Raw genomic sequence first — 57,671 nt, 5'->3', positions numbered from 1 at the left:
AACTAAATAAACAAGGGGCTGGGACATAACTCTTCGAGTTATATCTCAGCCCCTTAAAATCCGAATAAACAGTGGTAAATCACAAAAATGTGAAGAACACCGATTAGGAATCATTCAACATCGGAATTAAAAAATCCGTGTTTCTTGTCATTTTCGTGAATTCCTTCTTACTTCTCGGAACTAGACGCTTTTCTCTCAACTTCTTGTTTTCAATTCACTGTACGAAGTTGTGCAATTCGTTCTTTCACAACGACTTGTTTTTCTAAATAATCTTTCTCTTTTGCTTTCTCAGCTTCCACAACATCATCCGGCGCATTCGAAACGAAACGTTCATTCGCTAATTTCCCTTGCACACGTTTAACTTCCTGCGTCCATTTCTCTAACTCTTTCTCTAGACGAGCAATTTCTTCTTCCACGTTGATCAAACCAGCTAGTGGTAAGTATAGCTCTGCTCCTGTTAAAACAGCTGACATCGCTAATTCTGGCGCAATAATATCACTTGAAATCGTCAACTCTTCTGGATTACAGAAGCGCTCGATATAATTTGTGTTTTCGATCAAGAATTTATCCACTGCTTCATCATTTGTTTTGATTAGCAATGTGATTGGTTTAGACAGTGGTGTATTCACTTCTGCGCGAATATTACGCACTGCGCGAATCACTTCTTTTAAAACTTCCATCCCGCGAGCAGCTGTTTCATCCGAAAATTCTTCATGAACAACAGGATAATCAGCAACAACTAAGGATACACCTTGATGCGGAATATTTTCCCAGATTTCTTCTGTCACAAACGGCATGATTGGGTGTAATAGACGTAAAATTTGATCTAGTGTGTGAACCAAAATACTACGAGTTGTTTGTTTCGCAGGTTCATTTTCGCCGTAAAGGATTTCTTTACTCATTTCGATATACCAATCACAGAAATCATCCCAGATAAAGTTATATAATTGACGACCTGCTTCACCAAATTCGAAACGATCGAATAAGTCCGTTACACGCGCAACTGTTTCATTTAGGCGTGTTAAAATCCAGCGATCTGCCACAGTTTTCTCACCACTAAAGTCAACATCTTCATAAGACATTCCTTCAACATTCATGATCACAAAACGACTAGCATTCCAGATTTTATTGATAAAGTTCCAAGATGCATCCATTTTTTCATAGCTGAAACGCATATCTTGACCGGGTGTAGAACCGTTTGACATAAACCAACGCAACGCGTCTGCTCCGTATTTATCGATGACTTCCATTGGATCAATTCCGTTACCTAAAGATTTACTCATTTTACGTCCGTCTTCTGCTCTGATCAGCCCATGCATCAAAACATTTTTAAATGGCGCTTTTTCAGTAAACTCTAAGCTTTGGAACATCATACGGCTCACCCAGAAGAAGATGATATCATAACCGGTTACTAATGTACTTGTAGGAAAATAACGCTGATAATCAGCTGCTTCTTCATCAGGCCAGCCCATTGTTGAAAATGGCCATAATGCAGAACTAAACCATGTATCTAATACATCAGAGTCTTGTGTCCAATTTTCCGCATCAGCTGGTGCTTCCATGCCAACGTACATTTCACCCGTTTGTTTATGGTACCAAGCTGGAATTTGATGTCCCCACCATAATTGGCGTGAGATTACCCAATCGTGAACATTTTCCATCCAACGCAAGAATGTTTGGTTAAAGCGTGGTGGATAAAATTCTACTGCATCTTCTGTGTCTTGATTTTTGATGGCTTTTTCAGCAAGCGGCGCCATTTTAACGAACCATTGTGTGGATAAACGAGGTTCAACAACTACACCCGTACGTTCTGAATGTCCAACGCTGTGATTCATGGTTTCAATTTTGATCAAGCGACCCATTTCTTTTAGATCAGAAACAATCAATTTACGTGCTGCGAAACGATCCATACCTGCGTATTTGCCAGCTAAATCATTCATCGATCCGTCTTCGTTCATGACGTTTACACGAGGTAAATCATGACGATTACCTACTTCAAAGTCATTCGGGTCATGAGCTGGTGTGATTTTTACCACACCTGTTCCAAATTCCATATCTACATATTCATCAGCAATGATCGGAATTTCTTTGTCTACTAAAGGGAGTGTAACAGTTTTTCCGATAATCGCTTGGTACCGTTCATCTTCTGGATGAACAGCTATCGCAGTATCGCCTAACATGGTTTCAGGACGAGTCGTTGCGATTTCCACAACGCCTGTACCATCTGTCAGTGGATAACTCATATGGTAAAACGCACCTTCGATATCTTTGTGGATAACTTCGATATCAGATAAAGCTGTTTTCGCTTTTGGATCCCAGTTGATGATATACTCACCACGATAGATCAACTCTTTTTCATATAAAGAAACAAAGACTTTGCGGACAGCTTCTGACAAGCCTTCATCTAAAGTGAAACGTTCACGGCTATAATCTAAGGAAAGCCCCATTTTTGCCCATTGTTCACGGATATGAGAAGCATATTCTTCTTTCCAATCCCATACTTGCTCTACAAATTTTTCACGACCTAAATCGTAACGGGAAATATCTTGTTCTGCTAATTTTTCTTCTACTTTCGCTTGTGTTGCAATACCAGCGTGATCCATTCCAGGTAACCATAATGTATCAAAGCCTTGCATTCTTTTTTGGCGAATGATCATATCTTGTAACGTCGTATCCCAAGCATGACCTAAATGTAATTTCCCCGTAACGTTTGGCGGCGGAATTACGATAGAATATGGTTTTGCTTCTTTATTACCGTTTGGTTTAAATAAATCTTGATCCAGCCATTTTTGATAGCGTCCTTGTTCAACTTCTGTGGGTTGGTATTTTGTCGGCAGATTTTTTTCTTCTGTCATACAAGTTCCTTCTTTCTGTTTTTAATTTAAATGAATGTTGAAGCAACACACTAAGGTGACAATGCTTCTTATCAGTCGCCTTGTACTGTTCAACATCAGATTGCTTCACAATCTGTGATGAACATGAAAAAAGCCCTAAAATACTTTCGTATTTTAGGGCGTATAAACATTATACGCGGTACCACCTAAATTGTGCCTGAACAATCAGACACCGCTTCATTCGTGAGGTAACGATCACTACTCGAATCATCTACTACATTCAAATCATTGACTCCCAAGCTACCTTCTTACTGGTTATGTGAAAATCTTCCACCAAATGATTTTCTCTCTAGGACGATGCCAGTAATACTCCTCTTGATCATGGTCTTTGGTTTATTTTAACATTTATATTGAATATAAGTCAATTTGAAAAAAATTAGCGAGCTGCTTTTGCTTGATCCAATGCAGTACCATAATCAGGCTCTTCCGCAATTTCTTTAGAAATTGCTTCATAAACAATTTTACCGTCTTTATCGATCACAAAAATCCCACGAGCTAATCGTCCCATTGCAGGAATAAATAAGCCGTATGCTTCTCCAAATGTTCCTTCGGTATCATGTAAAATTTCCATATCAACACCTTCTGCTGCACACCAATTTGCTTGCTCATCTTTTGTATTATTAGAAATCGTAATAAATTTTACACCTTCTACTTTGGCAGCTTCTTCGTTGAAACGTTTAGTTTGTAGAGAACAGATTCTAGTATCAATATCAGGAACAACACTGATCAAGACTGGAGTACCAGTGAACTCACTTAGATTCACTACTTCGTCATTTAAATTTTTTAATGAAAAATTTGGCGCTTTCACTCCTACTTCAGGTTGTGTACCGATAATTTCTACTTCTTCACCTTTTTTTGTTACTATCATTATTTTCCCTCCTAAATTAAAAAAATGTAACGAGTTCGCCATTACAGCTAAACATCCTATGTTAAGTATAGAGGAAGGAACGATAGAAGACAAAGTTCTTGCCTTCTATACATTTTTATGTGGGAAAGTTTCATCAAAGTAAATCAATGTTTGCAACTCTGTTGTCAAATCGATATATTGAACGTTCACATTATTCGGGACAGTTACTCGATCTGGAGCAAAGTTTAAAATTGCTGTAATGCCAGCATCAACGATTTTATCAATCGCCTCTTGCGCAAATTGACTTGGTACAGTTGAAATCGCAACAGTCACACCTGTTTTTTTGACTTCTTCAGCTAGATTTTCCATTGGTTGGATAATTATATCATCAACTGATAGTCCAACAAGCTCTTCTTCTATATCAAACGCACAAACAATATTCAAGTTTTCATTTCTTCTGAAATTATTTTTGACCAACGCTTTTCCTAAGTTACCACAACCAATCAATGCAATTCGCTTTTCTTCTTGGGTATTTAAAATATGACTAAAAACTTCGATCAAGTATGGCACATCATAACCGTAGCCACTCCGTCCCAATTCACCTAAGTGAGAAAAATCACGACGAATAGTCGCAGGCGGCACTTGAATGACATCACTAAATTCTTTTGATTTAATTCTTGTTACACCAGAATCTCCTAACATTTTTAAATAGCGTAAGTACAATGGTAAGCGCCTTGCTGTAGCTTTTGGCATTGTTTTTTCTTTATGTAATTCTTTCATTTTCCAACCTCCTTGTTACTTAATTCACATATATAGTTTAGCATGCTTGAAGATACTCAGCAACTTGTTTGTGAAAAAAATAGCAGATATTAGAAAAACCTAATAAATAAAAAAGAACAGATTCGATAGCGTTATCAAGTCTGTTCTTTCAACTTTTATAGTAAATCGGAAAATTCTTCGTCGTATTCACTTGATTCAGTTATTTCACTAACTTTCAATCCAGCCATTGAGCGAGCCATTAATCCTTCTATGTCTAATCGAGCTTCATAAGCTTGTGCTTTGTCTAATTTTGGTCTCGTTTTAGGTTGAGGTGGTGCAAAAATTGTACAGCAATCTTCAAATGGTTGGATTGCTAGTTCGAAGGTATCGATTTTTTCAGCAATCTCAATGATTTCGCCTTTATCCATCGAAACAACTGGGCGAATAATCGGAGTTGTGGTCACTTCGTTGATGGCGACCATGCTTTGCAGCGTTTGTGAAGCCACTTGTCCCAGTGATTCTCCATTGATAATGACTAAGCCCTTTCTTTGTTCCCGTATCGCATCAGTCAAGCGTAACATCATTCGGCGTGTAACAGTCATTAGATATCCTTCTGGCACAACTCGTTTGATTTCTTCTTGAATTTCAGTAAATGGTACTTCGATAAATTGGATACTGCCAGCATAAGGCGCGATTTTAGCAGCTAAATCTTTCGCTTTTTGCAGTGCTTGTTCACTGGTATACGGTGGGCTAGCGAAATGAACAGCTTCCACTTCTACGCCGCGTTTCATCGATAAGTATCCTGCAACAGGTGAATCGATTCCGCCAGAAAGCATCAACATGCCACGACCACTAGTTCCAACTGGCAAACCACCAACACCACGAATCGTTTCATATGAAAGATAGGCACCTTCGTTGCGGATTTCTACCCGAATATTGATATCTGGTTTCTTCATTTGTACAGAAATTTCTGGAAAAACCTCAAAAACTGCTCCGCCTAGTTCACGGTTTAATTCATTTGAATCCAATTCAAAACTATGATCAGAGCGTTTAGAAGTAATTTTAAATGTTTGACCTGGTTTATAAGCAGATTTGATGATTGTTTGAACCATTTCTCGAATTGCCGGCATTGTTTTTTCTACCCGAACACTAGGAGAAAAATTTTGGATACCAAAGACTTTTTCTAATTTAGGCAAAATTTGTGCGCTGTCTTCACCATTTAGCAGTAAGTGCATTCGATCGCGGTCAGCATGGATTTTTACTGCTGGAAAATCGCCAAGTACTCTTTTAACGTTTTGTGCAAGTTGGGAAATGAATGACTTTCTATTCTTTCCTTTAGTTGAAAGTTCACCGTAGCGAACCATGATTTCAGTATAGTTCAAAATGTTTCAATCCTTTTCTGTGAAGCTTGATTTTTTGATTCTTCTAGCCATTTATTACCGAGAATTTTTTATAGAGTTGATTAAAGATTATCATAAATTGTTCGGCTTCTGCAATGGTATTACTTTCATCTAAGCTGACCCGAATAGCGGATGTTGCTAAGGAATCAGGGACTTTCATCGCATGTAATGTACTGCTAGCTAATTTTTTACGACTAGAACAAGCACTAGTTGTTGAGGTATAAATTTGTTTTTCCTCTAAGGCATGTACTAAGACTTCTCCACGAATCCCTTTTAAAGCAAAACATAAAATATGAGGAGCAAAGTCCGGGGTTTCCTTTGAGAAAACTGTCACGTTTGGATATTCTTGCAGTGCTTCGATCAGATAGCGGCGAATGGTTGCAGTATGTTCAGGTTTATCTGCTTTTTTATCCATATATAGACGTAAAGCTTTCGCCATAGAAACGACTCCAGCAACATTTTCCGTACTGCTTCTTTGATTACTTTCTTGACCCCCACCATTTAATAATGGTTGCAGTTTACGTCCATGTTTCCAATAAATAAAACCAACACCTCTAGGCCCATGAAATTTATGAGCAGAAAAGGTTGCGAAATCCACACGCGGTGTCAACCATTTTTCCTGTTCGACTTTACTGATTGCTTGAACCGCATCTACATGAAAATGAATAGCTGGATAATCTGCCAAGCAATCACTAATTGCTTGAATGGGTTGAATCGAACCTATTTCATTATTAACAGCCATGATCGAAACTAAAATCGTATCTTTGCGAATCAGTTTGGCCAGTTCATCCACTCTCACAAACCCACGTTCATCGACAGGGGCTATTGAAATTTCAAAGCCATTTTCTGCTAATTGCCCCGCTGTTTCAGCAACAGCTGGATGCTCAATATTTGAAATAATGATATGACGACCAAATGTCTGTTTTTCTAAAGCAGTTCCTTTTAATACCCAATTATCGCCTTCTGTTCCTCCGCTTGTAAAATAAATCTCATTTGATTTCACTTGAATCAGATCCGCGATTTGCTTACGTGACTGTTCTAACAGTCGACTTGCTTGATTACCCAAATCATGTAAACTAGACGGGTTGCCAATAATACGTTGGCTTACTTTTATATAAGTATCTAAAGCTTGAGGATAAATCGGTGTTGTTGCACTGTTATCAAAATATATCATCTAAAAAACCTTCTTCTTTTGAAATTCTTTCCTATTATATACTTTCTAATTTAGTAGTTCAACCTATCGAACAAAATAAAAAGGTGAGACGCTTGTCTCACCCTTACTTATTTAAATCGCATCAAGATTATTGAAATAGAAATCTTCGATTCTTCTAAATGCTCCTGGTTCTACTCTTTCTAATGCTGTCCCAATTTCATCTAGAGCATCTTGATATCTGTATTCTTTCGAGAATAGTTCTAAACTATTTTCCATCGCTACGCGAATTGCTTCATGTGTATGACGGTAACGATTTGCATATTGCATCATTTGTTCTGTCAATGCAGCAGAGTTAACTAAATCGTTTGTTTTCTTATCTAGTAATTCCAAGTCTTCATTACAAAGATCAGAAAGTTTTTTGATTTCTTCCATGTTGATGCGAATTCTATTTAAAGCCTTGCTTAGCTCTTCAATACGATCGGTTGCTACGAAGAAGAATTCCAAGTAATCAGCTGGTAATCCAGGTAAACGTTGTTTTTCAACATAACGTTTGATGTTGCGTAAACGGAAATCATATTGATCGACTTTTTCTTGAGCAACTTTTTCACCTTTACGTAAATCTTTCAATGAATCATCGATTTCTACTTGTTGATTTTCGATGTCATCTAGGATTTTATAGCAATCTTTAAAGAATGCTTGAACTTCTGAAAAAGGAATCGTATGCTCTTTTAATTTTGGTTCGAAATCTTCATAGCGGCGGATCAGTTCTTCGATTTCTGTTTGGAAGCCTCTTGAACGTCCTAACTCATTATGATTCAACGTATAACTTTGAGATGTATGATCTAATTCAATCATCAATTGACGATTATTTTTCAATGCATGAGCAATATAATCTCCGACCACTTTATGGTTGGTCATTACATATTTCTTAGCATTGATCTCACGTTCCATGATTTCATATAATGCATCGATTGCATTAGCTGTATCACGATTAGCTACTTCAACTGCATCCACTTCTGTCTTCTCTAAATCGACTGTTGAATTTTTAACACGTTTTTGAACACGTCTTAATTCATCTTCAAAATTCTTTTCTGGGAACACATAATGATCCGCAAGTAGACGTTTGTAGCCATCTTCGATCTCTTTTAATTGATCTGGGAAAGTCCGATTTAATTCGTCATAAAGCGGTGGGATCCGTTTCATCACATCATCTAACTCATATGTGTGACGTTCAGCATTTTCTAAAACTTCACGAGCTTCGATCGGATCTCCTGATGTATTCAATGTTACAAACTGAGTAAATTCGATTTCGATATTTTTGATTTGTTTTTGTAATTCAGGATAAGCAGAACCAAATTCTGATTTTTCATCATGAAGTAATTTACTGATCTCTTCGTAAACATCTAACGCTTTTTGAACTTCAAGTGAATTACGTTCTTCACTTTCACGCAGTTCTTTCAGACCATTACGGATGATCTCAACTTCTGATTCCATCTCAGTCATCGTCTGATCAGCTTCAGCAACTGCTTTTTTCGCTTTCATAAAACGGAAGGTTTCATTTAAATTCTCTACTTCAAAAATCTGACTTTCTAGCTCTGCAAAAGAACGAGTAGAAATCTCGGTCCAACGCTGATTCCATTCTCTAAACGTGTTTTGACTTTGCCCGACCATGTGCATCTTCTTGACATCATCGACCTCTTCGATCACCGGCAAGTCGAACAGTTCTTCTTTCCTCTTTTCCAGATCATCGAGTTTCATTTGATTTTTCTTTCTCATAAAATAACCAACTAAATACAAAACTGCTGCGATGATTATTATAGCTAAAACTACGATAATGATCAGATTATTCTTCATTCATGGTTCCTCCGTTTATTAGTCCATATATGATATGCAACAGCTGATAAATAACGAAAACACCTTTATCTGCCGTCACAATATTCTCTTATCTACTTAATTTTTCTTAAAAACACCTACAGAAAATTATATCACAAACCCGTCCATCAAGCACTAACTAATTGTATTTTTTTAAGAAATGTTTTGACTTTGTAATATTGTAACAAAACTATTCCGCCTATTAGTCAGTTTAACCGACTTTCTCAGTCATTTGCAACTTTTTGCACACATCACTCAACGTCTCCAACTGGACATCCGCTAATTGCTGATTCATGCCAAACCGTTTATCTTTCAAGGCCCAGACGCTTGCACCAGCATCATGAGCTGAGCGAATCCCTTTTTCAGAATCTTCGATTGCCAGACAGACTTCAGGTTTCAGACCTAACTCTTGTGCTGTATACTCATAAATCTCGGGTGCCGGCTTACTCTGTTTAAATTGTGTGCCACTTACGATCACATCAAAATAGCTAGCCAATTGCCCCACTTTCAATACTTCTTGAATCACATCCATCTTTGAAGAAGAGGCCAAAGCAATTTTATAGCCTTTTCTTTTAAAAAACTGCAAGACTCGTTTCGCATCTGGATCGATCAAGTCTGTGTAATCAATCGGATGTTTCTCTTTATATTGATGATATTTTTCACTTAAGAAAGCTTCATCATAGATTGTATCATTAACTTCAAGAATCGTCTCCCATAAACTCCGCATATCTGCTCCAATAAATAATGCGATCGGAATCTGCTCAATCGTTAAATCATATTCTTTTAAAAATGCTTTTCTACGTTGATAATAAAACTCTTCACTATCGACCAATACGCCGTCCATATCGAAAATAATTCCTTCATATCTTTGCGTCATTTTGGCGCTCCTTCATTTGACTATTCTTATTCAGCTCTACCAGTCTAACAAATGTTTGAAAAAAAATGAAGAAATTTGTTGAAAAATAACTGAAAAGATCGAATAATTGTCATTTTTGCAGTTGCTTTTCAGTCCATATTTCGGTATTCTTTTACTATTATAATGAAAAATCTATTAAAATTAGGAGTGAAAAAAGTGAAAGTCATAAAATTTGGAGGCAGTTCATTAGCATCTGCTGCGCAGTTAGAGAAAGTTTTACACATCGTAAAAGAAGACGCTTCACGAAAGTTTGTTGTTGTTTCAGCTCCTGGTAAGCGTTCATCAGATGATATTAAAGTCACGGATTTACTTATCACATACTATAATGCTTATTTAAATAATGAAAATACAACTGATATCATCGGAAAAATCGTTGGTCGCTATGAAGCAATTTTGGATGAATTAACGCTTGATAAAGACGTTTTAAGCAATATCCAACAAGCCATTCAAACGCTAGCAACTTTACCCAAAGAAGACAACCCTCATCTTTTTGATGCGTTTTTAGCTAGTGGTGAAGACAACAATGCTAAGCTAGTTGCTTCTTTTTTCCAGCAACGCGGCTTGAATGCTCGTTACAAAAATCCAAAAGATCTTGGGATCATTGTGTCTGATGAACCTGGTAATGCGCGTATTCTGCCTTCTTCTTCAAGTAAAATCAACCAGTTTAAAGAAACAGAAGAAATTTTAGTCATCCCTGGCTTTTTCGGTTTCACAGAAGCTGGAGATATTTGTACATTTTCAAGAGGTGGTTCAGACATAACAGGATCGATCGTTGCCGCAGGTGTGGAAGCTGATCTTTATGAAAACTTTACAGATGTTAATGGTATTTTTGTTGCCCACCCAGGGATTGTTCACGAACCAAAAACAATCAAAGAACTAACTTATCGGGAAATGCGTGAATTAGCGTATGCTGGTTTTGCAGTGCTTCATGATGAAGCATTGATGCCTGCCTACCGCGCCAATATTCCAGTGGTTATCAAGAATACGAATAATCCTGAACATCCGGGCACTTTGATCACAACTTCTAGAACGATAAAGCACGATCCAGTTGTTGGAATTGCAAGTGACCAAGGATTTGCCAGCATTTATATCAGCAAGTATTTAATGAATAGAGAGCTAGGATTTGGTCGGCGTTTATTGCAAATTTTGGAGGAATTAGGGCTTAGTTATGAACATATGCCTTCTGGGATCGATGATATTTCGATTATTTTACGAGAGCGTCAATTAACGATCGACATTGAAGAGGAACTGATGAAACGTCTAGAAGATGAACTTGAACCTGACGAATTGCGAATTACACATGGCTTGTCGATGTTGATGGTCGTAGGTGAAGGAATGCGTCAGAGAATCGGTGTAATGGCGGATAGTACAGCGGCTTTGGCTTTTAATAAAATCAACTTGGAGATGATCAACCAAGGTTCTTCTGAGGTTAGTATTATGTTTGGAATACGTGAGGATCAAGAGAAAAAAGCGATTCAAGCGTTGTATCAAACTTTTTTTGAACGTTAACATATAAAGTAAATACACAGCGAAGTCCGAATATGGAGTTCCTGTGTGTTTTTTAATAGAAAGCATTTTCTTCATGAAATGACCAGCGTATAATAAAAATAGGTTATAAAAAACGAGGAGGAATTATTATGATTGAGTTAGTTAACGTTAGTAAAAACTATGGATCAAAAGAAGCATTGAAAGAATTGAGTTTAACCATTAAACAAGGTGAGATTTTTGGTTTTCTTGGTCACAACGGTGCAGGCAAGTCGACAACTATTAAGAGTTTAGTGAGTATTATTGAACCGTCTAGCGGTACAATTACCGTTGATGGATTAGAATTAGCGGAGCATCGACAATCCATTAAGAAAAAAATTGCCTATGTTCCTGATACCCCCGATATCTTTTTACAGCTGACAGCCAGTGAGTATTGGGATTTGATTGCTGCGGCATATGAACTTAAAGAGACACAAAAACAAACTCGTTTAAATGAATTAGCTACTTTATTTGACATGGTAAGTCATCAAGATGAGACATTAGCCAGTTTCTCACATGGGATGCGTCAAAAAACAATTATAATCGGTGCATTGTTACCTGATCCTGATATCTGGATTTTAGATGAACCTTTACAAGGTCTAGACCCCCAAGCGGCTTTTGACTTGAAAGAAATGATGAAAGCCCATGCAGCCAAAGGAAAGACTGTGATATTTTCAACTCACGCATTAGATACAGCACAACAGTTGTGTGATCATTTAGCTATTTTAAAGAAAGGTGAACTCATCTACAATGGTTCTGTTGATAATTTGTTAGCGCAGTCTCCGAATGAAACATTAGAGTCTATTTATTTAAAAATGGCTGGACGTCAATCAGATTCGCAACTTGTCGAACGTATCGAAGGTGAATCCTATGAATAAAACACAGTTATTAGAATTAACGCGAGTCAATCTACGTTATGCGAATCCTCAAGTAACAGAACGGGCTCGAAAAAAAGGGAAAAGCGGAAAGGCTTTGACGAAAGCTCTGATCAACCAGTATTTACTATCTGGCGTTTTGTTTTTATTCATCTATGGCATGACAATGTTTTTTATCGACTTCAGTCAGATGCCTGGTTTTTTTACTTATTATGTAGCCTTATTTAGTATCTTGGCTTTTTCACAAGGGATTTCGGTTATTTATAATGTCTTTTTTGAAAGTCAGGATTTACCAGCTTATTTGCCTTTGCCATTTCAACAAAGTATGATTTTTACTGCGAAAATTTTGGTAGTGACCTTAACCGTTACGCCTTTTGTCTTTCCAATGCTCATTGTATTTTTATTGACTGGATGGCGGTCTGGAATTTTTCTACCGCTCATGATTATTTTAGCAATTTTGCTCTTTTTATTAGTCTTAGCAACGGTTTTTGCAGTTTGCTGTCTGATTGTTTTCGGCTTAACCAGAACTGCACTTTTCAAAAAACACAAAAAACTTGTTACTAGTTTATTGTTAGGCATTTCAATGGCGATTGCGATTGTCGGGATTATTTTTATGAATGGGCAAAGTTCTTCTATCGAGACAGGTCAAATGGACCGTAATCCGATTTCTGTTTTACTTCCGTTATTTTATATTGTCTCTAGACCTTTGACTGCATCAGGGCTATTTAGTTTCGTTGGGTTACTTGGGTTGTTTCTAGTATTGATGCTAGCTATCAAGGTGTTGATCTTACCAAAACTTTATGAACAACTAACGGATGCAACCACTGCTACAGGTATAAGTCGCCGTAAACACAAAACGAATCAAAATTTAAATCAATTGCTTATAAGTTATAATACGCAATTATTGAAAGAACCAAATTTAATTATGCAAGTTTTATCGAATTCTTTGCTGATGCCCTTGATCTTCATCGTAACATTTGCAATCGGTGGATCCTTAGATTTGAGTCATATCGATTTTCGTTTTGTCGGTGTAGTTTTTTTAACTGGTATTGCTCTAGCTTGTATGACGGTCAATCAGACTTCTTTTATCAGTAATATGATTTCTCTCGATCAAGAAAACTTTAATTTTGTAAAGACTTTGCCTATTTCGATGTCTAAATATATGAAACAAAAGTTTTTGGTTGGCTTAATCATTCAATCTGTATTAACTGGTGGTATTGCATTGATTGGAGGGATTTTATTCCGATTACCGATCCTGTTTACTATCATTTTATTGGCAGGGGCACTGTTTGGCAGTTATCTGCTCTGTTTACGTTTTTTTGCCAGAGACCTTCGCTTTATCTTGTTGGAGTGGACAAGTGTCAATCAATTGTTTACTCGTGGTTCTGGAAGTGTAGGATTAGTCTTTACAATGATTGGCTCAATTTTTGTAAGTTTGATTCTTTTAGGCATTTATGGTTTTGCTGCCATGACTTTCCCCTTTTGGCCGCTTAATTTAAGTGTTTTGTTGCTCTTAATCATTGTGAGTTTTCTATGGATAAGACATTTTCAAAAAAACTTTTGGGATTCATTCAATTAAAACTGGATCCTAGTTTAAAGAGTGTGATGAATTTTCAATTTTTTTGAAAATTCATCACACTCTTTCCTTTTTTGTCGTTTAACCTTTACCTTTATTTTGATTTTTCCACGTAAATACAATCATTTATAGTCTATTTAATGTCTTAGTTCACTAGAACTTTCTATTGAATCTGGATTTGTGATATGTCTTGATTTACAGAAAAAGTCTAAGTACATGCTATCAAAATAACTCAAAACAAAACGATTAGCGTTCTGTTTTGAGTTATGATTTCAGCTATTTTTTCCGTTCATTTTAGCTTCAGACTGACGTTTTATTTCTTCTTTAATTTTTGGTTCTGGCGCAAAATCAGCTTCCCAATTATTTGGTTTTAACACTTTATGTGTTACAGGATGATAGTGAGGCTTTCCATCGGGAAATATTTTCCCCATATTTGCCTCATGCACAATTGAAAAGATTTCGGTCGGATCAACACCCAACAAGGAGAATGAACCATACGTAAAATATAACAGATCAATCAAAGCATCTACTTGTTCAACTAGGGGATCTTCTACTTTCTTTTCCTTGCTGAGCACTTTTTCTTCTGCCTGATCAACAGATGTTTTCAACTGAGTTACTAGTTCTTTAAAAACAACTGGATCATTATTCGCTGATCCATAAAGAAATTCAACCAATTCTTCTACTTTAAAACCAGCTCGATCTGACGCTTGTTTGGCAGAAAATGGTGTTGGCAGCTCAGGTCTTCTATTATCAAACTTTTGGTGAAAAGCTTCTGTCTTTTCAAATGGATTATCGATTTTCATTAGGTTCCTCCTAAGTATAAAAAAGTTCAGCCTGTTTTGAATGAAAAACAGGGTTCATCATTTTCAAAAAAACTAGTCAATAATATCATAATGCAACAACGCTTGATAGATTCCTTCTTTTTCATTCGTTGTGGTCACGTACTTTGCAGCTTCCTTTACTTCTTTTTCTGCATTTCCCATAGCGACACCAATACCGACGCCAGCTAGCATTTCTATATCATTCCAGCTATCGCCAAAGGCCATCACTTCATCGAGCGAAATACCATAATAATCAACACACTTTTTAATTCCAACTAACTTTGAACCACCAGCTGGAATAATATCCACTGTATACGGATTTGAGCGCGTTATATGACAATTAGGCAATTGTTCTCTTAAAGCTTGTTCCTCTGATTTAGGACTTAAAAGAACACATTGATAAATCGGCTCTTTCAATACATCCAGGTCAAAATAACGTTGTGCTTTTCTATGAATCGAAAAGCGACTGATTAAATTTTTGACAAAGTTCGCAGGAAAATATTTGGGTAAAAAACGGACAATTTTTTTAGCCCATTTATTTTGGCCAAAGCGCATCAGCGAACTACCTTCCAGACTACTTCTTGAGCCAAACATGATCTGACGATGATAGTGGTCAGAAAATGAAACAATCCTTCTTAGGGTTTCATCAGAAAAATGTGCTGATCGAATCGTTTCTTCCTCTGTATAAACCAATTGACCGTTGTAGACAACAAAAACATCTAAATTCAATTCATCTATTTGTTTGCTTAAATGAACAGGTCCTCGACCTGTTGCTACTCCACAAATGATTCCTTGCGCCTGAGCTTGAGCAATTGCTTTTTTAGTAGATATCAAAGCTTTGCTGTTTTTATCCACCAAAGTGCCGTCGATATCAAAGAAAATAGCTTTAATCATGGGAATCCTTTCTTTAATAATTCTATGTTCTTTTTAAAACAGTCCCATTTGTTTGGGGTTTAAATTCTCATATTGTAAATTCAATGCCGCTTTCATTTCCAGCAAGTTGCCTGCCGCATCACCGCCAGAATTATTGTTAAAAATCACACCGACTTCTTTGGCTTCACGAGATAATTTTTCCACAGCTTCACTTAAATCTGCGATTTCCTCTGAGTTATAGCGATATAAGGTGCGCTTTTTACGCCAATCCTTGTCATTTGCCATCCACCCAGCAGCGTTACGTCCATGAAATCGGAACAAGACAAATTGATCATTCGTAACATAAGGGAAAAATGGCACTGGATTTGTAGGAATTTGCGGTTCATCGACCACAACTAATGAAAATTCATTGTTTTTCATAAATGACAGTGTTTGTTTAATGTATTTTGCGGTATACCAAGAACCATTTCGTAATTCTATCGCAATTGGCAGATCAGCAAACCAGCGGCGAATTTTTCCCAAATACTGAACGTTTTCCTTTGTGCATGCAAACGTTCCAGAAAATTGAATCAGAAATGCAAAAAGTTTACCACTTTCGATCATAGGCGTCATACTTGTCAGAAATGCCTCAATCATTTCTTCTTCGTTTTGATAATACTGCTGCCACTCGCCTTGACAGCTGATCCCACTATAGACTTTCATCACAAAACGAAAGCCATCTGGAACCGATTTAGTCCATTCTCTAACAGATTCTTGTTTGGGAATGCCGTAATAGGCTGTGTCCATCTCAACCAAAGGTAAATAACCTGCGTATTCATATAAAGTAGAACGCTTTTTTCCAGTTAACTTGTCATGTTCATTAAAAGAAGTCAAACCTAAACGAATCATAGAGTATGTTGTCCTTTCTATTCCTATCAATTCACTATTACGTACATATCGTTAAAATGATTATTCACTTATTATTTTATACTAAAAAAGACTAAGACAAAACAAAAAGTTGCCTTAGTCCCAAAATTTGATCTGGTTCTATCAGTCTATTAGCTTTTTTTCCATTTCATATTAGCTTCACAATAGGTTTGACCATCGATTCGAATTTCATGCCGTGTTGTTATTCCTTCTTCACCTTCAAGCATTTCATAATGGCTCTCTACTACCTGACCATATTCCACTTCTTTATCAAATTTCACATTAATAAATGTCGGCTCGTGTGTACTTAGAAAATCATAACCTAACACATCTAGCAACCAATTAAAGTAGATTGCATTATTAACATGCTGGTTCCCATCAATATCAAAATAACGAACACGATAGGGTAAAAAGTCCCCTGATTCCACTTTTTCGATTTTTTCACTACGATAAATTTTCTTGATTTTTTCACTTTCATACGGCTCGATGATTTCAGGAAGAACACTGCTCATTTTGCGATTTTCTTTATCCATCAAGACAAAAGTCGACTTGATCAACACACATTCGTTTCCTTGTTCATCATGAATCCAAAAATTTCGGTAACAAAAATATTTATTATACGCGATTGCTTGCGTCGTAATAGAGAGGTTTTCTCCAACTTTAGGTAAACGCGTGATATGGATCTCATAATTGGTAATAACCCAGCCAAGTCCAAACGAAGCAACAAAATCAGAACCACGTTCTAAGGCATCGCTTTGTTCTTCAGATGTCTTGATCACAACAGCTAGCATTGCTGGAATTGTCATTTTTCTTGTAATATCGCCATCATAATAGGCAACTTCATACGGGGTCGTAAATTTTTTTGCCATTGGATCTCCTCCTTTTTTTGCTTCTATAACTGTCTAAATTATAACATAAGTTACTGAATCGAGGATACAACTAATGATAGCTTAAACAGATTCAAGAAATTGATGTTTTCTCAAAATTGTTTTTAATATATATTTAAAATAATTGTTAAATTTTATGTTTTTTAAATATTTTTCCTATATATTCCAAAAAAACTTTTCAAAGCAGAAGTGTCTATCCCTCTGTTCTAAAAAGTTTTTTAGTCTTACCTATTTGTTAAAAAAAAAACTCTATTCACTAATTTTTTTGCACTATACGTGACCAGTATTCCCGTAGACAAGCACTTCATTCAACAGATCCAAAAGTGTTTCCATCGCTATCCCTCCAAAAAATTAGTTGATTCTAAAAGAATAATACCATACTATTATATAAAACTAGAACTATAATGCATAAACATAGAGGGGAAAAATATGAGAATCAAAGGAGACATCATCCGAACAGTAAGGAAACAGAAAAAATTGTCGCAAGTAACTTTGGCCGCTGGAATTTGTACACAAGGAACCGTTAGTAATATTGAAAACAAAAATGTCTGTGATAGCCTTGAGATTCTTGATGCGATATGCAAAAGATTAAATCTTAGTCTAGAAAGTGTCCTAGATGACAATGACGAAAAGAAGTTAATGTCTTTATTAAACAATGTAGAAGAACTGTGCAATACATTTAAACATAAAGAAGCTCATTCATTGCTAAAAGAAACGTCAATAAATGTTGCTGATTTCCAAAATAAAGAGTTGGAAGTTCGCTGGTTTTACTTTATGGGCATCACTAACTTACTAGGTTATAACAATACAACAGACAGTTTATTTTATTTTTATAGAGCGGATGAACTTGGTGATTCAAATTCTATTTATGCCATTCTTTCCGTCAACAGCCTGGGGATCGTATATGAAATGGCTAATGAACTAGATAAAGCCCAAGTTTATTATGAGAAATCGATCGATATGCTCAAAAAAATGACGATAAAAATACCTATTGAAGCGACTAAGGTGTTTTTCAATACCGCCAAATTTTATTCATTGATCAAAAATTATGCAACTGCTTTTGACCTGGCTTCTGAAGGGATGCTTTTAAATCAGACCTATCAATCATTGTACATGTTAGATCTTTTAGCATATGAAGCAGCTTTTAACGACTTTATGAAGTCACCCGATTTAACAGCACCTGACTTTACTAGTGCGAAAGTTTTTGCTACCTTTAATAACAATCAAAATTTATTAGCTGTGATTGCTAACGATGAAAAAACCTTAACTCGTTAGATTAGCAGACAATGAAGAATCGTTCGTTTGGACCATGCATTCAGCATAATCTTAACGAGCGATTTTTTACTTTCTTCTGATTTATGCCACTAAACTATACATCTTTTTTGAAGAATATATTTCGCAAATCCTCTCACTGAATTATCATTTTAAAAATAGTTGCATATTATTGGAATAATATAAAATACCATGTTACATTTATTATTGTAAGCGCTACAAAATACTTTTAGGAGGAATTACAATGAAAAAAACAATGCTCAAAGCAGTACTTACACTTAGTTTATTAGCTGGAGGTTTATCTGTTTCAGCTACTGTCACCCATGCGCATGGATATGTTTCATCACCAGGAAGCCGCGCTTATTTCGGCAGTAGTCAAGGTGGAAAAATAAATAAAAATGTTGGCCGTGCTGAATGGGAACCTCAAAGTATTGAAACAACTAAAAACACTTTTATTCCAGGAAAATTAGCGAGTGCAGGTGTTAGTGGATTTGAGCCATTGGATGTTCAAACAGCTGATCTTTGGCATAAAACAGATATTACAACAGGCCCACTTGCAATCAACTGGACTTTAACTGCTCGTCATAGAACTTCTACGTGGGATTACTATATGACGAAGCAAGGTTGGAATCCAAATCAGCCTTTAGATATTAAAAATTTTGATTTGATCGGCCGTGTTGATGACAAAGCAACAATCCCAGAAGCTTCTGTCAACCATACGATTACCGTTCCTAGTGACCATAAAGGGTATCATGTGATTTATGCTGTTTGGAATGTTTATGATACGACAAATGCTTTTTATCAAGCAATCGACGTCAACGTCAAATAAAACAAACTATAAGGAGACAAGCACATGAAAATCAAACAATTGATTCCTGCTTTTTTACTCGTTTCAGGTATTGCTGCCGGCAGCTTTTTTACAGCCACTCCTGCACAAGCCGCTGACTCAGCCAGCGAAATGGTTAGCGTAGCAAATAAAAAAGTCCTTGTTGGCTATTGGCATAACTGGGCTTCTAAAGGTCGCGATGGCTATAAACAAGGAACTTCTGCAAATATTTCATTAGCAGAAGTGAACAAGACCTACAATGTAGTTCCAGTATCCTTCATGAAAAGTGATGGTATTAGCCGAATTCCGACGTTTGCACCTTATAACAAAACAGATGCCGCCTTTCGTCAAGATGTCGCATTACTTAATAGCCAAGGACGTGCTGTCTTACTTGCTTTAGGTGGTGCTGATGCTCATATTCAATTAAAAACAGGTGATGAACAAGCCTTTGCTGATGAAATTATTCGTCAAGTGGAAACATACGGCTTTGATGGACTGGATATTGATTTAGAGCAATCTGCTATTACAGCAGGTGATAATCAAACTGTTATCCCAACCGCTTTGAAAAAAGTCAAAGAACATTACAGAGCACAAGGTAAAAACTTCATCATCACGATGGCACCTGAATTTCCTTACTTAAAACCAGGCGGCGCTTATGAAAAATACATTACTTCTTTAGATGGTTACTATGACTACATTGCACCACAGTTATATAATCAAGGTGGAGACGGCGTTTGGGTAGATGAAATCAACAAGTGGATCCCACAAAGTAATGATGCGCTGAAATATGAATTTCTTTATTATATGTCGGACTCTATGATTCATGGCACACGGACATTCTTAAAAATTCCAAATGATAAACTTGTGTTAGGACTACCTGCAAATGTTGATGGCGCTGGCAGTGGGTATGTAATTGATCCAACAGCTGTTTACAAAGCGCTTGATCAGTTAGCAAAAGATGGCAATCCAATCAAAGGCTTGATGACGTGGTCAGCTAATTGGGATGTCGGCACTAACGTAAATGGGGTACCTTACAATAATGAGTTTGCTACTAGATATGCTCGAATTTTACAATAAAAAATAAACAAAAAGAGCCAAATCAGTTGAGATTTCGGCTCTTTTTGTTTATTTTTTTCCTCCGCTGCTGACTAAATATTTATTATTTTTGGATATATCAGCTGTTTTTTTCGTCCGATAAATCCCTTCTTTTCTTAAATGATGATAAATCGTTGATGTAGAAATACCACAGCGTTTTGAAATTTCCTCTGTTGAAATATCTGTGTTGTGATAAAGTTCAAGTGCTTCATTCACTTCATTGACAAGTGGGGGGCGGCCTAAAATGACACCCTTTTTTTTAGCTGCACTCAATCCTGCCAAAACACGTTCCCTGATCAACTCTGCTTCCATTTCAGCAAATGCTCCCATGATCGTAAAAAAGAAGCGCCCCATTGGTGTAGAGGTATCAATATTATTTTCAATGCTGACAAAATGAATATTTCTTCGATCAAACTCTTCTAACAATCCAAGCAGTTGCTTCGTACCTCTAGCCAATCGATCCAATTTAAAAATAACAAATGTATCACCAGGCTTCAAAATTTGCAAAGCTTTATTCAATTCATTACGAAAACTTTTGCGTCCACTTTCATATTCTTTGAATATTTGGTCGACACCATACTCCTCCAATGCTTGTTGTTGAGAATCAAATTTTTGATAGTGCGTACTGACACGCATATAGCCAATAACTGCCATCTTATTCTCCCCCTTATTCTCCTTAACCCCAACCAGTAATCTATTTGCTATACGGCGTTTGTTGGATCAAAATAAATCGAATGGTAATAGCCTTCTAGAGCTAATAATTCCTGATGTGTTCCTTCTTCAACAATTCTTCCTTGATCCATAACTAAAATTCGATCAAAATGTTTGATTGTATTTAATCTATGGGCCACAATAATGCAGGTGAAATCGTACGTCTTTAAGCGGTTCATGATAAAGTTTTCTGAAATATTATCTAAAGAGCTTGTCGGTTCGTCCATTAAAAGTAAACTTGTTTCTTTTACCAATGCTCGAGCAATGGAAATCCGCTGCATCTGGCCTCCCGATAAATTCATTCCACCTTCTGAAATTTGTGTTTCTAATCCCAAAGGTAAATTCATGATGATTTCATCTACTCTAGAATCAAAGATTGCTTGCTCAACTCGTTCATCAGTGGCCTCAGCTTGATTCAACACAATATTGTCATATAAAGAAGCGTTGAATATTGTTGGTTTTTGATTAACAATACTAATGCATTTTTTTAGCGAGACGTCATCAATTTGTTTGAGATCGATATCGTTGAACCTGATTTGCCCTGAAGTTGTATCGTATAAGCCTGCCAATAACTTCAATAATGTGCTTTTCCCTGAACCACTTTTCCCTACAATTGCAACTTTATCTCCATGTTCTATCTGGAAAGAAACAGAATGTAAAATCTCTTCCTCAAAGTAGCTATATTTAAATGAAACATCTTCAACATTCACCGAATCAACCGTTGTTATTGTTTCTCCGTCAATTGCCAAACGAGGATTATCTTTTGCTTCTAAAATCTCATTTAGCTTACCAAAGTACGATCGTAAAAGTAAGAACTCTGTATAAGAATCAAAGACGGTGACGATTGGCGCAATAAAGGCTCCGGACAATGCATTAAAACTGATAAGTTCTCCCAATGTCACTTGTCCTTTTGTTACTTGAAACAGCCCTACATAAATCAGAACGATCGGCAAAATAAATTGAATGGATGTTTGAATTGTTCTAACCCACGTTGAAAAGCGATTTTTCTCAGCCCGTAACATAATTTGATTTTTGAATTCATTACGCCATTTTGCATAGAATTGATTTTCTGATCCAGACGATTTAACAGTTTCCATTCCTTCAAATAATTCTACCAAGATGCGCTGAACTTTAGATTGAGCAATCAGTTCTTTATTCGTAATACTTTGCACTCGCTTCGAGTTAACAACTGAAATAGCCCCCATCATAAATGCTCCGAAAATAGCAATTAGAGTTAATTTTAGTGATAAATTAACCATTAAAATTAAATAGATGAACACAAATAAAAAATCTACCGAGATCGTCAACATCCGTTGACTCATGATTTGCTGGATGATCACACTAAGGTTCGCACGAAAAATCAAATCCCCCGTTGAACGATTAACGAAGAAACGCAACGGTAAATGAATGATTTTTTTCATAAAGGCTTTCATCAAGGTTAAATCAAATAAATTTTCCAACACGATCAACACTAAGCCTCTTGCAACTTGCAGCAGATAATAAGCGATAAAAAGAATGGCGATCGTTGAACCGATTTGGAATATATTAGAAACAGCAACATTTGCATTATCTATGATCATTTGCGTCAGTCTAGGAATTGCAATCGTCACCATTTGAATCAACAGAGTCAGGGCGATAAACAAGGCAACTTTTGCTTTTTGATCCGTTAATATTCCTTTTAAGATCAGCCAAGTAGCATTTTTTTTATTCTTTCGCTGTGTGATCGTAACGTCAACGTCTGTTAAAATCAAAGCAATATTAGAGAAGCTTGCTTCAAATTCTGCCCTTTTAATTTTTTTCCGTCCACTTGCAGGATCCAAAATTGTTGCTTCTTTCCCTGTTAGTTTCTCTAATACAATATAGTGGCGTTCTTCCCAAAAACAGATCGTAGGTGTAGCTTGTTCCTCTAAAATTTCTAAATCTAGGACTCGAATCGCCTTTGTTTCAATTCCTCGATCCAATAAAATTTGTTTTAAATTTGTTAGTGTGTTTCCACCTTTAGGAACACCGTACACATCACGAAGGTGGCTCAGCGTCACATTATCGTCATAATAGTTTAAAACCATCGTCGTACAAGCTAGCCCACATTCACTATGTTCACTTTGTTCAGTAAATGGCACTTTTTTCGTCAATATGATTCCTCCTTATTCCATTGGTAATTCCAAGGTTAGTATGTCTGCTGCTTGATTTGCATTGTGTATGCGTAACAGTTGGTGTCCAATACCGGCCAATCCTGTAAACAGTCCATATTTAGGAATCGTCGGCAGTCCTTCAAATGTATAGTTTTCTTCAAGGATTTTCTGATAAGCTTTTTTTACTTTCTCTTCAATAGCATCTTTATGTTGTTTGGTCGCCCAGCTTGATTTTCCATATTCGATCAAGAATTCCAAATCGCCAAAATTACCATGGCATAAACAGTCATCTCTTTTTTCCTGATTGATCAAACGTTCTGCTGCAATTTGAACTTCTTTTCGTAAACGTGAATCTTCAAATCCGCTATTTAATAAATCTAAATAAGCCAAGCCGATTCCTGTTGATCCATAACACCACAAATCATTGACCATTGGGGGAATTGGACGTAAATCCAACCAACCATTTTGGGTAGGATCAAAAGTGGTTCTTTCTTTGACCAAACATTTTTTGATCAATAGCATAATTTCAGGATCTTTTTCAACTTTCAAAAGGCTATTAGCAGCATGGATCACTCCTGAGTAGCCATGTGCAAACCCACCTTGAGTAATTTTTTCAAGATCTAAATCGAAAAGTAACTGCTTAGCAAAAACAAAATAGCTTTCTTTATTTGTTAGTTGATATAAATGAACAAATACTTTTATGATCGATGCTGTACCACCATTCCAATCATAACTTTCAATTACTTCCCCGTCATATCTTTCCATATATCGTGCAGCAATCGACTCTGCTGCCCTGATTAATTTAGAATCATGATTATAGTTATAGCTATAAAGTAATGGATAAACAGCAGCAAAGGAACCGTAAAAAGCTGAAACACTGTCCACATAATCTTCTTCAAGTTTCAAGACTAATGCTTCTGCTAATTCATATGGCTTTTGAAACTTCTGATCTTTTGTAATATGGTAGAGCTCACTAAAATATAAGTACATTCCGCTAATTCCATCGTAAAAATTTTCATTCATGACATTGACGACATAATTATCTGGTGACGTTTCTTCAATATCTTTCCAGGCAATTGACTCTTCACCTAAAAAGGCAGCTTCAAGAATCGTTTCCCCCACTGCAACAGCCCCATCTAAAAAGTTGACTTGATGAATTTGCTCTTTTAATGGAACTGTTTTTTCCTGCAAATCGGTTGAATGATACAAGCCGAATGAAGTTTTTAGATAATCTAGCTGTTGCTCTTCTTCTAATTCAGAGTAATTTCTTAATCGTAAAATTTCGAGATCCAGAGCTTTTTCTTGGTACATATTTTTGATGATTTCACCTTGACTTGCCATTAAATCCTTGGTACTTGTGGGGTTAAAGAAAATCGGTACATCATGTTGCAGCATATCGCGCACTTCATAAGGTACGGGTTTGGAATTAGAATAGCCATGCATCCACAAATTTTCAAATAGTTTTTCACGTTCTATATAATCGACCATACAAGTAGGATGAGTTGAATAATCCAATAAGTCCCCGTAGCTTTGTGTTGTTTTGATCACGTTGCGGACTAAGCAATCTGAAAACGTCTTTTCTGCCAAGTGTGCTAGTGTTTGTTTGTTATTTCTAGCAAATGCTGAAAACTCTTTAAATCCGTCAATGATCGTTTCGATATAAGGAACGAAATCAACTTTTTCACCGTTGAACAAAGGAATATTTTCTGCTGCATCTGTGATATGTTCTTGATACATAAACTGCATATTGACTGAATCAAAATTAATCAGTTTCAAGACTTTGTAAGGTAATTTTTGTTCTCCACCACTAAGAGCACTTAACTGAATCCCTTTTGTAGCACCTTCCACGTCAGCTTCTGCTCGTTCTTCAAATAAATAGATTGGAACCAGACCACTCATGACTACAGATTCACCATTTTCCTGCATGACTTTCACGATTGCATTTTCACTGTCCGGCATTGGAAAATGATTTTGAATGATCGTTTCAAGATCGATCAAGACTGGATATTTTCCGAAAGCCAGAACATTTTCCAAATGGAAATCATTGCCATTCAACAAATATACTAAAGCTACAGTCTGTCCGAATTGACGATAATAGTGCGTAACATCCTCTTTCGACAAACATTCAGAATAAATCAATCGTTCTTCGAATGTGTACTTTTCTTTTATTATTTTTGTGGTCAAATAAAAATCGAATGCATTCTCCATCTCATTGATTTTCTGAACAAACTGATCAAAACGCTCACCAATCATTAAATTTTTTGGTTTAAAAACAACATCGATTTCGTTACTGAATGTTAAAATCGCTACCGATTTTCCTTGATCATGAGAATCTCCTGCTCCCATTTTTAAACCGCTTAATGATAGAGGAAGCTCTACTTGAAAAATTTGATTCAACTCTGTTTCGCTTTCAGCTAGTGCTTGCAACAACTCTCTAAAATTAGTAAGTTGAAAATCGATCGTCTCAGCATAAAGTCTCATTAATACTGGATACTGATCAAAAAAATCAAGCAATTTTTCTCGTGTATCAAAACGAGCGATCAAGTATTCTTTGAATCCTTCTTTCTCATCTAACGACTCTGAAAAGGACAGCTTCTCTTTTTCTACATGTAAATCATACACAAACGTGCGTAACCCTATGTCCATAAAACGATTGATCACTTCACCAATGAAATTTTCCATAGCAGTTGCTTGAATTTGGAGTGTTGGAAAATCCGCCACTATTTGATATAATTTTTTTTCAAAATAATCAATGTGCAAACGTAAGGCGTACGTAAAATTCGCTTTTTCATCATCAAAAACATCTTCAGATAAACGGTCCTCTTGCGACATTATCAATTTTGTAGTCCGCACCCATTGTTCTTTAGATATAGTCATAAAAATAGACTCTTTTTCATCTGTAGTTAATTCTTTTATCGCTAAACCAAAATCCTCTTCAGTTAACTTTAACGACGCTAAAATTTCTTTAAATCGTTCATCTGTCACTGTTGTAGGACGCTTACGCCACTTTTTATAATTCTCAATTTGCCCTTTTGGAACAGTCATCTGCTTGTTTTTATAATATTCTTGTAACGCTTCATACCTTTGACGGATAGATGTGCCTTTGGCCAGGTTTTTTAGACTCATGTCAAACTCCTTTTGTTCGTTTATTTATGTAAAATTTCTTTAGTTAAAAACAAGTGCTAGACAAGCTTCCTATCAAGAGGAACTCGTCTAGCAACTTGATTATTTTAAATTACCACCCGCAACATCTTGAAGAGCAGCAGCTATAGCTACATCTTGTAGAGTAACAGCTACTTGATGATGATGAAGAAGATGATGATGACCAGCTCCATCCAAAGAAACTTCCTTGAACTTTATTCATTTCTTCCGGTGTTAATTCTTCAAAAGATTTCCCAACTTTTTTCTCAGCTTGTTTGTTCATAGTGTGTTTTCCTCCTATAATGATTAATAGTTTGAGATAATAAAATGTGCACTTTTATTATCATTTATTTAAAATAAATTGCGATTTAAGCAATCTATCTTAAAACAGTTCTTTTCTTCCCTAATTCAGCTTAGATGGTTAATCTGATAATAGTGAATTTGTTAGCTTCAATTTTGAATTTTGTTGGTGTAGTTTCATTTGAATATCCTCTTACAGTAGGTTCAATTTCATACTCACCAGGGGCCAAGTAAATACTGATTTGCCCAAACGTATTAGAAACTACAGTTGTTTCAAATGCTGCCCCTTTCGTACAAGTAATACTATATTCCAGCCCTTTTAATACCTGTTTTGTATCATTACTTGAAAGATAGACTAGAGCACGTCCTGGTATTTGTTTCGGTTTATTATAAAAAACTGCTTCTGCAATTTCTTCCACAACGATTTTTTTCGTTTGCGTTGGAGCATCAAGTTCGTAACCATCTGGGGCTTTGGTTTCAGTGATTGTTACTTCCCCTACCGGTAAGTCTGGAAAAAACAATTCGCCTTGTACATCTGTGACCCCTTTATGGCTATTTCCTGCCGAGTCAATTACTTCAAACTCTGCATTTGGTAACACAATGTCTGTTTCAAAACCATCTTCATCATTTGCATATTTCTTGATTTTTAAACCACCTAGGTTTTCTTTTTTGATATTCGCATGTCTAACTTCAGCTATTTTCCCTGATTCAACGGTAACTTCATAAAATGTTGAATCTTGCTCATAACCTGGTGGGGCTTCAATTTCGATTACATAGTATTTACCTGGGTCTAAATCTTCTAAAAGAATTTCCCCATTATCGTCTGTAGTATATGTCCCCAAGAGTTGATTGTTATTATCATAAATTTCAAATACGGCGTCCTTTAAATAAACCTCTGGATCAGAATCTTTAACATATTTGACGATTTTTAGAGAGCCAGCTGTAGGTACTTCTACTTTTTTATTGACTATATCAATAGATGCTTTACCTTCTGGATCTGTTTTAGATAGTGTGATAAATTTTGGTGTTGTATCTAATTCATAGCCTTCTGGCGCTTTTGTTTCAATCAATTTATACGTACCATATGGTAAATCATTTAATTGACCGATACCATTTGCATCTGTTGTGATTTTCCCGACTAGCTGATCCGTCACATTGTATACATCAAATTCAGCTCCAGCTAAAACAGTTCCTGCTTCATCCTTTTTCACTACTTCAAGATTTCCAGTTGTTTTTTCTTTTCTATTCTCTACAGTTACACTGATTACACCGTTTGGATCATCTTTGGAAACGACTACTGATTTTGGTGTCGCATCTAATTCATAGCCTTGTGGCGCTTTTGTTTCAATAAGCTCATACTTACCAAATGGCAGATCTTTCAATGTCCCAACGCCGTTAGCATCCGTCGTGATTTTCCCAACAACCTTATTATTTTCATCACGAACTTCAAACTCAGCGCCGGCTAATAAGTTGCCAGTCTCATCTTTTTTAATGACTTTAAGCGCTCCAGTTGTGATTTTTTTCTTGTTTATTACGCTAATCGTTGCTTTGCCATTTGGATCTGTTTTAGATAATGTGACAAATTTTGGTGTTGAATCTAATTCGTAGCCTTCTGGTGCGAAATATTCGACTACTGTATATGTGCCATATGGCAGATCTTTCACCACAGCAATTCCATTCGCATTTGTGGTAACTTGCCCAACAAGGGTATTAGCGCTGTTTATAACCAAAAAGCTTGCGCCAGCTAAAACTTTACCATTTTCATCTTTTTTGACTATTTCCAGTTCACCAGTTGTGATTAGCTTTTTATTCACTATTGTGATAGTCGCTACACCCGTAGAAGAAACAGTGACATATCTCGGTGTTGTATCAAGTTGATACCCATCTGGTGCTTTAACTTCGATCAGCTTATATGTCCCATATGGTAGATTCCCTAAAGTTGCGATTCCATTGGCATTCGTAGTAATTCTTCCCATAAATTGGTTATTGGCATTATAAACATCAAACACAGCTCCAGATAGAACTTGATTACTTTCATTTGTTTTTACAACTTTAAGACTACCTTTTTGACTTGGCAGTGGTATATTGCATTTCGTTAAACAAACAAGCTGCCCTGGTAAGAAAAGGTTAAAGTACATTGGGCTGCTTTCTAATTGATAGCCCGCTGGTGCTTTCGTTTCACGAATTGAATAGTAGCCAAGCGGTAATGACCTCGTTTCAGCAACACCATTATAGTTTGTCTGAATCACTTGGACAGGACGGTTAAAACTATCATAGATCGTAAATTGCGCGCCTGATAATCTTGCTTTTGTCCGATCATCATACTTGATTACTTGAACTCCTCCACATAATTTTGGAACAAAAAATCTGGGTGTTATTTGTGAAGATCTAGGAAGTCCGCTCTGCATTGTTGATAAATAGTCATTTGATGATGTGTTTCCTCCAAACTGATTATTCATCACTGAAGTTGTGGACCATGATGCATTACTTTGAGTGGCCGCTTCAGCCTGTTTCCCTCCAAATACACTGATAGTAAATACAATTAAAACGAGTGAATAAAATAAATAGCTAATTTTCTGTTTCATACAATAAAACTCCCCCAACAAATTTGATTTTTTAACTTTTCCAAATGATACTTTTTTAATATGTAATAAACCAAATAAATAATTTGACCATTCGTCTCAACTCCTCTCTCATTTTAAATAAATTCCAAAATTTTCCGAATTAATTTAAATTTCTTTTTATTATCTACTAGTTATTTAATGTTTTTGCTATAATAACATAAGTACCACAAATTTTTTCACTAGGTAAATTATTTTATACCACCTGAGAGGAGAACTATTTTTGAAAAATTACGGAACATTAATAAAGAAAATTCGACAAGAAAAAGGACTCAGTCAAAAAGATATCTACGATGGGATCATGACTAGACAAACCTATTATTTGATTGAAACAAATGTCAGCATGCCCTCTTTTGACAAATTTTTAATGATACTGGAGAAACTTTGTATTTCCGTTGAAGAATTTCTTGAGTTACTCGATTCTGAGGCATATCCAACAATCAACCATTTCTACCATCAATTAAGCCAAGCCGTTTTCAAAAAAGATCAAAAAGTATTAGATTCTATAATCGAAAAATCTCAGCAACTTTATACAACCACAAACAATAAAAAGTTCTTCCATTTAAACCTGATTACTCAAGCAATGACTTACGCAACGAATGAAACAAGTGAATCTGATGCCCTTAAGGCTTCTAAAAACTTGATGTTTCCGATCAAACAATATTTGATTGGTATTGATAAATGGTATCTCTATGAATTAAAGTTGTTGAATAATTCCTTGTATTGTTTTGAATTATCAGAGGCCATTGCTTTAGGTACCTTGGTTGGAAAAAAGATCGATACCCTTAGTAACATCGAACAATACCAAGAAATTAAATTGAGAATCTATCTAAACCTTTCATCTCTATGCTTAAATTATCAAAATTACGAAAAAACCTTATTTTTTTCTGCCTTGGCAAAAGAAAACGCTCAAACAGATTACCGCCTATTTGAAATGATCATTGCAAACTTGAATTATGAAATTGCCCAAGCAGCTATAAAAAAACAGTTAATGGATTCTCAAATAAGTCATTACCTTACTATTTTAGAAAGTTTAGGCTATCAATCTACAGTAAAAGAATACAAACGATTCCTGAAAAACAACACTATTTGTTGATTTTCATTTGTTTTTTATTCACTAATCATTAATAGCCAAAGTTATTTACTTTATAATCCCAACTATAGGGTCTAGGTGACATAATGGGTTCCCCACCACTATCTTTCCCCAAATCAGGTGTAATGAACATCGTTACCCAGTACTCATGATTTATTTGATAATCTAAAACAGCTTCATTACTCTTTACCAAAGCTGCTGTGTTACTCGATAAATGGGTCAAATTTAAGTTTTCATTTGTTGTTGTTGCAATAAAACCAAAAATTTTATAATACTCTGGTATTAAATCGGTGACTGTTAATTCTTTTTGCTGTCTCGCCAAGGTTATTTCATATTTAGTAAAAAGCTCTGCTGAAACTTCTGTTGACGTATCCTTTATTGTACTTTCAGAAATCAAGTTTAATTTTTGGTCTGTATTATCGATAACAGATTCGTAAAACCCTTTTGAAGGAATAACTAATTCCGAATTTGAATTAAGTACACTTTGCCTGATATTCAAACGAATCGTTTTCTTTTCAGGGATTTTCTTATTTGTAACAATTATTTGCTGGTGTGCGTATGCATTAAAATCCGCAGCGAATTTAAATTGGCTTTTAGTACTCGCAGTTGTTAGCCCATTAATATCAATCAATGTTTCATATTCTTGATTTGCTTTTAAGATTTCCTCCACAACATAATCTTGGTCAGCTTTCCATGGATGGACTATTTTTTTGGTTTCGTTTGAATGAAGTGAGAAATGATCATTAATTGTGTATTGATCTTTTCCATAGTTAAAATCAAATAATTCTGTCTGATTATTTATTTCTTCACCTTTTTCATTTTCTACCTTTTTTTGTAAACTGACGATAATTGGTTTAACTTTTGGTACATCAAACTCAGCTTGTTTCATCACATCATTGTAATCTTTGTAAACAATTGTTGTCTTTCCATTTGTTGCTGCCAAGCCATTCGTATCAATAATATTTGGCTTTAATATTTCATTTTCAGCGCTTACGCGATACGTAATTTCAGCAAACATAACATCTTCGTCTGGATCATTAGAAACTGGATTTTTGAGAGAGCCAACATTCCAATTGATTGTAGGTCTTCCCAGTACATCTTTGATTTCAGCCGTTCCCTGAGTAACCGTGACGCCTCCGTCCATTTCAAATCCTACACCCATCGGATCAACAACAAATCCTGATTTGATAGCCCCGACGATTTCCCCTGCGATCCCGCTAAGAATATCTTCCAGGTTATTCGCAGTGGCTGAAAAACTTTTATCTTCAGAAGAAGCGATTTCTTTCATCGTTTTGTTTCCAGTTACTACTTCATCATCTTGAGAAGTAGAATCCATGTCCACACCGATCGTATAAAAGTCATCCACCAAGAGTTCACCATTTGACATTTTCTCATTTTTTGTGATCGTCGCTTCTGCTATTGCGCTGTGCGCGTGATTAGCCATTAATCGATTCTTTGAATTTTCTGGCATTTGTTCATATTCAGGAAACAATGCACCGTTGCGGTATTTTGCTCCATTTCCGTAATAGTTTCCGCCTTCTTTATTGATATACTTGTAATTGAAATTTTCTTTAGGTATTGTTTTGACACTTTCGTAATAGTCATAACCATTTTGCAAGTAGTCAAATTTCTCCATTCTCGCTAATTGATTATAAGGTGCAGTTGGTGGAAAACTGTATGTGGGTACGCCATCGGAAATTAAAACGATTTTTCTTTTTTCTCCACTTGCTTGTGCCATCACTTCCGCTGCAGATTTAATACCTGCTTGTGTAAAAGTCCCTCCATTTGGCACTGGCTCTAAAGCTCTAATTTTATCGATCAATAATTGTTTATGTTTTGAATCGACAAATTGATTGCTCCAACTGCCTTCATTAAACGTATAATTCGTTACCACTGTATCGTATGTGATAAGTGCAATTCTATTAACATAATCTTTTCGTAAAACCAACTCTACAAACTTTTCTGCAGCAACTTTTGATTTAATCATTCGATCATTTTCATTCATACTCCAAGAGGTATCAACAATCAAAACAACATCGGTCGGCGGTGGTGGAAATTGATTTCGTCCTTCGACACGTAATGTTATATCCCATTGATTGACCATCCCGACCACTGGTTCTGCCGTTTTGCTTAGGCTCACTTGTCCCGGTTTCAATACTGTTTTTTTTGCAGCTTTAACAGGTGCATTTGTGTACATTAAAGAACTTTGTACGACATAAACAGACCCAAAGAAGCATAAAATTAGCATGATCCATCTTAAAAATCTTAATTGCATTTTTTTCTTCAAAACGACATCTCCTTTCAATCGATACTCTGCTAGTACTACTCGTTGACTGTTTGTATTTTTAATAAATCGTCTATTTGCACCAACGGAGCGATCGTCGGTATTTGCCCATTCCACCAAGCATCTCTATAGGCATATCTGGTTGCACTGATTCCTTCTGCTTTGATTTCAAAAGATAATAAAACTCCTTTATATTCATCTGTGATACTTGCCTGATTCATTTTTACTTTAGTAAACAAATTGGCTGTACGCTCATTTTTTTTTAGTTTCTTTTTATAATAAAAGTAGCCATCATTCCCATTGATCCAATCAGTTAAATTGTAATCAATACTTAAAACTGGAGCCGGTCCATCAGTTGTTGCTGGTAATAATAAGATTGAACCATTTGCTTGCTTCTTTGTAAGAATCGGCAGCGCTAAAACGCGGATAAAACTTTCTTGTTCTCCCGTATTTTTTATAGCTACTTTTTTTAAGTAATCCTTTTCTGGTTCAAATGATGCTGGCGGATCGAATTCTTCTTCTATGGATGTTTGAAAATTCCCTACTCTAAATTCATTTTGTTTTTGATCCCGATCTGTTAACGCCGCATACGTCTGATACAATCCAAATGAAAGACTAATAAGCATGACTAGAAAGCCAGCAAATAAGAAAAGCTGCTTGATGCTCAGATGTTTTTTTGAACCCTGCTTTTTTTTCATGCACTAATCCACTCCTTCTAGTCACTTAACCGATCATGATATAAGTCATATAACTCCCCAGAGCTCCCTATATTCCAAGAACTTAAAAGTCCTTTTGTTCCATCATGAGCATCCATCACTGGATTTAATTGATAGAGAGCACTTTTGAATTTATTGGGTGCACTCGCACTTAATCGGACACTTTTCATGACTGGCGTACTTATTTCGCTAGGTTGAAGCAACTCCGAATAATAAAAATACCCATTTTTATATAGCCAGTAGTCTTTCGTACCCGTTGGCGGTGCTGAATTATAGACATTGTCAGGAAAGAGTAATTGAAACCAACGTAATTCCGTTTTCTCTCTATTACTGTCTTTAAACTTATACATTTCTGTTCCCGTAAGCATATTCGGTACGATTGCTTTTTCTGAAATCAAATTTTTTCCGTCATGCAAATAAGTGCCCCCCGCGTTAGCTGCTGGCTGCCATGTTTCTGTGTTGCTCTTATCAACTAGCGGCAATATCTCTTGTGGCGAAACGGCTAAATTACCATTGCCAGTCTGATCTGTAGTATCTATTTTGAATGTTAATAGATATTCATATAAACTAATTCGAACAAATGTAGGAATGTTTCCTGTATTTTTGACTTGTATGACTTTTTTTGTGGTGATAGCTGGTTGCCATTCAAACTCTGGTTCAAATTCTTCTGTGATTTCTGCTGACAATCGTGAACCAACAAAATGATTGACCTCACTGTCTTCAGAGACAAACCAAGCATATGTACTTCCTAGAACCATCAAACCAGAAAAGAGAAAGGTACAGAGTGCAATGATCAGTTTAGTGTTTACTTGAGCTTTTTTCTTTTTTCTTCGTCTGTTTCTCTTTAAAGATTTGTTCTTATCCTTTTTCATACTGTACCGCCTCCCATCATTTGATCGTTCTAAGAAACACAATTGGTATTTTCTTATTTACTTTAGTTTTTTTTCTCTCTGTGCGTTTTTTTTTCTTGTTTTTTATGTTTGATGATCAATAACGAAACTAATATCAAGAACAATCCTACGCACGAAAAAAGTAATGCATTGCGCCATTCTTCGCCTGTATTTGGAAGTCTCAACTTATTTATCAGCTTTTCCAAAAATGGTTTTTCTGGATCATCTGGATCGTTTGTATCTGGTAACGTTGTTTTCACCGCTTTAAAATGCCAGATATTTTCTACAACATTCTTTTTAAAAAAATCTCTATTAGTATATGTTTTGCCATCCAATTCAAAATGAGCTTCCAACATTCTGGTATCGCCCCCTTTAAATGTCCCTAGATTCAAAGGAATTGTTTTATCTTGGAGATTTTGCGTCTTATTTACTCCTGATAAAGGACCTTTATAGACTTCTTTTCCTTCATAGATCAATGTCATCTGAATCGCTTGAGACAAGTCTAATGAGCCTTCGATGATTGTTGGCTTACTTATGTTCATTGTTAAATGATAGGGGATATCTTTTTCAATATTGATGATTGTGATTTTTGTAGACCATTTTTTCCCCGGGGCTACATCTCTAATATCAACAAGATATTGACCATCATTTTTTATTTTGATTCCTTGATCATCACCAGCCACTATTCCAGGAGGAAGATTCGATTCAGAATGCACTTCTACAGGTTTTAAGGTAAGTGATAGACTGAGCAGTAAGAATGCTCCTGCCAGTAGCCACTTTTTTCCCCTGCGTCTTCTTTTCATCCCTCTTCCTCCTCAAATATAGATAGCTATTTCCGATTTATTTAGCAGGTACTAATGCTTTCAAAGCTTCTGCTAAAGAATCATTGACACCTGTTGGTAACCAATCATCCACAGCATCTTTATAAGCTGCAATTCCTTGACCTTTTACAGTTAGGTCATAGATCAATTTACTGTACTCATTACCTGCTGTTCCTAGTAATTTAACTGCATCCATCAATTGTGTTGTATTCACACCTGGATTTAGAACACTTGTATAATAGAAGTAACCATCCGCTGCATTGAAATACCATTTGTCAGCAACTTTAGGATCTGTCGTAATATTGTTGAATGAAATTTGGATATTACCAGTTCCTGTTGCAGCAGGTGCATTCCAAACCAACGTTCCATCTGGCGTGAATGTAGGCGCATAAACTGGTGCTTTCGTCCATTCTTTTTCATCCGCTGCTTTGTATTCTAGTGATACATAGCTAAGCGTTGGTGTACCTGATTTCACTTTGATTTGATTTGATGCGTTACGAATAAATCCGTCAATACCGCTGGCATAATATAGCACGCCGCCTTTTTCAAACGCATAACGATACGTATAAGTCGTTTTTGTTCCCACTGTTTCCGCTTTTTCTTTAACTTTCAAGGTATATGTTCCAGCAAAGTCACCCGCTGCTACTGTTATTTTTGGTGCACCAGCAGTGTCAAAAGTAGAATCTGTGAATCCAGTCGGCGCATCCGTTCCTGGCAATACATAAACTTCCTTACTTGTTTTTCCTTCAAGCTCAGCACCAGTAGTTGGTTTTGCTTGATAATCTTTCAAAAGTTGCAATGATTCAGTTAAAGAAACACGAATCAATGTTTTGTATTTACCAATATTGGCAATCGCCACATCTTTATTTACTTCTGAACCTGGATCCCATTCGGTTGGCGGTTCAAATGTTTCCACCACTTCAATGTCTTTTCCAGTTGCAATTTGTCCTTCAAAGTGGTTGGTTTTTTGGTCTTCACTAGCAAACCAAGCAAACGTTGCCGCAGCAATAGCAGCAAGTGCAAATCCACTTGCTAACGCAAGGACTTTTTTCTTTCTGTTTTTATTCATTTCTCAAGTTCCTCCCAAATTTTTTTATTATTAACTTTTTAATATTGGCGTAGAAATTTATTGTTTCCCACCTTATTAAAAAGTGAATACCCTTATTTATTTAAAATGTAGTATCTGATAATTGTGATAAAGCCAAAAACTGAGATTAAAAAAATAATCGAAATGATCAGATTTTCACGCACAAAATTTAGAAAAGCACCTACTTTAGGGACTACAATAATTTTTTTCCCGACTACTTGTTTCTCATTAACAGGAACATCTTCTGCTAAGTTGGCATCCCCTTGGGTAATATAATATGTGCCCTTTGTTTCACCTAGATGGTCTAGCTTTTCTTTTACTCTATGGGTCAAAAACGCTTGACTCGTGATACTTGGTCGAAACGTAATTATGTCTCCCACTTCAGCTGCATTACCAGCAATATTTTTTACAATAATGACATCACCTGAATGAAAACCACCCTTTTGTTTTTCAGGATCTCTAGGTACCATTGAATCCGTTAATACGCCAAAGAAGCGATAACCTAAAACACTCTTATTTGCATTTTTAGTCGTTGCAAACATAATTGATCCAACAATCATAAATAGAATGAAACTATAGAAAATAACATTAAATAGCACTGTATATACAGGATTTTTCGTCTTATGATATTTAGCTGGTTGCCTTTTTTTAGAAATTGGCCGTTGTTGTTTTTTCCTGTTTCTAGAATGAGATTGCTTATTGGCGGCCTTGGCTGTTGGTTTTGAACGACTTGCTATTTTTCTTTCGTTTGTTGAGTGTTTCGTTGTTGATTTTTTATTCTTTTTTCTTTTATTTGACTGTGGTTTCTTGTTTCGTTCTTCCACCATTTTTTGAACCCTCACTTTGCCTTGAACTTACCAAAAACAAGATCTTTCCATTTATAAGAAACAAGAAAACAACTAAGGCTTCAGCACAATTTCTTGAAGTTAATCTCAAGAAAAAAGGTGAATCATCAAAAAACGACATCATTCAAAGTGTCCAAAAAACTAATGATATTGAGAAAATCAACTAAAACGCAAAAAAAGAAATACACTTGAACGGATAAATCCCTTCATAGCGTATTTCTAATCGATTTTCTCTAAAAAAAATAACAGGCGTTTCAGCTCTATAAAAATCATTAGTTTATTATAGAGAAAACGTAATGTCAATAGTATTCAAATAATATTTTTTACTCTTTGTATTATTGTTTTTAAAGGAGGTGACTCAGATGATACGGAAAGTTCTACTGACCTATCAATAACTTGGAGAAAAACACAATTATTTTACCAAGAACGATTTAACTATTGAAAGTATTAGAGGTGTTTATGAATGGCCATTATTGGTTATATGCGTGTCAGCACGCACCAGCAAAAATTTGATTCTCAACAAAAAGCCCTTGAAAGTTACGGGGTAGATTTTATTTACAAAGAACGTGAAAGTGGCAGAAAATCATCCAGAAGTGAACTAAATAAAGTGTTATCTTCTCTAAAACCAGGTGATACTTTTGTTATTTTTAAGCTTGACCGTTTATCTAGGGGAACAAAACAGCTGTTGAATTTACTCGAAGAATTTGATCGAAGAGATATTCATTTTGTCAGTATCCAAAATAACATAGATACAACAACCGCAATGGGTCGCTTCTTTTTTACAGTTATGGGGGCATTTGCTGAAATGGAGGCTGAATTGATTCGTGAACGAGTGATAGCAGGTCTTGAAGCAGCAAGAGAAAATGGCAAACAACTGGGGCGACCACCACGGACAAAAGAAGTGAACGAAGCGTTGAAACTTTATACTAATTCAGATCTATCTGTTCCAGAAATTGCAAAAAAATGTAACGTCTCTGTCCCAACCGTATATAATCATATAAGAAAACAAAACTTACTCAGAAAAGTGAATTAAAGACTGCATATAGTGTTTACACATAAAAAACTAAGAACATTTTATTATTCACACACACTTAACGTAGCTGATTATCCCACTAAGTGGTACATATAAAAAGAAGTGAGTGGGAAGTCATATCCCACTCACTTCTAATCTAAATAAAAGGTAAAATCAAAAGCAACTCCCTCTTATTTCTTGGAATTAAACACTTCTGTGCAAACCTATCCTCTCATCAGCCAATGAGTTTCAAGCCAATCACCGACGCTAAAATAATTCCTATAAAAAGAATTCTGCGCCAATCTTTGGACTCACCGTAAAAAATCATTCCTAAAATAGCTCCTCCAGCAGCTCCGATCCCTGTCCAAATAGCATAGGAAACACCCATTGGTAAACTTTTCATAGCCAAATAAAGGAAGATAAAACTACTACCAAAGGTGAGGAATAATAAAAATAAAGACTTATTATCTTTATTTTTATTAAAACGATTGATTGAACCAACACCTAGCATTTCAAAAACTCCTGCAATAATTAAAAACAACCAACTCATTTTTGATCTGCTCCTTTCTCACCAGTTACAAATTTCAAGCCCATCACGCCAACCAGCAATACTACGATCAATAGGATTTTTGATAACTTAAATTCCTCTCCGAAAAAGAGTATACCTGTAATGACGGTCCCAGCTGTACCTAATCCTACAAATACTGCATAAGCTGTTCCTACTGGCAAAGTTTCACCGGCCTTTATCAATGCATAAAAGCTAATGAAAATAAATACAATGGTCAACAAAATTTCCCACCATGTATTACTATGTTTCATACCGATAACCCATAATACTTCAAAAAAAGCGCCGATCATTAATTTAATCCAATCCTTGTTCATATAAAAAACCTCCTTATAATAAAAGCCTTGTCGGTACATTAGCCTCAACTTCTGAGAGACTAGTCCGCGAAGCTAGACAACACTAAAAGCTGAAAGAGCTCGTTCTGCCTTGACTGGAAAATAGGAAAAAATAACTGAGGTGTTTTTCCTCATTTATTTTTTATCTTTTTCCCGAAAGGCTAGCTCTTGATGCTAGATAACACTAAAAGCTGAAAGAGCTCGTTCTGCCTTGACGATGGATGACTCACCAGTAAAAACACTCTTCTTCACCTAATACTTTTCAACATCAACTCGTCCCTCCCTAGCTTTTACAGACATGTTCCAAAACAACAAATAAAAAAAGTGCAATCAACAATTCTATCTATGGCCTAAGAATTGTTGATCCACACTTTTACTGATAAACAGCCGGCGCTGTTTATCTAAAGTTATTTGATTTAGTTTGTTTATTTCATCTATTGAAACTGCCTCTCATTTTACTCTACAAAAAACAATTTGGCAATAGCTAATTCTTCTCTTATTTATTAAATAAAACTTAATAATTCCATCGTTCCATAAAAGGCAGCCTAAAAGTATTCTATTAACCGTGTTAAGCATCTAAAATGTCTAAAAATCCAATCATTTTTACCGATATTCATTCTAGCTTTTTTTTGAAAACAATTTTATCTTATAAAAAGTGCAACTCAATCAGATAATTCTGAAAATTTTTGTCTCATGATTTTGTAAATCTAATCAACATATGATACACTTAGCTTATCAAAAAAAGATTCCTAGTGAATCGGTCAACGTTGATATTACTTACTTTAGGCGGTAGTAATGTCAACGTCTTTCTTTTGTCTATACAAATTATAACACACTAAAATCTTTTTGAAAATCTCCGTATACTTATGGTAACAAAAAAATCCCACCTCACACAAGATGGGATTAATATGCACTTATATAGGAGAGATTTAACCACCTTTTTGACTTATGCCAAAGCCCCCATTGGGTCCCAAGGTGCTAAAACGGTTGGTTCTTGTTTCCATACTTCTTGTAATTCTTGTGATAAAAACTCTTTACGAACAACGATTTGATAGGTATATTCATCCATCCACTCATCACTCATCACAAAAAATCCTTTATCCCCGACTTTTTCACCCCAACTATTTTCCACTTTCCACTTAGTTGAAGCACCATCCACAAGGTCCACACCCGTTAAAACCATTGCGTGAGTCATTAAGCTTTCTCCAAAATCTAATCGTTCAGCCTTAGTCATTGTAAAATCGATATCGAATAAGTCATTCATATCATAAGCATCTAAGGACATAATACCGCTATCTCTTGTAGAAGATTGACCGACATCACAGCCAAACCAAACAGATTCTCCTTGTTCTAGCTGAGCGACAGCTAATTTTTTAAATGTAGTCATATCTACGTTGATATATTTTACTTCTTTTCCGCCTACCACATTCCCTAACATCTCTACAGTGTATGTTTGGTTGTATGGCTTGTCTGCCGTTGGTGCATTGATTACACTTACATAATCATCTAAATTCACACCAACATATTTTTCATAGAAAGATTGTGGTGTTAAGTTTTGATCTAAATGGTAGTTTTTTTCTTCGTCACGGTATTCGAAATCGAATGTTTGTGGCGGGGTACCTAATGAAATCGCTAAAAAGTTGTAGACTTCACCTAACATTGCTTCTTTAGCCGCTTGAACTTCCGCTGTATTTTTTCCATTCGTTATCAATTCACGCAAAATCGTTGCATCTTTTCTAAGTTTTTTGTTCAAATAATTGTTGAGGTCGCGAGAGTTTGAACTGTTACTGCTTTCAGGCATCGCTGTTTTTGGCACTACACCATATTTTTGAAATAGAGAAACGATCATATCCCATTGCCCACCATCTTGTTGTGGAGTCGCTAGTAGGAAAGCAACTTTACGACTGTCTAATTCTTGATCTGCGGTTGCGATGATATTTTCGTAAAAATAATTAGATTTTTCATATTTATCCCAGAAAAATGTGTAGTTTTGAGAAAGCTCAAAATCTTTTAAATTAAAGCTATTGATCATTTTGTGTCTGAATGTATTCAATGCTGCAAACATCCAACAACGCCCGCTTTGTTTTTGATTTGCGACTTTTCCAGTTGCAATATCAACTGAAAAAACTGGAACATTATTTACTTCAGCACTCAAGTTTTGAGCAGAAGCCGTAATACCATTTTTGATAACTCCGCGCTTTAAAGCATTTTGCTTATTATTTTCTACAAATGTATCGTGAAATTTTTGTGTAACGGTTGGTTCGATTACTGACATATTGATTCATCCTTTCACTCTTAGTATTCCTTTTTCATTATATGCCTGAATGTTCAATCCCTCAACCTTTAAATAAAATGTATTGTTTTTTTGCATCATATGTATTAGTATATACAATACAAAGACGTAAAAGAGGTGAAAGTATGTTATTGGAAATAGACGCTCAAAGTCAAACACCGATTTATCAACAAATTTGTCATCAACTCATTATCGGAATTGCTAAAAATAAGCTGAAACCTGGTGAAATGCTTCCTTCTGTTCGACAAATGGCTGACGAAATTGGTGTGAATATGATGACGGTTTCAAAGGCATATACTTTATTGAAAAGTGATGGTTATATTTTGACTGATCGTCGAAACGGGACTAAAGTAGCTGAAAAAAAATCGCTGGATCCTCTATTTCAACAACGATTTTTAAATGATCTAGAGCTATTATTAGCGGAGGCTTCTATCCATCAACTATCAGAAAACAAAATACAAGAGGAAGTCAAACAGATTTACAAAAAATTTGAACAGTAAAAGGTGTGTTGAAAATGAATTTTTTTCTATATTTATTGCTTATTGGGATTAACTTTTTAATGGCATTTACAGGGAGAATACCTGCAAATCCACATAAAAATGTCATTTTAGAAACGACTTTACCAAAAGATAAACTTCAAGATGAACAAGTTCTAATCGTCGCTAAGACTTATAAAAAGAGGTTACTGCAATGGGCAGCTGCTTTTGTGATTATTGCCTTACCAATTATCGCGATTCCTTATGACTCTTTGACCTTGATTTATTTTTTGGCTACGCTGATTGGATTTATTGGTACTTTTTACTATTTAGAAATCGTCTATATTCGTAAAATGACTGTAGTCAAAGTAAAAAACAACTGGATACTACCAACAAGCCCGATTGTAGTTGATACAAAACTTGTCGCAAATAAAAATCGTAAATTGATTGCTGTTTGGTGGTTTTTGCCTAGTATTATTCTTACTGTTTCAGGCTCTATTTATTCTTTTAAGATTCTCGGTTTAGCGAACGGGAGTTGGATTTTCTCTCTTATCACAGTGCTTATCATGGGGCTTTTTGGACTTTTCTATTATTTTATCGCACGTTTTCCAGTAAATCCTGTAACGAGTGATGAAACTATCAATCAAAAAGTCAATGACTTGATGCGTCATCATTGGTCTGTTTTGATGGCTGTTTCTGCCTTTGTTTTTAGTCTGTTAGCGTTTATGCCCGCTCTTTCGATAACTATCCCTTATGAAAAAATGATGGTCTTTTCGATTTGTTATGCTCTATTGATTCTGTTATTTGTATTGTTTACTTTTTATTATTTATTTTCAGCAAGAAAAAAACAAGATCAATTGATTGCTCAGGCAACAGAATACCGATACAGAGATGAAGATCAGTATTGGAAATATGGGATTTATATTAATCCAAATGATAAAAGAATTCTTGTGCCAGATCGCATCGGGATGAATATTACGACAAATTTAGGTAGAGTCGGCGGGAAAATTGCGATGGGAGCGGTTGGTGTCTTCGTTTTGATTGCATTGATCGCAGCAAGTATTCCGATGCTGATCAGTGATTTCTCAGCGAATCCTTTTCAACTGACGACGAGCCATGATGGAATCCATCTATCTGCTCCATTAGCTCAAAGTAGAACGATCGATTGGAAGACTATCGAGTCCGTAGAACTGATCGACACATTACCAAAAGATAGAATCCGTGTTTATGGAACTGCTACAGAAAATTATTTAACTGGAGAATTTCAGGTCAACAATGAACCAGCTTATCTATTAGTTTTAAATCATAAAAAACCAATTTTAGAAATCAAAACTCCCGATAAACGCTACTATTATACAAATAAAAATAGTCAATTAACCGAAAAATACTACGAAACTATCCAAGCGTTGCGTGGGAAATAAAAATAAAGCCCGAACCAAACTGAACAATCAGTTTGATTCGGGCTTTTCGTACAAAAACGAGCTCTGTCAGCTTTTATTTTATCTAGCTTCATGAGCTAGCGCTTCGGAAAAAAGATGAAAGTGGGCCGTGGCACAATACGCCACAGTCAACTTTCCCTATTTTTCTGTTTGCCCTGAACGAGCTCATTCAGCTTTTATCTTATCTAGCTTCATGAGCTAGCGCTTCGGAAAAAAGATGAAAGTGGGCCGTGGCACAATACGCCACAGTCAACTTTCCCTATTTTTCTGTCAGCTCTGAACGAGCTCATTCAGCTTTTAGTTTATCTAGCTTCATGAGCTAGCGCTTCGGAAAAAAGATGAAAGTGGCCGTGGCACAATACGCCACAGTCAACTTTCCCTATTTTTCTGTCAGCTCTGAACGAGCTCATTCAGCTTTTAGTTGTTCAACGTATTTTTAATCATACCTAGTAATGTTTTCACATCTTCTGGTCTTGTATCGCCTGTTTCTGAGTCGATGATCGAGCTGTATACGTGAGGAATGATCTTTTTCACGCCTGCGTCCACTGCGATTTGCACGATTTCTTCAAAGTTTTCTAAATCGATGCCCCCTGTTGGTTCTAGGTAGAAATCATATTTTGCACAAGCCTCTGCAACTGCTTTGTATTCTTCGATATGCGCTAATCCTTTCATTGGGAAGAATTTGATGGAGCTGCCGCCCATATCTTGTAATAAACGAATCGCTGTTTCGATCGTTACTTCGCCTGCTGGTGTTTGGGAGCTTAATGGACCTGTGGCGATATTGACGATGCCGACTTTGCCTGTTGGTGAGACTAAGCCATTAACGATCGTGTCATTTTGACCTAATAAAGCGCGAGATGTCCCAACGCCTGTAAAGACTTGGTTGACGTGTTGCGGTTGTAGTTCTTTTGAGATTCTTGACACCATTTGGCTTTGGTTTGGATCGCCTGCGCCTAAGCCGACTGATAATGCGTTGTTGGTTTCTGCGGCATATTTTTTCATGTCTTCGATTGCGGCTTCATCGGTTGGGTAGTTTTTAGATAAAACACCTAAAACGATATGCCCTTCGGCAGCTTCGTAACAGTCTTTTGCGTTTTCTACTGAGTTAGCTAAAACGTTTAGGCAAATACGGTCTTCTAAATAGTTTGGTGTTAATGTCATGGTTGATTCACTCCTGTTTAGTAGTTTTTTAATTCATGATTTCGCTTAAACGAGTCACGATTTTATTCATTTCTTCTTCATTGACAGAACGGATATCGAATTCGATGATCCCGTTGTTGGCTTGGTATTCTCGGGTATAAATAGCGGGACTTTCAGCTTTTAATTCTTGGATGACTGCTTTGGCTGATTTCGCTCCGCTGACTTTGATACTGGCACGGTAAATATCTCTACCCGCTCCATCTTGAACGACTTTGGCTTCGATATTTGTGATAGTATTTAGTCCCTCAATAAATGGGGCTAAGCGTGCTTGCATAGAAGCCCCTGCTTCACTGCCGTTTTTCACATAATCTTCTACCGCTTGGGTAAAGCCTAAGATATTATCTTTACCGATTTTCATTGCGCGGCCGATGCCTTTTCCTTGTAGGCGGATCCATTCGATATAAGCTTTTTTGCCGATCACAAGTCCGGCACTTGGGCCTTCGATGGCTTTGGCTCCACTGTAGATCACAAGATCTGCGCCTGCTTCGATGTATTTGAATAAGTCTTCTTCCGCTGCGGCATCAACGATCAACGGCAAGTTGTTCGCTTTGGCCACTGTTGCGGCTTCTTCCACACTTAACATACTTTTTTGAACAGTATGGTGGCTCTTGATGTAGAGAATCGCGGCTGTTTGATCTGTGATCATCATTTCAATGTGTTCAGGTGAACACATATTGGCATAGCCTGCTTCCACCACTCGTCCCCCACCTTGTTCGACCATCACTTCAACAGGCGTGCCGTAGTCTACATTATGCCCTTTTGGTAAGATGATTTCACGTTTGGTGATTTTATCTGTGTATGGATGGTAAGCGTGATAAGCTGAACCTTCACCGATCAAGGCCGCCACACTTTGGGCGATGCCAGCAGATGCGGAAGAAACGACTTGCGCATCTTCGACAGTCAATAATTTAGCTAGATAAGCGCCTGTTTGAATGCTTAACTCACTCATCTCAAAAAAATGTTCCCCACCGAATTTTTGCGCGACTAATACATTCTCTGAGACTTTCGATACGCCTAAGATCGTCATTTTCCCTGAGGCATTGATGACTTCTTTTAGATTGAATTTTTCATAGCTATCCATTTAAACTTTCACCCCTCCCGAAACATTATAACATTATATTTTTAAATGTAAAACTCAAGAAAGAGGATGAGAATTTATATTATCTCAACCTCTTCGTTTTTATAAAAGTCCTAAAAATGAACCAATAATACTGACAGCAACAATTGTTCCAATAATAATTCCATAACGAGGACCTTTTTTGACCATAAAGAAATAAATCAGGAACACCGCAGTCAACGGTAAAATCCCTTTCATGATTTGATCTAAAATATCTTGAACAACAATTGTTGCTCCGCCTGAAACATGGAATTTCATCGGGCTGGAAATATTCACATAACTTGCAGACAAAGCGCCCATCATCATCATTCCCAGTACATTTGCACCATAGATGACTTGTTTGATTTTCCCATCTTTAAGCAGTGCCATGATGGAGTTTCTACCAAGTGTATACGACTTATTGATCAAGCCCCAACTGATATACATCGTTAAAACTGTGTAAATCACTAACGGTCCTAAACCACCCATGATACTACCGTTTTTAGCAATAGGAATAAAAATTGAAATAATCAATGGCATGATCGCCGCCCAAACAATCGAATCACCAATACCAGCTAAAGGACCCATCAGACCAGTTTTAATTGAAGTAATCGCAGAATCGCCAATATCAGCTCCGTTCGCACGTTCTTCTTCCATCGCTAGAGAAATCCCTTGAATCGATGCTCCAATAGTCCCTTCAGTATTAAAGAAGGCCAAGTGGCGTTTTAGCGCCTCACGTTGTTCCTCTTCATTATCCGCATATAATTTCTTGATTGCTGGAATCATAGATGCACAGAAAATCAAGCTTTGCAGACGTTCATAAGAGTTCGATAATTCACATCCAAGTTGATAAATCCAAAAGGTTTTGCTAATTTCTTTTTTCGTTAATTTTTTTTGATTGATATCTGTTGTATTTTCCATTATGCTTCCCCTTCTTTCAGCGCATTATTTCTCACCAAGAAAGCCACACACGTACCGATTACCGCCACAGCCATCACTTCTGCGCCAAAATACATAACGGCCACAAAACCAATGAGAAAATACGGAATCAATGTTTTCTTTCCAATAACCATGATCGTTAAAGCAAACCCTAACGCTGGCAACAAGCCACCCATTACTTCAAAACCGTGCATTAATTTTTCTGGAATAATATCTAAAAGAGTCGTTACCACTGATTGTCCGAAGAAATTCCCCGCAAAAACAAGTGGAAAACGTAATAAAAAGCCAACAAGTGCTGGGTACAAGAACGCTGCACGATAAATCCCTTTGTAATTCAAGTTCTCAGCATATTTATCTGCCATATGAACAAATGTTGCATTGACTGTTCTTCTGATTTGATCCATAAAAACACCTAATACTCCGAAGGGTACGGCTAAAGCAATCGCTGCTTCTGCATTCATTCCTACGCCAAGAGCAATCGGGATCGCAATGGCTGAGGCTAATGCTGGATCACTTGGAACATTTCCTCCCGGCGTTGATGTTACGCCTAAATAAACTAATTGAATGCCTGCACCTATCGTCATCGCTTCAGCAATTTTCCCTGTGGCAAGTCCTGCAACCATTGCTGCACATAATGGCTGAGACAACATTCCTGAAAATGTGTAGCCAAACCGCAAGCGGGCGAACCAATAGTATAAGCCCATTGTAATTGAAACACCTAAAACACCCATCTTTGTCACTTCCTTTTTTCAGTTATAATGAATTATATTTTTCAATCAATTTTTCGATCGGCATTGGATTATCTTCTGGAATCGCTTGGAAAAAGACGTTTAGATTTTTTTCTAGAAAACCATTTAGAACATTGACGTCATTTTCAGATAGATTGATGTTTTTAAGCACGTTTTTCCGTTCTGCGCCTCCACCTAAACCGCCAATTTGAATATCATTTTCGATTACATTTGCGTTGACCATTGCTTCTAAAGTAGGTAGATCGGGCACTAAGAATAGAACCTTGGCGTTGCTGTTAGGAGCCTCTTCTGCCCAATATTTTTGTGCTGATTCTACACCATAGATTTTCACTTCAACACCTGGAGGAGCTGCCATCACATAGATGCTTTGTAAGAACTCATCTTTCTCCAATTCATCGCTCACTACAAAAATTTCATCTGCACCTGACTGTTGTAGCCATTTTGTTACCACTTGTCCGTGAATCAAACGACTGTCTACTCTTGTTAATACGATTTTTGCCATGTTTATACTCTCCTATCTAATTGTTAGTTGTTGGTAATTGTAAAATCTGACAGTTATCTAATGATGCTTGTAAAATCTCTACTCCCGACTGTTCAGTGAAGGGCGTGGATTGTTTCATGATTGCATCTAAAAGCATAGCCGTATTCAAACCTGATATAGCCAAAATATCATAATCTCTTGAAAGCCTTAACGCTACATTACTTGTTGTTCCACCTTTGATATCTGTTAAAATAAGCAATTTCTCGCTCCAAGTGACGGATTTTAATTGTTGTTCTACACGTTTTATATATTCTTGTAAATTATCTTCCGGCTGTAAAACAACCTCATAAATATTCTCCGTCTCCCCAACGATCATTTTAATGCTCTTTAAAAGTCCTGCCCCCCAACCGCCATGGGTGAGTAGTATAATGGGTTCTTTTGTCATTTTTTCATCTCCTTAAATTAAAAGCGTAACGGGCTCGTTCAACCTTGACAGAAAAATAGGAAATTATGACTGAGGCGCTTTTTGCCTCATTTATAATTTATCTTTTTTCCGAAAGGTTAGCCCGTGCAGCTAGATAACACAGCACATCTTCACCTATCTCAATCCAACAACCTTTTTTATTTCTCTCCTTGCTTAACTAAACAGCAAGTCCTGTGCCAATAATCTGTCGTAAAATAAAACTCATTTAAAATGTACAATTAAATGAACTTAGCACATTACTGCGTAGTTTAATAATAAGGGCGAAGTTTAAACAGAAAAAGCCCCTAACACCCTCTGTTAAACAGTGTTACGGACTTCTTAATTATTCTCAATTGCTATAAAGCAATTCATAAATATATTTTATTTCTAATGGTGAAAATTGAACATTGTACGACACTTCCAAGGGACGAAAGGCCATTTTTATGACAGATGCTTCATTCGGGATGTCTTTGTACGACACATTATAATCAGATGTGCTGTATTCATTATTGATCACCAAACGTTCCACCGTACAACAAGTATGGATCAAAAAGCGCAACATGATTTTTTCATCACTATGCAAATTCAATTGTCGACACAAATCATCATAAATCTGGCTGACTTCGATTGATAAGCGTTGCGGATTTAACACAGTAATATGATTGATGATCGCTTTTAAAGACAATCCATGTACGTAACGTTTCGCTATTTTATCTTTCAGCACTCGATTCTTTTTATCTGACATATCATAACCGAATAATAGCAAGAGACGTTCTACGCCTTTTTCTGAAAATAATTCTTCTAATGGAATAAATGGAATATCAGGTACTTCTGTTTGAAAAGTGCCTACGATCCCAACTAATTTTTCATCTGCTCGAATATGTTGGTGAATCCGCTCAATATCTTGTATTTCACTATTATCTAGTGTTAGTATTCGGATGTTTTGCAACACCTCTTCTTGGAAGACATCGATGATTAGTTTTTCGATTTTTAATGCCGTCCCAAGTCCAGTCATACAAGAAACGATAAGTACTTTTGAATCAAAAAAATGCCCTTTCTTGCAAATAGATGAAAGGTGTCCTTTTTCATTCAATACAGGAAGTAAGTAGTTGAAATCAGTTGATTCATAAATTACTTCTCTAGAAACTTCAAGCAGTGATAACAAATTGATATTTTTGACCAGTAATACATCGATCCCAAATTCTTCACTGATCAGATTACCAAAATAAACCAGTGAGCCAATATCCACTAACAAAATCAATCGTTTATACTTATTGATTTTAATAATAGTTTTAACCTTCTCAAGTGTTTCTTCCACAGTTTGATGAATCGGCATATTGACAGCTTTTAGGAGATTACTAGAAAATAAAATATTAGAATATTCCGCCATGCTCGTAGCAGTCGTTGAGCCGTGTGCGACAACTATTACACCGCACTCGTCATTACGCTGATACTGGCTGTCTGCTTGTTTTAATTTTCTAAGCAGCAAGCCAAAATAAGTAATTTCTGTTTTAGGCAATTCTACTGAAAAAAGGGTCGAGACTTTTTCTACGATTTTTTTTGAAATATCATAATTTTCAAGTCGGCCTAACATTAACTGGCTAGAATACAGATAAAAATCATCATTAGGAATCTCCATAAATAACAAAGTAGAATAAACATGATTCGCCAGCACTTCTATAAGATTTTTTTGAATTGTAAAGCCTGTCAGTTCAGAGATATAGGCTGTTAATTCAGCTATTTTTTGCTCAAAGCTCTCATCAATGGTTCGCATCGATTGTGTTTTAGCCATCGGTTCAAATAAACGCATATCAAATAATTGATCGATTTTTTTCTGTAGGATCGAAGCCACTTCTTTTTGGGGAATATTGCTATTTTTCAAATTGGAAAATTCTTTTAATAAAAAATCATAGAACGCATCGTTGATTTTATCTCTCGTTGTAAAATAATGGCTGGCTGATGTTCGATCATCTGATTTTATCTTTAAGCTCTTACCATCCAAGAGTTCTTTTAAAGCAATTTGATCTTTCGCATCTTTTTCTAAAGGTTCTTCATTCAATAATAATGTTTGGTCGATCATCAATGATACTGATTGCTTTTCAATCTGTTTTAGATAACCTTGTGCACAAATGAATTGAATTTCGGATTTCATTTCCCCGACGTTACCTGTATATTTTTTAAACACTAATTGTTCGATCACTTGATACTGAACCGTGATATCTTTTTTGATTTTACGACTTTCATTTTGAAAAAATTTGATTACTAATTCGATTTTTTCTTGGATAGGTCTTTCTTTAACAGAAGGGAGCATCAGAGAGACAGGAATTCGACGGAGAAAGGTTTTTAAAAAGGTTTGCGAAAAATCTTCTGTTGTCGCAAAAATAAAGCGAATATTGACCGCTCTTTTAACATCCGCTTCACCCATTCTAGAAAAATAACCTTTATCCAGTAATGTGAAAAGTTTTTCCTGTCCCTCACTCGGTAACCGATGGACTTCATCTAAAAATAAAAAACCTTGGTCAGCATATTCAACAAGCCCTGCTTTATCTTCAACCGCTCCTGTAAAACTACCTTTTTTATAGCCAAAAAGATGAGTCGTCAATAGCTCTGGGTTGTTAAAATATTCTGAGCAATTAAAATAAATAAATGGCATTTCTTCACTTACAAATGTTTCGTAATAGCGATGGAGAGCTTCAGCCAATAACGTTTTCCCAACCCCAGATTCACCACCTAATAAAATGTTTAAACCATTTGGTGGATAGAGAACAGCTGCTTTTAATTTTTCAATACTATCTTTTAAACTGCCTTTATATCCGATGATTTCTGAAAACTCTTCTAACTTACGATTTTCTTCATAAAACGATTCATCTAGTTTTTGTGCGTTTAAAAACACAGTCAATGCCTCTAAGTTTTTAAACGATAGTTGATCCTTAAAGGAACAACCATAAATTTTTTCTAATTCCTGTTTACTAAAAAATAAAACAGGACGACTTTTCACTCTGACCGCTTCTTCTTTGGTCAGTAGTTTATTTAAATCTTCGCTGACAGTATTTCTTGCCAAAGATAATTGTTCACTGATTTCTTGAGCCGTAACCCCTTTCAATTGTTCAATTGTTTCTTGCTTTTTGGTTTGTTCAGCGAGAATATTGCTTACTTTTTCTAGCCGCTGCATATCTGCTCACCTCATTTGTTTATTAAGAATTATTATACTTGATTGCTTGATAAGTTAATAGAGGCGATTATTTTGCTAAAAAATACGCTATCTTGTAAATTATACTTTGACATATTTCTATTATGTGATTAAACTAAGCTTAGTGAATAGGAGTGAAGGAATAATGACTGTATTCAGTTTAAGAAAATATCAACAATCTGACCTAAAAGACATACTGACTATATTTAATGGAACAGTTCAAGCAATCAATAAAAAAGATTACACACAGCAACAAATCGATCAATGGGTCCAACTAACACCTGATTATGATCAATGGCATGCTAGACTTGAACCTACTTATGCAATCGTTGCCCTAAATCGAATGGAAGTGATTGGCTTTGGTAATATCACAGATACAGGTGAACTTGATTACTTGTATGTAGATAAAAAATGGATCGGCTATGGTATCGGGAAGATGCTAGCTAAAGATTTAATGGATCATGCACTGAAAGCTGGAGCAAAAGAGCTTACGGTCTATTCATCGATCACAGCCAAACCATTTTTTGAATCACTTGGCTTTGAGCTAGTGGAACAAAAAGTAAAATACCGTAACGGTGTCATGCTTATGAATTATTTGATGGTTTATCGCAGAGATAAAAACTAAGCGATTCGTTTTATTAAGATTACTGAAAATCTGTATAAAGAGTATGAAATTCCTTAAAAACCGCACAATGCATAAAGCGCATTGTGCGGTTTTTGGTCAACTAATTGATGACTATTTTTTAATTTTCACTTTCGACTTTTCGTTTCAAATAGTGAATCAAATTGCTATAATCTACTTTCCCATAATCAGTAACATCAAACTCATGAACTTCTCCTAACTGAAATTCGTTATATTTTCTTGTTTGGATTATTTGTTCGAATGCCTCTTTTGTAATGTGATTGTCCGCTTTGCTTCGATCCTCTAATTGATCAAGATAATGATAATGCGTCATTAAATGACTGAGGTGCCGCTCTGGTTCCAGATCTCGTAAGTTTCTTCTTTCCCATAACACATCGAAATCAGCAACTAAGCGAATCGTAATCACTTCGTACTCATAAGTATTGGCTAGTTTTGAAAGCGTGCTTTTTTGTTTATCGCTAAATGGATATTCTGACACAATCACTTGTTTCCCAGCATCCATATATAGCGCTAGAACTCCATAATAAAAGCGCCAAACTCTCTTTTCTAACTCAGCCTTCTCAGCAAGTGAATCAAAACCAACTGAGTCAGCAAACAATTCTTTGCCTTCATCTGGTGTAATCAGGAAGATATTCGGAATCTGTTCCCTGATTTTTTGGATCAGATAGGTTTTCCCTGTTGCAGGACTGCCAGCAAGTAAAATCAACAATTTTTTCATTTGACTACCCTATACGGATTGGATTTTCCACATTCAGAAACAAGCCTATTTTATGCTTAACGATATCGTGACATGCTTCATTAGCTGGAATTACATTGTAGCGTAATGATTTATTGACTGCAGTTTTTTTAAATGATTCTTTCGCTGTTTTAGTCCAATTAACTAAAAGTTCAGTCCCCACATTGAATTTACGGATACCATTATTAATTAGTTCAGGATAGTCTTCTTCTTTGACACCCGTTCCGCCGTGAATAACTAGCGGAATATCAACAATCGCGTTAATTTCTTTTAATAAGGGCAAGTTCACTTCTGTTTTGGATTTAAATTGACCGTGATTCGTCCCGATTGCAATGGCTAAAGCATCGATTCCTGTGGCATCCACAAAAGTACGGGCATCTTCTGGTTTTGTGTAGACTTTGTCGTTTTCCTCTACATGGATCCCTTCTTCAGTCCCACCGATCGTTCCAAGTTCCCCTTCAACAGAAACACCTTTTTTATGTGCATATTCCACCACAGCTTTTGTTTTTAAAATATTTTCTTTAAAAGGTAAATGAGAGCCATCATACATGACTGACGTGTAGCCAAGATCGATTGCTTCTTTGATATCATCAAAGTTTCTAGCATGATCCAAATGAAGCACTGCATCCACCATTTCTTTTTCAGCCATTGTTTTGACAACTGAAACTAGTACATCGTACCCAATGTATTTGGCTGTATCCACACTGGTTTGGATAATGATCGGGGCACCCATTTCTTTGGCTGCTCGAATCATTTCTGGCAACATTTCTAAATTGTGGGCATTAAAAGCCCCCACTGTAAAATTCAATTCTTCTGCTGTTTTCGTGACTTCTTTCAGTGTTGTATACATGTATTTCTCCCTCATCTTTCAATTTTACTGACCGCTGATCGTTACTTTTTTGGCGATTTGTCGCATATCGTCCATTTTATTCATCCACTGATCAATTCCAGCGTCATCACCATTTCTTGCAGCTTCTGCTCTTTTTTGATTGTACAAGCTCATTAATTTTTTGTAGCCTGATCCGATACTATTTTGATAGGACTGACTTTTTTCTAGCGCTATGACTGCTTGATCGATTTCATTTAGTTGTGCTAGTAATAAACCTGTTTCTTCGTATTTTCCAGCTAGTATTGTGTCTGTCAGTTGGACGCTATTTATTTCTAGCGCAAGTTCATCAACTTTTTTACGAAGTTCAATTTTTTCTTCCTCTGTCAAAACTTCTTCTACTTCTGGTTTCACAACGCTCTTTTGTTTCTTTTTCAGGAAATCAAACATATTTTCACCCCTTTTTAAAAAGCTTTCATGATCGGGCTTATGATCCAAGCATATAAGAGAGCCGCTGTGACAGTATCCACATCAGTCGCTGTAGCATTGACGAAGCCCATACTATTGAAAATCGTCACTAATAGTGCTGGCAATAACGTAATAAAGAAACCATGTGCGATCCCCCCGATGATTGCACCACGTCTGCCGCCAACTGCATTTCCAAAAATCCCCGCTGTACCACCTGCAAAAAAGTTCGTCAGCATCCCTGGTAAAATCATCGCCAAACCAAATGTCGGCAAAATGAACATCGCTAAAACAGCACCGATCGTGGTTGTGATAAAGCCTAGAATCACTGCATTTGGGCTATATGGGAAAAACACTGGACAATCTAACGCTGGAATCGCATTTGGCACTAATTTCATTGCAATTCCTCTAAAGGCTGGTACGATTTCTCCAAGTAATAAACGAACACCTGCCAGCAATACATACACACCGACTACAAATTGAATGGCTTGTAAAAAGGCAAACATAATATAGTTTTGATTGCCGGATAACGTTGACGCAAATGTTTCACCCGCAAACAATACCGTTACGATATATAAAGGAACCATCACGACCATCACAGACAAATACGTATCTTGAAGAAACTCAAAGGATTTCGGTAATTTAAGATCTTCCACCGACTTTTTGTTTTCACCACGCTCACCAAAAATCCAAGCAACACCTGCTTCAAATAAATAACCGATCGTACAAAAATGTCCCAAGGCAATATCATCTGATCCAGTTATTTTCCTAATAAAGGGCTGTGCGATCGCTGGCATAGCAACAGCGAAAACACCTCCGATAAATCCTCCGACAATGATTAATACGATCCCACGAAGTCCGGCAAAATACCCAAAAACCGTCGTCATCGTCGCCATCCATAAAATCGCTTGACCTGTTAAGAAAATATACTTCCACTTTGTAAAACGAGCAATCAAAATATTAAATATAAAAATAGCTAAAAATGTTAACGCAATATCCCGTCCCAAGCCTAGCTCATTCATTGCTTGGCCATTGATCGCTTCGATAGAAGGAATAATTCCTTGCATATGAAATCCTTCTGTAAAAATCTCACCAAAATAAGTCAGACTCCCCACAATAATACTAGAGCCAGCGCTTAAAACTTGAAACCCTAACAATGTTTTTAATGAACCTGATAACACTTGACCAATCGATTTTTTCTGTAAAATCAATCCTAGCATAGCTATTAAGCTGATCGTGATCGATGCCTGTGTCAAAATATTCTCGATGATAAAATTAACTACCCCCATGATAAAGCCCCTCCATTATGATTTTTTGGTTAAATAGCCCCTTTTGCTTGTAATACTGGTGTGATCTTTTCATCTATTTCGGCTTTTGAAACAATATTTTTCAGATAAATGATCGCTGTTTTTTCCTCATCGATACTAAATTTTTCAAATTGCGTTTGAAAGTTTTGCGCGGTAATTATGATATCTGGATTCATAGAAACTGCTGATGAAATGTCTGTATGCTCAAGTTTTGCTTCCACCCCTTTCTGATTCAAGACATCTTCAGCCGCCATTTGAGCCGCAAAACTACTCCCTAATCCTGCTCCGCAAACAAATAAAATCGTTAGTTTTTTCATGATGATTCTCTCCAGTCATTTTTATTATTTTTGTTTCCTTTAACACTCTTCATATAAAATTGCTTCAAAATCAGAGACATTACTACACCGCACTAAACGATTTATTTTTGTCTCGTCGTTGATCAATTCAATCAAGCTTTTCATAATATTTAAGTGGGAAAATGAATCCACCGCTGCCAGACAAAAAATAATTTTTACAGGATCGTTGGCTTCATTGCCAAAGACAACAGGTTCAGCTAATGTTGCAACACTTATACCCAATCTATTAACGCCATCTTCGGGTCTTGCATGGGCTAAAGCAAGATGTTTTCCCATCACGATGTATGGCCCAAATTCATTGACAGAAGCGATCATTGCCTTTACATATGATTCATTAATACAGTTTTCTTTTAAGAGTGGACGTGCTACTCGTCGAATCGCACTCTCCCAATCTGGACATTTTTCTAGTAACAAGATATCGCTTTTTTTCAAGACATCTTTCAGCATCGGCTGCAACTCCCTTTTATTTATCTTTAAATGATTCTGATCAAAAGTGGTCTCTAACTGTTGATAGATATCGCTAGAAATCGTACCGCCACTTTCTTTAATTAGATCAAGAACCTTATAAAATAACTCCGTAGAATCATTGTCATTATTTACTAAACGTTTAAATTGCCTATTTCGTTCTAAGAACTCTTGAATATTTTTTCGACTCTCTACTTTGATTATCGGATCTACAACTAAAATCGGCTTGTCAGGATAGGTTAAACTCAGTGTTGAAAAAATCAAATCAACATCTAGTTTTTTGATCAGTTCCATCTCACCTGTACTTAGAACAGCTACTATCTCAATACTAAATAATTCTTTCAAATGTTCTGCCAATAATCGACCGGTAGCTGTTCCGTGATTACAGACTACAACTGCCTTATAGGTATATTGCAGCTCTTGATTGATCGCACTTACCGAAGTCGAAAAGTGAATTGTCAAAAAGGCAATTTCGTCCTCACTGAGTTCATGTTTAGTGATTGCTTCAATCGTTGGCGCAAATGTTTCAATCGCAAAATAAATATTGCCGTAATACCGCTTTACCGTTTCTTTTAACGGGTTTAAAATTTGTATTTCACTTTTCACCCGACTGATCAAACCAGCCATATGACGATATAAGCCTTCATGTAGGGATTCTTCTTTTTTAGAAAAGGGAATTTGCGTCGTTTGTTCGACAAATTGAATCAGCTGAATCGACAACAATTGGGCTTGTACCCACTCAACAGAATTGCTTATGCTCCCAGTATCAAAGGTTTCCAACATAAACAGGATATAATTCAATTCTGATACCGGAGGTCTAACTGCTAAAGTGCGACACAGTTGATGAACAAAAGAAAGTCTGCGCTGATTTTGCTCCGTATCCCAAACTTCCCAATCAGAACTTGGAATCAATTCTTGTCTCAAATAGCGACTTAACCAAACAGCCGTAAACATGACTAACTGATTGCGATAAATATCTTCTCTTGAAGAAATTGTTTGATGATACACATGATCGATTTTTTTTAATACCTTTTTAGGAATATAGCGAAATAAATGTTTTTCTGAAACACTTAAACCAGCTTCTTTTTCATCAAGAAAGCGTAAGCTGTCAATTGATTGGTTGATCACATCGTAAATCATCGTTCGTATCGTTCGCTCTGATCCTTTTAAAACGATCCCTTGTTTAGGAATACTCAACACTTCGATACCATACGCGAGAAGAGTATTTCTGACCCTTCGCATATCTTCATCCATTGTACTTTTTGATATTTGATACTCTGATTCCTTTTGATATAAAAAAACAGGATGCTCCGACAAAGAAAAAGCCAAAATCAAGTCAAAAATCCGCTCTTCTCGGCTCAAATAGTCAAATTCATTTTTTTCATCAATGACGATCTCTAGTTGTTTTCTTTCTGATTGCTCTAGTGTTAAAACCATTCCTCTGTTTCGGATCGTTTTAATCTCTGACAATTTATGACTGATGAGAAATGCATTGATC

50 protein-coding genes and 1 other annotated feature (2 of these 51 cut by a window edge) are annotated in these 57,671 nt (G+C 36.2%); of the genes, 12 read left to right on the top strand and 38 right to left on the bottom strand.

Going from position 1 to position 57,671, the window contains the following annotated elements:
- On the top strand, window position 1 holds a 1-nt sliver of the coding sequence (locus A5821_RS15530; RefSeq protein ID WP_086315619.1) for a TVP38/TMEM64 family protein. It extends 593 nt beyond the left edge of the window; just 1 of its 594 coding nucleotides falls inside the window; the start codon falls outside the window, past its left edge; the stop codon is cut by the window's left edge — 1 of its three bases falls inside, at window position 1.
- 208 nt (window positions 2-209) lie between these two features.
- Here the strand turns inward: A5821_RS15530 and A5821_RS15525 are convergent, their stop codons facing one another.
- The 7 genes from A5821_RS15525 to A5821_RS15495 all read right to left on the bottom strand — a co-directional run bounded on the left by A5821_RS15525 (window position 210) and on the right by A5821_RS15495 (window position 9,802).
- Window positions 210-2,855: a valine--tRNA ligase gene (locus A5821_RS15525; RefSeq protein WP_086315618.1), complete on the bottom strand. Its 2,646-nt coding sequence runs from the start codon at window positions 2,853-2,855 to the stop codon at window positions 210-212.
- Window positions 2,856-3,006: 151 nt separating this feature from the next.
- Window positions 3,007-3,226 (bottom strand) — a binding site (T-box leader).
- Window positions 3,227-3,270: 44 nt separating this feature from the next.
- Window positions 3,271-3,762, bottom strand: coding sequence for a thiol peroxidase (tpx, locus tag A5821_RS15520; RefSeq protein WP_086315617.1), 492 nt, complete (start codon window positions 3,760-3,762; stop codon window positions 3,271-3,273).
- 105 nt (window positions 3,763-3,867) lie between these two features.
- The gene (locus tag A5821_RS15515) at window positions 3,868-4,521 is read right to left on the bottom strand and encodes a redox-sensing transcriptional repressor Rex (protein ID WP_086315616.1); all 654 of its coding nucleotides are present in this window, start codon (window positions 4,519-4,521) and stop codon (window positions 3,868-3,870) included.
- Between the two features lie 155 nt (window positions 4,522-4,676).
- Entirely contained in the window at window positions 4,677-5,882 is a 1,206-nt protein-coding gene (thiI, locus tag A5821_RS15510) for a tRNA uracil 4-sulfurtransferase ThiI (protein ID WP_086315615.1), read from the bottom strand.
- A 43-nt stretch (window positions 5,883-5,925) separates the two neighbouring features.
- Window positions 5,926-7,074, bottom strand: a complete 1,149-nt coding sequence (locus A5821_RS15505) for a cysteine desulfurase family protein (protein WP_086315614.1) — start codon at window positions 7,072-7,074, stop codon at window positions 5,926-5,928.
- 111 nt (window positions 7,075-7,185) lie between these two features.
- Window positions 7,186-8,907, bottom strand: coding sequence for a septation ring formation regulator EzrA (gene ezrA / locus A5821_RS15500; protein WP_086315613.1), 1,722 nt, complete (start codon window positions 8,905-8,907; stop codon window positions 7,186-7,188).
- 229 nt (window positions 8,908-9,136) lie between these two features.
- The gene (locus A5821_RS15495) at window positions 9,137-9,802 is read right to left on the bottom strand and encodes an HAD family hydrolase (RefSeq protein WP_086315612.1); all 666 of its coding nucleotides are present in this window, start codon (window positions 9,800-9,802) and stop codon (window positions 9,137-9,139) included.
- Between the two features lie 195 nt (window positions 9,803-9,997).
- Between A5821_RS15495 and A5821_RS15490 the strand changes: the two genes are divergently transcribed.
- The 3 genes from A5821_RS15490 to A5821_RS15480 all read left to right on the top strand — a co-directional run bounded on the left by A5821_RS15490 (window position 9,998) and on the right by A5821_RS15480 (window position 13,819).
- The gene (locus A5821_RS15490) at window positions 9,998-11,350 is read left to right on the top strand and encodes an aspartate kinase (protein ID WP_086315611.1); all 1,353 of its coding nucleotides are present in this window, start codon (window positions 9,998-10,000) and stop codon (window positions 11,348-11,350) included.
- A 128-nt stretch (window positions 11,351-11,478) separates the two neighbouring features.
- The gene (locus tag A5821_RS15485; protein ID WP_086315610.1) at window positions 11,479-12,243 is read left to right on the top strand and encodes an ABC transporter ATP-binding protein; all 765 of its coding nucleotides are present in this window, start codon (window positions 11,479-11,481) and stop codon (window positions 12,241-12,243) included.
- Window positions 12,236-13,819, top strand: coding sequence for an ABC transporter (locus A5821_RS15480; RefSeq protein WP_086315609.1), 1,584 nt, complete (start codon window positions 12,236-12,238; stop codon window positions 13,817-13,819). Before A5821_RS15485 ends, A5821_RS15480 begins: the two co-directional genes overlap by 8 nt.
- 269 nt (window positions 13,820-14,088) lie before the next feature.
- Here A5821_RS15480 and A5821_RS15475 read toward each other — a convergent pair whose 3' ends face one another.
- From A5821_RS15475 to A5821_RS15460, 4 genes are all read right to left on the bottom strand, one after another.
- Window positions 14,089-14,619: an HAD family hydrolase gene (locus A5821_RS15475; protein ID WP_086315608.1), complete on the bottom strand. Its 531-nt coding sequence runs from the start codon at window positions 14,617-14,619 to the stop codon at window positions 14,089-14,091.
- 72 nt (window positions 14,620-14,691) lie between these two features.
- On the bottom strand, window positions 14,692-15,531 hold the full coding sequence (locus A5821_RS15470; RefSeq protein WP_086315607.1) for a Cof-type HAD-IIB family hydrolase: 840 nt from the start codon (window positions 15,529-15,531) through the stop codon (window positions 14,692-14,694).
- Between the two features lie 33 nt (window positions 15,532-15,564).
- On the bottom strand, window positions 15,565-16,398 hold the full coding sequence (locus A5821_RS15465) for a DUF72 domain-containing protein (protein WP_086315606.1): 834 nt from the start codon (window positions 16,396-16,398) through the stop codon (window positions 15,565-15,567).
- 149 nt (window positions 16,399-16,547) lie between these two features.
- Window positions 16,548-17,285, bottom strand: coding sequence for an acyl-ACP thioesterase domain-containing protein (locus A5821_RS15460; protein ID WP_086315605.1), 738 nt, complete (start codon window positions 17,283-17,285; stop codon window positions 16,548-16,550).
- A 447-nt stretch (window positions 17,286-17,732) separates the two neighbouring features.
- On the opposite strand from A5821_RS15460, the gene A5821_RS15455 reads away from it, so the two are divergent.
- The 3 genes from A5821_RS15455 (at window position 17,733) to A5821_RS15445 (ending at window position 20,478) form a co-directional block, all read left to right on the top strand.
- Entirely contained in the window at window positions 17,733-18,578 is an 846-nt protein-coding gene (locus A5821_RS15455; RefSeq protein WP_086315604.1) for a helix-turn-helix domain-containing protein, read from the top strand.
- A gap of 241 nt (window positions 18,579-18,819) precedes the next feature.
- The gene (locus A5821_RS15450; protein WP_086315603.1) at window positions 18,820-19,404 is read left to right on the top strand and encodes a lytic polysaccharide monooxygenase; all 585 of its coding nucleotides are present in this window, start codon (window positions 18,820-18,822) and stop codon (window positions 19,402-19,404) included.
- A 24-nt stretch (window positions 19,405-19,428) separates the two neighbouring features.
- Window positions 19,429-20,478, top strand: a complete 1,050-nt coding sequence (locus tag A5821_RS15445) for a chitinase (protein WP_086315602.1) — start codon at window positions 19,429-19,431, stop codon at window positions 20,476-20,478.
- 48 nt (window positions 20,479-20,526) lie between these two features.
- Here A5821_RS15445 and A5821_RS15440 read toward each other — a convergent pair whose 3' ends face one another.
- From A5821_RS15440 to A5821_RS15420, 5 genes are all read right to left on the bottom strand, one after another.
- Window positions 20,527-21,150 (bottom strand): recombinase family protein, encoded by a 624-nt coding sequence (locus A5821_RS15440; protein WP_086315601.1) that lies wholly within the window; start codon window positions 21,148-21,150, stop codon window positions 20,527-20,529.
- A 47-nt stretch (window positions 21,151-21,197) separates the two neighbouring features.
- The gene (locus A5821_RS15435) at window positions 21,198-23,339 is read right to left on the bottom strand and encodes a peptidase domain-containing ABC transporter (RefSeq protein WP_086315600.1); all 2,142 of its coding nucleotides are present in this window, start codon (window positions 23,337-23,339) and stop codon (window positions 21,198-21,200) included.
- Between the two features lie 12 nt (window positions 23,340-23,351).
- Complete coding sequence (gene lanM / locus A5821_RS15430; protein ID WP_086315599.1) at window positions 23,352-26,465, bottom strand: type 2 lanthipeptide synthetase LanM; 3,114 nt, start codon at window positions 26,463-26,465, stop codon at window positions 23,352-23,354.
- A 109-nt stretch (window positions 26,466-26,574) separates the two neighbouring features.
- Window positions 26,575-26,763, bottom strand: coding sequence for a serine-rich class II lanthipeptide (locus A5821_RS15425; RefSeq protein ID WP_139844071.1), 189 nt, complete (start codon window positions 26,761-26,763; stop codon window positions 26,575-26,577).
- Between the two features lie 130 nt (window positions 26,764-26,893).
- A complete protein-coding gene (locus A5821_RS15420) occupies window positions 26,894-29,365 on the bottom strand; it encodes a SpaA isopeptide-forming pilin-related protein (RefSeq protein WP_086315598.1) in 2,472 nt (823 codons plus the stop codon).
- Window positions 29,366-29,624: 259 nt separating this feature from the next.
- Between A5821_RS15420 and A5821_RS15415 the strand changes: the two genes are divergently transcribed.
- The gene (locus A5821_RS15415) at window positions 29,625-30,497 is read left to right on the top strand and encodes a helix-turn-helix domain-containing protein (protein ID WP_086315597.1); all 873 of its coding nucleotides are present in this window, start codon (window positions 29,625-29,627) and stop codon (window positions 30,495-30,497) included.
- A 28-nt stretch (window positions 30,498-30,525) separates the two neighbouring features.
- Here A5821_RS15415 and A5821_RS15410 read toward each other — a convergent pair whose 3' ends face one another.
- From A5821_RS15410 to A5821_RS15385, 6 genes are all read right to left on the bottom strand, one after another.
- Window positions 30,526-32,895, bottom strand: coding sequence for a vWA domain-containing protein (locus A5821_RS15410; protein ID WP_249921882.1), 2,370 nt, complete (start codon window positions 32,893-32,895; stop codon window positions 30,526-30,528).
- Window positions 32,817-33,476, bottom strand: a complete 660-nt coding sequence (locus A5821_RS15405; protein ID WP_086315595.1) for a hypothetical protein — start codon at window positions 33,474-33,476, stop codon at window positions 32,817-32,819. The genes A5821_RS15410 and A5821_RS15405 overlap by 79 nt, the downstream gene beginning before the upstream one ends.
- A gap of 17 nt (window positions 33,477-33,493) precedes the next feature.
- Window positions 33,494-34,366, bottom strand: a complete 873-nt coding sequence (locus A5821_RS15400; RefSeq protein ID WP_086315594.1) for a BsaA family SipW-dependent biofilm matrix protein — start codon at window positions 34,364-34,366, stop codon at window positions 33,494-33,496.
- 62 nt (window positions 34,367-34,428) lie between these two features.
- Window positions 34,429-35,187, bottom strand: coding sequence for a hypothetical protein (locus A5821_RS15395; protein ID WP_086315593.1), 759 nt, complete (start codon window positions 35,185-35,187; stop codon window positions 34,429-34,431).
- 37 nt (window positions 35,188-35,224) lie between these two features.
- Window positions 35,225-36,274 (bottom strand): BsaA family SipW-dependent biofilm matrix protein, encoded by a 1,050-nt coding sequence (locus A5821_RS15390; protein WP_086315592.1) that lies wholly within the window; start codon window positions 36,272-36,274, stop codon window positions 35,225-35,227.
- A 92-nt stretch (window positions 36,275-36,366) separates the two neighbouring features.
- Window positions 36,367-37,119 (bottom strand): signal peptidase I, encoded by a 753-nt coding sequence (locus A5821_RS15385; RefSeq protein WP_086315591.1) that lies wholly within the window; start codon window positions 37,117-37,119, stop codon window positions 36,367-36,369.
- A gap of 481 nt (window positions 37,120-37,600) precedes the next feature.
- On the opposite strand from A5821_RS15385, the gene A5821_RS15380 reads away from it, so the two are divergent.
- Window positions 37,601-38,170 (top strand): recombinase family protein, encoded by a 570-nt coding sequence (locus tag A5821_RS15380; protein ID WP_086315590.1) that lies wholly within the window; start codon window positions 37,601-37,603, stop codon window positions 38,168-38,170.
- Between the two features lie 214 nt (window positions 38,171-38,384).
- Here A5821_RS15380 and A5821_RS15375 read toward each other — a convergent pair whose 3' ends face one another.
- The 3 genes from A5821_RS15375 to A5821_RS15365 form a co-directional block, all read right to left on the bottom strand.
- Window positions 38,385-38,699, bottom strand: coding sequence for a DMT family transporter (locus A5821_RS15375; protein WP_086315589.1), 315 nt, complete (start codon window positions 38,697-38,699; stop codon window positions 38,385-38,387).
- A complete protein-coding gene (locus A5821_RS15370; protein WP_086315588.1) occupies window positions 38,696-39,031 on the bottom strand; it encodes a DMT family transporter in 336 nt (111 codons plus the stop codon). The genes A5821_RS15375 and A5821_RS15370 overlap by 4 nt, the downstream gene beginning before the upstream one ends.
- A gap of 964 nt (window positions 39,032-39,995) precedes the next feature.
- Window positions 39,996-41,324, bottom strand: a complete 1,329-nt coding sequence (locus tag A5821_RS15365) for an aminopeptidase C (protein ID WP_086315587.1) — start codon at window positions 41,322-41,324, stop codon at window positions 39,996-39,998.
- Window positions 41,325-41,467: 143 nt separating this feature from the next.
- On the opposite strand from A5821_RS15365, the gene A5821_RS15360 reads away from it, so the two are divergent.
- Window positions 41,468-41,842 carry a GntR family transcriptional regulator gene (locus A5821_RS15360; protein ID WP_086315586.1) on the top strand — a complete coding sequence of 125 codons (375 nt, stop codon included), beginning with the start codon at window positions 41,468-41,470 and terminating at the stop codon, window positions 41,840-41,842.
- A 14-nt stretch (window positions 41,843-41,856) separates the two neighbouring features.
- On the top strand, window positions 41,857-43,239 hold the full coding sequence (locus A5821_RS15355) for a DUF5808 domain-containing protein (RefSeq protein ID WP_086315585.1): 1,383 nt from the start codon (window positions 41,857-41,859) through the stop codon (window positions 43,237-43,239).
- 435 nt (window positions 43,240-43,674) lie between these two features.
- Here the strand turns inward: A5821_RS15355 and dagF are convergent, their stop codons facing one another.
- The 7 genes from dagF to A5821_RS15320 form a co-directional block, all read right to left on the bottom strand.
- Entirely contained in the window at window positions 43,675-44,418 is a 744-nt protein-coding gene (gene dagF / locus A5821_RS15350) for a 2-dehydro-3-deoxy-phosphogluconate aldolase (RefSeq protein WP_010770858.1), read from the bottom strand.
- 28 nt (window positions 44,419-44,446) lie between these two features.
- Window positions 44,447-45,538 (bottom strand): DgaE family pyridoxal phosphate-dependent ammonia lyase, encoded by a 1,092-nt coding sequence (locus A5821_RS15345; RefSeq protein ID WP_086315584.1) that lies wholly within the window; start codon window positions 45,536-45,538, stop codon window positions 44,447-44,449.
- A 99-nt stretch (window positions 45,539-45,637) separates the two neighbouring features.
- Entirely contained in the window at window positions 45,638-46,474 is an 837-nt protein-coding gene (locus A5821_RS15340; RefSeq protein ID WP_010770856.1) for a PTS system mannose/fructose/sorbose family transporter subunit IID, read from the bottom strand.
- Window positions 46,474-47,223 (bottom strand): PTS mannose/fructose/sorbose/N-acetylgalactosamine transporter subunit IIC, encoded by a 750-nt coding sequence (locus tag A5821_RS15335; RefSeq protein ID WP_010770855.1) that lies wholly within the window; start codon window positions 47,221-47,223, stop codon window positions 46,474-46,476. Before A5821_RS15335 ends, A5821_RS15340 begins: the two co-directional genes overlap by 1 nt.
- A gap of 22 nt (window positions 47,224-47,245) precedes the next feature.
- Window positions 47,246-47,743 (bottom strand): PTS system mannose/fructose/N-acetylgalactosamine-transporter subunit IIB, encoded by a 498-nt coding sequence (locus A5821_RS15330; protein WP_010770854.1) that lies wholly within the window; start codon window positions 47,741-47,743, stop codon window positions 47,246-47,248.
- A 16-nt stretch (window positions 47,744-47,759) separates the two neighbouring features.
- Window positions 47,760-48,167 carry a PTS sugar transporter subunit IIA gene (locus A5821_RS15325; protein WP_086315583.1) on the bottom strand — a complete coding sequence of 136 codons (408 nt, stop codon included), beginning with the start codon at window positions 48,165-48,167 and terminating at the stop codon, window positions 47,760-47,762.
- Between the two features lie 367 nt (window positions 48,168-48,534).
- Window positions 48,535-51,357, bottom strand: coding sequence for a sigma 54-interacting transcriptional regulator (locus tag A5821_RS15320; protein ID WP_086315582.1), 2,823 nt, complete (start codon window positions 51,355-51,357; stop codon window positions 48,535-48,537).
- Between the two features lie 163 nt (window positions 51,358-51,520).
- On the opposite strand from A5821_RS15320, the gene A5821_RS15315 reads away from it, so the two are divergent.
- Complete coding sequence (locus A5821_RS15315) at window positions 51,521-52,000, top strand: GNAT family N-acetyltransferase (protein WP_086315581.1); 480 nt, start codon at window positions 51,521-51,523, stop codon at window positions 51,998-52,000.
- A gap of 118 nt (window positions 52,001-52,118) precedes the next feature.
- Here A5821_RS15315 and A5821_RS15310 read toward each other — a convergent pair whose 3' ends face one another.
- The 6 genes in view from A5821_RS15310 to A5821_RS15285 are tightly spaced (at most 39 nt apart) and all read right to left on the bottom strand, a layout consistent with a single transcriptional unit that may run on beyond the window.
- Window positions 52,119-52,736, bottom strand: coding sequence for an AAA family ATPase (locus A5821_RS15310; RefSeq protein WP_086315580.1), 618 nt, complete (start codon window positions 52,734-52,736; stop codon window positions 52,119-52,121).
- A gap of 4 nt (window positions 52,737-52,740) precedes the next feature.
- On the bottom strand, window positions 52,741-53,604 hold the full coding sequence (locus A5821_RS15305) for a class II fructose-bisphosphate aldolase (RefSeq protein ID WP_086315579.1): 864 nt from the start codon (window positions 53,602-53,604) through the stop codon (window positions 52,741-52,743).
- Window positions 53,605-53,628: 24 nt separating this feature from the next.
- Complete coding sequence (locus A5821_RS15300) at window positions 53,629-54,030, bottom strand: hypothetical protein (protein ID WP_086315578.1); 402 nt, start codon at window positions 54,028-54,030, stop codon at window positions 53,629-53,631.
- A 14-nt stretch (window positions 54,031-54,044) separates the two neighbouring features.
- Complete coding sequence (locus A5821_RS15295) at window positions 54,045-55,334, bottom strand: PTS sugar transporter subunit IIC (protein ID WP_086315577.1); 1,290 nt, start codon at window positions 55,332-55,334, stop codon at window positions 54,045-54,047.
- Between the two features lie 29 nt (window positions 55,335-55,363).
- The gene (locus A5821_RS15290) at window positions 55,364-55,669 is read right to left on the bottom strand and encodes a PTS sugar transporter subunit IIB (protein ID WP_010770846.1); all 306 of its coding nucleotides are present in this window, start codon (window positions 55,667-55,669) and stop codon (window positions 55,364-55,366) included.
- Window positions 55,670-55,708: 39 nt separating this feature from the next.
- Window positions 55,709-57,671 carry the 3' portion of a BglG family transcription antiterminator gene (locus A5821_RS15285; RefSeq protein ID WP_086315576.1) on the bottom strand. It continues 122 nt past the right edge of the window, so 1,963 of the gene's 2,085 nt are visible here — the last part of the coding sequence; its start codon lies beyond the right edge, outside the window; it ends in the stop codon at window positions 55,709-55,711.

Source organism: Enterococcus sp. 7F3_DIV0205 (assembly GCF_002141365.2).
GTDB lineage: Bacteria > Bacillota > Bacilli > Lactobacillales > Enterococcaceae > Enterococcus_L > Enterococcus_L palustris.
This window is presented reverse-complemented; position numbering and strand designations above follow the sequence as displayed.

Bases quoted from the DNA above. Each gene is read 5' to 3' on its own strand.
- A5821_RS15325 (WP_086315583.1), bottom strand. From the start codon at position 48,167: ATGACAAAAGAACCCATTATACTACTCACCCATGGCGGTTGGGGGGCA.
- A5821_RS15470 (WP_086315607.1), bottom strand. From the start codon at position 15,531: ATGATTAAAGCTATTTTCTTTGATATCGACGGCACTTTGGTGGATAAA.
- A5821_RS15305 (WP_086315579.1), bottom strand. From the start codon at position 53,604: ATGTATACAACACTGAAAGAAGTCACGAAAACAGCAGAAGAATTGAAT.
- A5821_RS15360 (WP_086315586.1), top strand. From the start codon at position 41,468: ATGTTATTGGAAATAGACGCTCAAAGTCAAACACCGATTTATCAACAA.
- A5821_RS15445 (WP_086315602.1), top strand. From the start codon at position 19,429: ATGAAAATCAAACAATTGATTCCTGCTTTTTTACTCGTTTCAGGTATT.
- lanM (WP_086315599.1), bottom strand. From the start codon at position 26,465: ATGAGTCTAAAAAACCTGGCCAAAGGCACATCTATCCGTCAAAGGTAT.
- A5821_RS15465 (WP_086315606.1), bottom strand. From the start codon at position 16,398: ATGATTCGTTTAGGTTTGACTTCTTTTAATGAACATGACAAGTTAACT.
- A5821_RS15375 (WP_086315589.1), bottom strand. From the start codon at position 38,699: ATGAGTTGGTTGTTTTTAATTATTGCAGGAGTTTTTGAAATGCTAGGT.
- A5821_RS15370 (WP_086315588.1), bottom strand. From the start codon at position 39,031: ATGAACAAGGATTGGATTAAATTAATGATCGGCGCTTTTTTTGAAGTA.
- A5821_RS15395 (WP_086315593.1), bottom strand. From the start codon at position 35,187: ATGAAAAGAAGACGCAGGGGAAAAAAGTGGCTACTGGCAGGAGCATTC.
- A5821_RS15400 (WP_086315594.1), bottom strand. From the start codon at position 34,366: ATGAAAAAGGATAAGAACAAATCTTTAAAGAGAAACAGACGAAGAAAA.
- tpx (WP_086315617.1), bottom strand. From the start codon at position 3,762: ATGATAGTAACAAAAAAAGGTGAAGAAGTAGAAATTATCGGTACACAA.
- A5821_RS15505 (WP_086315614.1), bottom strand. From the start codon at position 7,074: ATGATATATTTTGATAACAGTGCAACAACACCGATTTATCCTCAAGCT.
- A5821_RS15420 (WP_086315598.1), bottom strand. From the start codon at position 29,365: ATGAAACAGAAAATTAGCTATTTATTTTATTCACTCGTTTTAATTGTA.
- A5821_RS15455 (WP_086315604.1), top strand. From the start codon at position 17,733: ATGAGAATCAAAGGAGACATCATCCGAACAGTAAGGAAACAGAAAAAA.
- A5821_RS15515 (WP_086315616.1), bottom strand. From the start codon at position 4,521: ATGAAAGAATTACATAAAGAAAAAACAATGCCAAAAGCTACAGCAAGG.
- A5821_RS15480 (WP_086315609.1), top strand. From the start codon at position 12,236: ATGAATAAAACACAGTTATTAGAATTAACGCGAGTCAATCTACGTTAT.
- A5821_RS15475 (WP_086315608.1), bottom strand. From the start codon at position 14,619: ATGAAAATCGATAATCCATTTGAAAAGACAGAAGCTTTTCACCAAAAG.
- A5821_RS15330 (WP_010770854.1), bottom strand. From the start codon at position 47,743: ATGGCAAAAATCGTATTAACAAGAGTAGACAGTCGTTTGATTCACGGA.
- A5821_RS15355 (WP_086315585.1), top strand. From the start codon at position 41,857: ATGAATTTTTTTCTATATTTATTGCTTATTGGGATTAACTTTTTAATG.
- A5821_RS15340 (WP_010770856.1), bottom strand. From the start codon at position 46,474: ATGGAAAATACAACAGATATCAATCAAAAAAAATTAACGAAAAAAGAA.
- A5821_RS15335 (WP_010770855.1), bottom strand. From the start codon at position 47,223: ATGGGTGTTTTAGGTGTTTCAATTACAATGGGCTTATACTATTGGTTC.
- A5821_RS15425 (WP_139844071.1), bottom strand. From the start codon at position 26,763: ATGAACAAACAAGCTGAGAAAAAAGTTGGGAAATCTTTTGAAGAATTA.
- A5821_RS15310 (WP_086315580.1), bottom strand. From the start codon at position 52,736: ATGAAAAAATTGTTGATTTTACTTGCTGGCAGTCCTGCAACAGGGAAA.
- A5821_RS15345 (WP_086315584.1), bottom strand. From the start codon at position 45,538: ATGGATAGCTATGAAAAATTCAATCTAAAAGAAGTCATCAATGCCTCA.
- A5821_RS15485 (WP_086315610.1), top strand. From the start codon at position 11,479: ATGATTGAGTTAGTTAACGTTAGTAAAAACTATGGATCAAAAGAAGCA.
- A5821_RS15380 (WP_086315590.1), top strand. From the start codon at position 37,601: ATGGCCATTATTGGTTATATGCGTGTCAGCACGCACCAGCAAAAATTT.
- A5821_RS15525 (WP_086315618.1), bottom strand. From the start codon at position 2,855: ATGACAGAAGAAAAAAATCTGCCGACAAAATACCAACCCACAGAAGTT.
- A5821_RS15315 (WP_086315581.1), top strand. From the start codon at position 51,521: ATGACTGTATTCAGTTTAAGAAAATATCAACAATCTGACCTAAAAGAC.
- A5821_RS15300 (WP_086315578.1), bottom strand. From the start codon at position 54,030: ATGTTTGATTTCCTGAAAAAGAAACAAAAGAGCGTTGTGAAACCAGAA.
- A5821_RS15365 (WP_086315587.1), bottom strand. From the start codon at position 41,324: ATGTCAGTAATCGAACCAACCGTTACACAAAAATTTCACGATACATTT.
- ezrA (WP_086315613.1), bottom strand. From the start codon at position 8,907: ATGAAGAATAATCTGATCATTATCGTAGTTTTAGCTATAATAATCATC.
- A5821_RS15405 (WP_086315595.1), bottom strand. From the start codon at position 33,476: ATGAAAAAAAAGCAGGGTTCAAAAAAACATCTGAGCATCAAGCAGCTT.
- A5821_RS15320 (WP_086315582.1), bottom strand. From the start codon at position 51,357: ATGCAGCGGCTAGAAAAAGTAAGCAATATTCTCGCTGAACAAACCAAA.
- A5821_RS15440 (WP_086315601.1), bottom strand. From the start codon at position 21,150: ATGGCAGTTATTGGCTATATGCGTGTCAGTACGCACTATCAAAAATTT.
- dagF (WP_010770858.1), bottom strand. From the start codon at position 44,418: ATGACATTAACACCAAACTATTTAGAAGACCGTATTTGCCTAAACGTT.
- A5821_RS15295 (WP_086315577.1), bottom strand. From the start codon at position 55,334: ATGGGGGTAGTTAATTTTATCATCGAGAATATTTTGACACAGGCATCG.
- A5821_RS15290 (WP_010770846.1), bottom strand. From the start codon at position 55,669: ATGAAAAAACTAACGATTTTATTTGTTTGCGGAGCAGGATTAGGGAGT.
- A5821_RS15450 (WP_086315603.1), top strand. From the start codon at position 18,820: ATGAAAAAAACAATGCTCAAAGCAGTACTTACACTTAGTTTATTAGCT.
- A5821_RS15460 (WP_086315605.1), bottom strand. From the start codon at position 17,285: ATGGCAAAAAAATTTACGACCCCGTATGAAGTTGCCTATTATGATGGC.
- A5821_RS15495 (WP_086315612.1), bottom strand. From the start codon at position 9,802: ATGACGCAAAGATATGAAGGAATTATTTTCGATATGGACGGCGTATTG.
- A5821_RS15385 (WP_086315591.1), bottom strand. From the start codon at position 37,119: ATGGTGGAAGAACGAAACAAGAAACCACAGTCAAATAAAAGAAAAAAG.
- A5821_RS15390 (WP_086315592.1), bottom strand. From the start codon at position 36,274: ATGAATAAAAACAGAAAGAAAAAAGTCCTTGCGTTAGCAAGTGGATTT.